Origin of the sequence: Pantoea alhagi, from assembly GCF_002101395.1 — a bacterium.
Taxonomy (GTDB): domain Bacteria; phylum Pseudomonadota; class Gammaproteobacteria; order Enterobacterales; family Enterobacteriaceae; genus Mixta; species Mixta alhagi.
Window position 1 is genome coordinate 976,507 of sequence record NZ_CP019706.1, and the last position, 57,671, is coordinate 1,034,177.

45 protein-coding genes, 1 tRNA gene and 6 pseudogenes (2 of these 52 only partly in view) are annotated in these 57,671 nt (G+C 51.7%); 16 read left to right on the forward strand and 36 right to left on the reverse strand.

Annotated elements, in window-relative coordinates:
- The 3 genes from B1H58_RS04510 to ascF all read right to left on the reverse strand — a co-directional run.
- Positions 1 to 2,760, reverse strand: partial view of an autotransporter outer membrane beta-barrel domain-containing protein gene (locus tag B1H58_RS04510; RefSeq protein WP_237172478.1) — the 5' portion only. Its footprint begins 276 nt before the window's first position; the window shows 2,760 of its 3,036 coding nt (coding positions 1–2,760); it begins with the start codon at positions 2,758 to 2,760; its stop codon lies off the left edge, out of view.
- Positions 2,761 to 3,899: 1,139 nt separating this feature from the next.
- On the reverse strand, positions 3,900 to 5,327 hold the full coding sequence (locus B1H58_RS04515) for a 6-phospho-beta-glucosidase (protein WP_418304137.1): 1,428 nt from the start codon (positions 5,325 to 5,327) through the stop codon (positions 3,900 to 3,902).
- Between the two features lie 12 nt (positions 5,328 to 5,339).
- Complete coding sequence (gene ascF / locus B1H58_RS04520) at positions 5,340 to 6,800, reverse strand: PTS cellobiose/arbutin/salicin transporter subunit IIBC (RefSeq protein ID WP_085068192.1); 1,461 nt, start codon at positions 6,798 to 6,800, stop codon at positions 5,340 to 5,342.
- 945 nt (positions 6,801 to 7,745) lie between these two features.
- On the opposite strand from ascF, the gene B1H58_RS04525 reads away from it, so the two are divergent.
- The gene (locus B1H58_RS04525) at positions 7,746 to 8,762 is read left to right on the forward strand and encodes a LacI family DNA-binding transcriptional regulator (protein WP_085068193.1); all 1,017 of its coding nucleotides are present in this window, start codon (positions 7,746 to 7,748) and stop codon (positions 8,760 to 8,762) included.
- A 113-nt stretch (positions 8,763 to 8,875) separates the two neighbouring features.
- A complete protein-coding gene (locus B1H58_RS04530) occupies positions 8,876 to 9,448 on the forward strand; it encodes a sterol desaturase family protein (protein ID WP_085068194.1) in 573 nt (190 codons plus the stop codon).
- Here the strand turns inward: B1H58_RS04530 and crtB are convergent.
- The 7 genes from crtB to B1H58_RS04565 form a co-directional block, all read right to left on the reverse strand.
- Positions 9,363 to 10,313, reverse strand: coding sequence for a 15-cis-phytoene synthase CrtB (gene crtB, locus B1H58_RS04535; protein ID WP_085068195.1), 951 nt, complete (start codon positions 10,311 to 10,313; stop codon positions 9,363 to 9,365). The genes B1H58_RS04530 and crtB overlap by 86 nt on opposite strands.
- Complete coding sequence (locus B1H58_RS04540; protein ID WP_085068196.1) at positions 10,313 to 11,791, reverse strand: phytoene desaturase; 1,479 nt, start codon at positions 11,789 to 11,791, stop codon at positions 10,313 to 10,315. The genes crtB and B1H58_RS04540 overlap by 1 nt, the downstream gene beginning before the upstream one ends.
- Positions 11,784 to 12,962: a lycopene beta-cyclase CrtY gene (gene crtY, locus B1H58_RS04545; RefSeq protein ID WP_085068197.1), complete on the reverse strand. Its 1,179-nt coding sequence runs from the start codon at positions 12,960 to 12,962 to the stop codon at positions 11,784 to 11,786. Before crtY ends, B1H58_RS04540 begins: the two co-directional genes overlap by 8 nt.
- Positions 12,959 to 14,224, reverse strand: coding sequence for a glycosyltransferase (locus tag B1H58_RS04550; RefSeq protein WP_085068198.1), 1,266 nt, complete (start codon positions 14,222 to 14,224; stop codon positions 12,959 to 12,961). Before B1H58_RS04550 ends, crtY begins: the two co-directional genes overlap by 4 nt.
- Entirely contained in the window at positions 14,221 to 15,249 is a 1,029-nt protein-coding gene (fni, locus tag B1H58_RS04555) for a type 2 isopentenyl-diphosphate Delta-isomerase (RefSeq protein WP_085068199.1), read from the reverse strand. Before fni ends, B1H58_RS04550 begins: the two co-directional genes overlap by 4 nt.
- Positions 15,249 to 16,166 carry a polyprenyl synthetase family protein gene (locus tag B1H58_RS04560; protein ID WP_085068200.1) on the reverse strand — a complete coding sequence of 306 codons (918 nt, stop codon included), beginning with the start codon at positions 16,164 to 16,166 and terminating at the stop codon, positions 15,249 to 15,251. The genes fni and B1H58_RS04560 overlap by 1 nt, the downstream gene beginning before the upstream one ends.
- A gap of 231 nt (positions 16,167 to 16,397) precedes the next feature.
- Positions 16,398 to 16,949: a YtfJ family protein gene (locus B1H58_RS04565; protein WP_085068201.1), complete on the reverse strand. Its 552-nt coding sequence runs from the start codon at positions 16,947 to 16,949 to the stop codon at positions 16,398 to 16,400.
- Positions 16,950 to 17,128: 179 nt separating this feature from the next.
- On the opposite strand from B1H58_RS04565, the gene B1H58_RS04570 reads away from it, so the two are divergent.
- Both B1H58_RS04570 and B1H58_RS04575 read left to right on the forward strand, forming a co-directional pair.
- On the forward strand, positions 17,129 to 18,142 hold the full coding sequence (locus B1H58_RS04570) for an HNH endonuclease (protein ID WP_085068202.1): 1,014 nt from the start codon (positions 17,129 to 17,131) through the stop codon (positions 18,140 to 18,142).
- Entirely contained in the window at positions 18,142 to 18,723 is a 582-nt protein-coding gene (locus B1H58_RS04575) for a class I SAM-dependent methyltransferase (RefSeq protein ID WP_085068203.1), read from the forward strand. Before B1H58_RS04570 ends, B1H58_RS04575 begins: the two co-directional genes overlap by 1 nt.
- Before the next feature lie 340 nt (positions 18,724 to 19,063).
- Here B1H58_RS04575 and B1H58_RS21270 read toward each other — a convergent pair whose 3' ends face one another.
- The 3 genes from B1H58_RS21270 to B1H58_RS04585 all read right to left on the reverse strand — a co-directional run bounded on the left by B1H58_RS21270 (position 19,064) and on the right by B1H58_RS04585 (position 20,317).
- Complete coding sequence (locus B1H58_RS21270; protein WP_418304147.1) at positions 19,064 to 19,174, reverse strand: hypothetical protein; 111 nt, start codon at positions 19,172 to 19,174, stop codon at positions 19,064 to 19,066.
- Between the two features lie 476 nt (positions 19,175 to 19,650).
- Positions 19,651 to 19,974 (reverse strand): helix-turn-helix domain-containing protein, encoded by a 324-nt coding sequence (locus B1H58_RS04580; RefSeq protein WP_085068204.1) that lies wholly within the window; start codon positions 19,972 to 19,974, stop codon positions 19,651 to 19,653.
- On the reverse strand, positions 19,958 to 20,317 hold the full coding sequence (locus B1H58_RS04585; protein ID WP_085068205.1) for a type II toxin-antitoxin system RelE/ParE family toxin: 360 nt from the start codon (positions 20,315 to 20,317) through the stop codon (positions 19,958 to 19,960). The genes B1H58_RS04580 and B1H58_RS04585 overlap by 17 nt, the downstream gene beginning before the upstream one ends.
- A 429-nt stretch (positions 20,318 to 20,746) precedes the next feature.
- Here B1H58_RS04585 and B1H58_RS21275 point away from each other — a divergent pair, with 429 nt between their 5' ends.
- The 5 genes and pseudogenes from B1H58_RS21275 to B1H58_RS04620 form a co-directional block, all read left to right on the forward strand.
- Positions 20,747 to 21,082 carry a phage integrase N-terminal domain-containing protein gene (locus B1H58_RS21275; RefSeq protein WP_418304138.1) on the forward strand — a complete coding sequence of 112 codons (336 nt, stop codon included), beginning with the start codon at positions 20,747 to 20,749 and terminating at the stop codon, positions 21,080 to 21,082.
- Positions 21,075 to 23,435, forward strand: coding sequence for a type I restriction-modification system subunit M (locus B1H58_RS04600; protein WP_085068206.1), 2,361 nt, complete (start codon positions 21,075 to 21,077; stop codon positions 23,433 to 23,435). Before B1H58_RS21275 ends, B1H58_RS04600 begins: the two co-directional genes overlap by 8 nt.
- Positions 23,435 to 24,754: a restriction endonuclease subunit S gene (locus tag B1H58_RS20890; RefSeq protein WP_208615336.1), complete on the forward strand. Its 1,320-nt coding sequence runs from the start codon at positions 23,435 to 23,437 to the stop codon at positions 24,752 to 24,754. Before B1H58_RS04600 ends, B1H58_RS20890 begins: the two co-directional genes overlap by 1 nt.
- A complete protein-coding gene (locus tag B1H58_RS04615; protein WP_085068207.1) occupies positions 24,751 to 27,999 on the forward strand; it encodes a type I restriction endonuclease subunit R in 3,249 nt (1,082 codons plus the stop codon). Before B1H58_RS20890 ends, B1H58_RS04615 begins: the two co-directional genes overlap by 4 nt.
- 29 nt (positions 28,000 to 28,028) lie before the next feature.
- Positions 28,029 to 29,480, forward strand: a pseudogene (locus B1H58_RS04620) (AAA family ATPase); the annotation flags it as partial.
- A 3-nt stretch (positions 29,481 to 29,483) separates the two neighbouring features.
- Here B1H58_RS04620 and B1H58_RS04625 read toward each other — a convergent pair.
- Positions 29,484 to 30,544, reverse strand: a pseudogene (locus tag B1H58_RS04625) (IS3 family transposase); the annotation flags it as partial.
- Positions 30,545 to 30,616: 72 nt separating this feature from the next.
- On the opposite strand from B1H58_RS04625, the gene B1H58_RS04630 reads away from it, so the two are divergent.
- Positions 30,617 to 31,785 (forward strand): IS3 family transposase gene (locus tag B1H58_RS04630; RefSeq protein WP_157130148.1). Its coding sequence is split into 2 segments (ribosomal slippage): positions 30,617 to 30,866 and positions 30,866 to 31,785, totalling 1,170 coding nucleotides; the frame shifts between segments, so codons are not numbered across the junction.
- Positions 31,786 to 31,797: 12 nt separating this feature from the next.
- Here B1H58_RS04630 and B1H58_RS04635 read toward each other — a convergent pair.
- Both B1H58_RS04635 and B1H58_RS04640 read right to left on the reverse strand, forming a co-directional pair.
- A pseudogene (locus B1H58_RS04635) lies at positions 31,798 to 32,037 on the reverse strand (McrC family protein); the annotation flags it as partial.
- Positions 32,034 to 32,582 (reverse strand): annotated as a pseudogene (locus tag B1H58_RS04640) (AAA family ATPase); the annotation flags it as partial. The pseudogenes B1H58_RS04640 and B1H58_RS04635, both read right to left, overlap by 4 nt.
- 78 nt (positions 32,583 to 32,660) lie before the next feature.
- Between B1H58_RS04640 and B1H58_RS04645 the strand changes: the two are divergent.
- Positions 32,661 to 33,772, forward strand: a protein-coding gene (locus tag B1H58_RS04645) for an IS3 family transposase (protein WP_157130149.1) whose coding sequence is annotated in 2 segments (ribosomal slippage) — positions 32,661 to 32,922 and positions 32,922 to 33,772 — 1,113 coding nt in all. Because the reading frame shifts where the segments join, the coding sequence is not laid out codon by codon here.
- A 158-nt stretch (positions 33,773 to 33,930) separates the two neighbouring features.
- Here B1H58_RS04645 and B1H58_RS04650 read toward each other — a convergent pair.
- The 8 genes from B1H58_RS04650 to B1H58_RS04695 all read right to left on the reverse strand — a co-directional run bounded on the left by B1H58_RS04650 (position 33,931) and on the right by B1H58_RS04695 (position 41,107).
- Positions 33,931 to 34,230 carry a contact-dependent growth inhibition system immunity protein gene (locus B1H58_RS04650; RefSeq protein ID WP_085068209.1) on the reverse strand — a complete coding sequence of 100 codons (300 nt, stop codon included), beginning with the start codon at positions 34,228 to 34,230 and terminating at the stop codon, positions 33,931 to 33,933.
- Positions 34,231 to 34,237: 7 nt separating this feature from the next.
- Positions 34,238 to 35,062 carry an RNase A-like domain-containing protein gene (locus B1H58_RS04655; RefSeq protein ID WP_085068210.1) on the reverse strand — a complete coding sequence of 275 codons (825 nt, stop codon included), beginning with the start codon at positions 35,060 to 35,062 and terminating at the stop codon, positions 34,238 to 34,240.
- A 467-nt stretch (positions 35,063 to 35,529) separates the two neighbouring features.
- Positions 35,530 to 36,480, reverse strand: coding sequence for a nucleotidyl transferase AbiEii/AbiGii toxin family protein (locus tag B1H58_RS04660; RefSeq protein ID WP_085068211.1), 951 nt, complete (start codon positions 36,478 to 36,480; stop codon positions 35,530 to 35,532).
- Positions 36,473 to 36,868: a DUF6088 family protein gene (locus B1H58_RS04665; RefSeq protein WP_004186793.1), complete on the reverse strand. Its 396-nt coding sequence runs from the start codon at positions 36,866 to 36,868 to the stop codon at positions 36,473 to 36,475. Before B1H58_RS04665 ends, B1H58_RS04660 begins: the two co-directional genes overlap by 8 nt.
- Positions 36,869 to 36,942: 74 nt before the next feature.
- Positions 36,943 to 37,755 (reverse strand): DUF4942 domain-containing protein, encoded by an 813-nt coding sequence (locus B1H58_RS04670; RefSeq protein ID WP_085068212.1) that lies wholly within the window; start codon positions 37,753 to 37,755, stop codon positions 36,943 to 36,945.
- A gap of 29 nt (positions 37,756 to 37,784) precedes the next feature.
- Positions 37,785 to 38,905 (reverse strand): IS3 family transposase gene (locus B1H58_RS04675; protein WP_157130150.1). Its coding sequence is split into 2 segments (ribosomal slippage): positions 37,785 to 38,647 and positions 38,647 to 38,905, totalling 1,122 coding nucleotides; the frame shifts between segments, so codons are not numbered across the junction.
- A 49-nt stretch (positions 38,906 to 38,954) separates the two neighbouring features.
- Positions 38,955 to 39,188: an AAA family ATPase gene (locus B1H58_RS21280; protein ID WP_085068215.1), complete on the reverse strand. Its 234-nt coding sequence runs from the start codon at positions 39,186 to 39,188 to the stop codon at positions 38,955 to 38,957.
- Between the two features lie 807 nt (positions 39,189 to 39,995).
- Positions 39,996 to 41,107, reverse strand: a protein-coding gene (locus tag B1H58_RS04695; protein ID WP_157130138.1) for an IS3 family transposase whose coding sequence is annotated in 2 segments (ribosomal slippage) — positions 39,996 to 40,846 and positions 40,846 to 41,107 — 1,113 coding nt in all. Because the reading frame shifts where the segments join, the coding sequence is not laid out codon by codon here.
- Positions 41,108 to 41,186: 79 nt separating this feature from the next.
- Here B1H58_RS04695 and B1H58_RS20975 point away from each other — a divergent pair.
- Positions 41,187 to 41,303 (forward strand): annotated as a pseudogene (locus B1H58_RS20975) (transcriptional regulator); the annotation flags it as partial.
- 111 nt (positions 41,304 to 41,414) lie between these two features.
- On the opposite strand, the gene B1H58_RS04700 reads toward B1H58_RS20975, so the two are convergent.
- The 3 genes from B1H58_RS04700 to B1H58_RS04710 form a co-directional block, all read right to left on the reverse strand.
- Positions 41,415 to 42,362 (reverse strand): hypothetical protein, encoded by a 948-nt coding sequence (locus B1H58_RS04700; RefSeq protein WP_085068217.1) that lies wholly within the window; start codon positions 42,360 to 42,362, stop codon positions 41,415 to 41,417.
- A gap of 51 nt (positions 42,363 to 42,413) precedes the next feature.
- On the reverse strand, positions 42,414 to 43,670 hold the full coding sequence (locus B1H58_RS04705; protein WP_085068218.1) for a tyrosine-type recombinase/integrase: 1,257 nt from the start codon (positions 43,668 to 43,670) through the stop codon (positions 42,414 to 42,416).
- A gap of 732 nt (positions 43,671 to 44,402) precedes the next feature.
- Complete coding sequence (locus B1H58_RS04710; RefSeq protein WP_085072230.1) at positions 44,403 to 44,867, reverse strand: helix-turn-helix domain-containing protein; 465 nt, start codon at positions 44,865 to 44,867, stop codon at positions 44,403 to 44,405.
- 240 nt (positions 44,868 to 45,107) lie between these two features.
- Here B1H58_RS04710 and B1H58_RS04715 point away from each other — a divergent pair, with 240 nt between their 5' ends.
- Together B1H58_RS04715 and B1H58_RS04720 are read left to right on the forward strand one after the other, a co-directional pair.
- Complete coding sequence (locus B1H58_RS04715; protein WP_085068219.1) at positions 45,108 to 45,605, forward strand: hypothetical protein; 498 nt, start codon at positions 45,108 to 45,110, stop codon at positions 45,603 to 45,605.
- Positions 45,606 to 45,712: 107 nt separating this feature from the next.
- Positions 45,713 to 46,435 (forward strand): hypothetical protein, encoded by a 723-nt coding sequence (locus tag B1H58_RS04720; RefSeq protein ID WP_085068220.1) that lies wholly within the window; start codon positions 45,713 to 45,715, stop codon positions 46,433 to 46,435.
- Here B1H58_RS04720 and B1H58_RS04725 read toward each other — a convergent pair.
- On the reverse strand, positions 46,424 to 47,323 hold the full coding sequence (locus tag B1H58_RS04725; RefSeq protein WP_085068221.1) for a Dam family site-specific DNA-(adenine-N6)-methyltransferase: 900 nt from the start codon (positions 47,321 to 47,323) through the stop codon (positions 46,424 to 46,426). The genes B1H58_RS04720 and B1H58_RS04725 overlap by 12 nt on opposite strands.
- A 113-nt stretch (positions 47,324 to 47,436) precedes the next feature.
- On the reverse strand, positions 47,437 to 47,997 hold the full coding sequence (locus B1H58_RS04730; RefSeq protein ID WP_085068222.1) for a recombinase family protein: 561 nt from the start codon (positions 47,995 to 47,997) through the stop codon (positions 47,437 to 47,439).
- Positions 47,998 to 48,187: 190 nt separating this feature from the next.
- Here B1H58_RS04730 and B1H58_RS04735 point away from each other — a divergent pair.
- A pseudogene (locus B1H58_RS04735) lies at positions 48,188 to 48,654 on the forward strand (DUF1643 domain-containing protein).
- Positions 48,655 to 49,412: 758 nt separating this feature from the next.
- Here the strand turns inward: B1H58_RS04735 and B1H58_RS04740 are convergent.
- The 3 genes from B1H58_RS04740 to B1H58_RS04750 all read right to left on the reverse strand — a co-directional run bounded on the left by B1H58_RS04740 (position 49,413) and on the right by B1H58_RS04750 (position 52,322).
- Positions 49,413 to 49,985: an HNH endonuclease gene (locus B1H58_RS04740; protein ID WP_237172452.1), complete on the reverse strand. Its 573-nt coding sequence runs from the start codon at positions 49,983 to 49,985 to the stop codon at positions 49,413 to 49,415.
- A gap of 251 nt (positions 49,986 to 50,236) precedes the next feature.
- Positions 50,237 to 52,147, reverse strand: a complete 1,911-nt coding sequence (locus B1H58_RS04745; protein WP_085068223.1) for a site-specific integrase — start codon at positions 52,145 to 52,147, stop codon at positions 50,237 to 50,239.
- Positions 52,148 to 52,237: 90 nt separating this feature from the next.
- Positions 52,238 to 52,322: transfer RNA gene (locus tag B1H58_RS04750), tRNA-Leu, on the reverse strand.
- A 238-nt stretch (positions 52,323 to 52,560) separates the two neighbouring features.
- On the opposite strand from B1H58_RS04750, the gene B1H58_RS04755 reads away from it, so the two are divergent.
- The gene (locus B1H58_RS04755) at positions 52,561 to 53,070 is read left to right on the forward strand and encodes a YjjA family protein (protein WP_085068224.1); all 510 of its coding nucleotides are present in this window, start codon (positions 52,561 to 52,563) and stop codon (positions 53,068 to 53,070) included.
- Between the two features lie 67 nt (positions 53,071 to 53,137).
- Here the strand turns inward: B1H58_RS04755 and B1H58_RS04760 are convergent, their stop codons facing one another.
- The 4 genes in view from B1H58_RS04760 to B1H58_RS04775 are tightly spaced (at most 54 nt apart) and all read right to left on the reverse strand, a layout consistent with a single transcriptional unit that may run on beyond the window.
- Entirely contained in the window at positions 53,138 to 54,082 is a 945-nt protein-coding gene (locus B1H58_RS04760) for a fimbrial protein (RefSeq protein ID WP_085068226.1), read from the reverse strand.
- A gap of 23 nt (positions 54,083 to 54,105) precedes the next feature.
- Positions 54,106 to 56,607, reverse strand: a complete 2,502-nt coding sequence (locus B1H58_RS04765; protein WP_085068227.1) for a fimbria/pilus outer membrane usher protein — start codon at positions 56,605 to 56,607, stop codon at positions 54,106 to 54,108.
- A gap of 30 nt (positions 56,608 to 56,637) precedes the next feature.
- The gene (locus B1H58_RS04770) at positions 56,638 to 57,321 is read right to left on the reverse strand and encodes a fimbrial biogenesis chaperone (protein ID WP_085068228.1); all 684 of its coding nucleotides are present in this window, start codon (positions 57,319 to 57,321) and stop codon (positions 56,638 to 56,640) included.
- A gap of 54 nt (positions 57,322 to 57,375) precedes the next feature.
- On the reverse strand, positions 57,376 to 57,671 hold the 3' portion of the coding sequence (locus tag B1H58_RS04775) for a fimbrial protein (protein ID WP_085068230.1). The gene runs 226 nt beyond the window's last position; 296 of the gene's 522 nt are visible here — the last part of the coding sequence; its start codon lies beyond the right edge, outside the window; it ends in the stop codon at positions 57,376 to 57,378.

Below are 57,671 nucleotides of genomic sequence, written 5' to 3' on the forward strand. Positions count from 1 at the left end.
CCATTGCAGATCGGAACGCAGACCCAGCGTTGAGAAAGTGGCGTCCGTGTGCTGCCTGTCGCCATGCAGCGCCGCCGCGCCGCCCTGTTCGGCAATGCGGTTGTTCTGGAAGTTAACGTAAGAGAGACTGGCGAACGGTTCGAGGTTAACCAGCCCTGCCGGGATGCTGTAACCCGCTTCGGCAAAGAACTGCTCGGTACGTGCGCTGTACTGCGCGTTAGCCCAATCGTACTGGCTGCCGTAGCTCACGGAACGCGAGGTATCGAAACGATGCCAGGTGTAGCCTGCACCAGCACGCAGCGCCAGCGCGCCATACGCTTTGCCGCCATAGAGGCCCAGATGGTAGTTATCGCTATCCGCACTGGCTCCGTAGCCGCCGTCCAGCGAGGTACGGGTGTAACCCGTTGCCACGCCCATGCGCGCATCGTCCGCCCAGGCGGAATCCAGCCCCAGCAGTACGCCATAGGTGGATGCCTGATAGCCGGTGGCGTTGGCATCACCGGAAGCGTGATCCCACGCGCCCAGCAGTTTCGCCCATGCGCCGCCCTCATCCGCTTTGATTTGTGACGAATCCGCCAGACCTTCCGCCTGACGCAGGCGATCGTTGAGCGTATCGCGCAAATAGCGGCTGTCATTGACCTGCGCCGAGGCGATATCAGCATGTACCTGACCGGAGAGCTGACGGAACGCCTGACGCGCTTCGCCAGCCGATCCGCTCAGCAGCAGACTTTCATAGACTGGGTTGCCTGCGCCCAGCGCTTCCGCCGCCTGCGCAACCGAACGCTCATTTGCCGTTTCCGCCACGCTGGCGAAGGTGGCATCGTTACGTCCGACCGCCAGCGTGAGCTGGTTCGCCTGATAGCTGAGGGAGGTGCCGAGAAAGGTAAAGGCATAGTTGGGCAGCAGGCTGTCAAACTGACCGCTGATGCCCTGCTCTGCCGTCAGGATGTTATACCGCCCCGTCAGCGTTTGTAGTTCGCTCTGGCTAAGCAGGTTGCTGCTGTTTTCCAGCGAGACCCTGACTTCACCGCCGTTAATGGCGATTGCGCCGGTACTGGCGATGCGGTCGCTGCGTCCTTCCGGCGCGACCTCTACCGCATAGCGCGATCCCTGTTCAAAGGTAACGTCGCCGTTGACGGTAAGCGTGCCGATAGAATTGCCTGGCGCGACGGTACCGCCGTTGGCGACGGTTAATGCGCCCGTGCTGCCCGATCCCCCCAGCACGCCCTGTTGCTGCACCGTGACATCAGACGTGACTGAACCGTTAACCGCCAGCAGGCCGGCGTTAATCAGCGTCGGGCCGGAGTAAGTGTTGCTGCCGGTGAGCCAGAGCGATCCTGCACCTTCTTTGGTCAATCCGCCGTGGCCAGAGATGTCGTTAGACCAGACGTCAAAATCACACTGCGCCTCGTTACAGATACGCTGATAAGGGGTGCCAGCATCTACCGTAGCGCCGATGCCGGGAATGTTAGCGACAAACTGCGTTGGGCCATAGGCCACGCCATCCGGATCCGGCACGCGCAGCGCTTCAGGGATATCTTCTACGGTGTAGAACATGCCCGGCCCGTTAATTGCTTTACCGAGGTCGATCATGCCCCAACCATAGAGTTCATCAATGCCCGCTTCGCCCATATCAACGGCGGTGGTTTTCAGTACCTGCGCAATCTGTGCGCCGGTCATATAAGGGAAACGTTCCATCAGCACTGCCGCACTGCCTGATACATGCGGTGAAGCCATGGAGGTGCCGCTGTAGTTGGCGTAGCTGGTGGTAAGGTTATCGATGCTGTCGCCCTCGATTATCGAGCTGTAAATACGCGAGCCCGGCGCGGAGACGCAGAAGCTGGCGGTGTAGCCGCAGCGGGAGGAGAAGCCGCTTAGGGTGTAGGGCACGCTGTTGGCGGATGCGGGATCGCGCGCGACGCTGGCGACGGTGAGCCAGGTAGGGGTGATTTCTGGTACAAAGTAAGCCAGACCCGCGATAGCGTCGGGGTTGTTGAGGTTGTCATCGTTGCCGGCAGAGAAGATGGTGATGATGCCGCTGCGAGCGACTTCAATTGCGCCCTGATAAGCGCCGCCGGGTACGGTGCCAAGGATCTGTTTAATCTGGTCGAACTGTTTTTGCGCATCATTGACGGTGAAGTGCGGATAAGCGGGATCGCTGCCGCCCTGGGCAAATTTGTCGGTGATGCCGATGCCCCAGCTGTTATTGATAATGCGCACGCCGCTTTCTCTGAGCGCATCCCAGCCTGCTTTATAAACTGCGCCATCGTTTCCAAGGATGATGCCATCTTCCGGGCCGGGGTCGCCGTTTTCTGCACTGACAATTTGCGCCCCCCAGGCGACGCCATGCATAGCTCCACCATCGCGGCTGCCGGCGGCGATACCGGCTACGTGGGTACCGTGCGATCCCAGTTCACCATCTGAATCAACGCTGGGCGTGCCGTCATAGCGGAAGGCATCGCCTGCTTTTACCGGAATGTAAGGGTCGGTGTAGGCGCGTATGCCTTCAGTGACAAGGTTGATGACTTTGTCGGTACCGACAAATTCGGGGTGTTTGGCATAGACCGACTGATCGAAGATGCCGACTTTGACGCCTTTGCCACTGTAGCCAGCGGCGTAGGCTTTATCAGCATTGATCGCGCCCAGTCCCCACTCGGCGTCATATTCGCTGCTGCGCCAGCTGGCTGGATCACCCGCTACGCCCTGTTCGATATAGTTGTTCGCTGCTGCCTGTCCTACCGCTCCCAGGCAAACCGCCACTGCCAGCGCGCTTAACCGTACGCGTTTTGCTTTTGTCTCAGGCCGTGTAACGCGCTGAGGCACAGTCAACCTTCTGCTTTTATTTGCCATTGCAGATACCGTCCGTTATTGGTTTTCAGATAAGGATTTTTAAAAGTTTCAATTTGAAAAAGATGAAGCACCGCGCTGATGGAGTGCGGCGTAAATATCAGGTTTGGCAGAAAAGTTTTATTTCCGCCAGTAACAGGATGAAATATATGGATGTAAAATGGTGACTTTCTTCATATTATTTTCATATATTTTACGATTCAGTTTGTTGCAAAAATTCAAAATTAATAATCAAGAGTTTATTAATTGGTTTAAGGTGAGATTTTTCTTAAAGGATTGTTTTTGAGATTCGAACCGTGATTAATTACTTAACGTGCGTTATTTAATGCCGATTAGTTAATAAAGAATTTAATGTGCGGTAATAAGTAAGGGTAAGAAGTTGGTTATAAGCCGCCTGGTTCCGTGGGTTGAGGCTGGCGGGCGTTAGCGGCGTGGTTGAGTGGGCTGGGGGTTGTGGGGGCGTCAGCGGCGCGTTGTGTGGGCTGGGGTTGCGGGGGCGTCAGCGGCGCGGTTGCGTAGGCTGGGGGGGCGTCAGCGGCGGGCGGCCCGTTCCGTAAAGACGCAAAAAACGTCATCCATGACAGCTCGTCCCGCGCCTTCCCTGGCGCGGGACGCTTTACTCCACGATCCGCCCGCCGCTTCCCTGACTCCTGAGTCGCCTGCCGCCGCTGATTTAACGATTGTGTCGCCTGCTCGTCGCTGATTTAACTGCCGTGTCGTCTGTTGTCGCTTCCCGTACTTGTGAGTCGCCTGCCTATTACTGATTTGTGGGGTTTTCAATGGTTAAGTCCCGAAGCGCAGGATAGAAGGAGTGGGAGGGCCGGGGCCGGGAGGCGGACCTCCCGCGCCAGGGAGGGCGCGGGCGGAGGCCCCAGGGATGGGTGCATGCCGTGCCGCCGATGGCCCCGGCCCTCCCGCGACCAGCACGAACCTGTTACAAACTGGCGTCCCGGTTCCACAACCGGCACGAACCAGTTACAGGCTGGCGTTCAGGTTCCACAACCAGCACGAACCTGCCACAGACTAACGTCCAGGCCCCGCGACCAACCCCATCACTCTAAATCCGCACCGTTACTGGCTATCACTTTCTTATACCACCAGAACGACTTCTTACGCGTACGTGCCAGCGTACCCTGACCGCGATCGTCACGATCAACATACACAAAACCGTAGCGCTTACTCATCTCACCCGTAGAGGCCGACACCAAATCAATACAGCCCCAACTGGTATAACCCATAATCGGAATGCCATCCTCGATCGCCTCCGCCATCGCCCGAATATGCTCGCGCAAATAACGAATGCGGTAATCATCCTCAATCTCACCTTGAGCATTAACCACATCCTTCGCGCCCAGCCCGTTCTCCACCAAAAACAATGGCTTCTGATAACGGTCATACATCATATTCATGGTAATGCGCAGACCCAGCGGATCGATGCCCCAGCCCCATTCGCTGGCCTCAATAAACGGGTTTTTCAAAGACTTAACAATATTCGCCGCACTGGTATTCTCGTTATTCATATCTGCCGAAGCGCAGCGCGAAGCGTAATAGCTGAAAGAAACGAAATCGACCGTATTCTTCAGAATCTCCTCGTCGCCCGGCTGAATCTCAATAGCGATCCCCTGCTCACGGAACATACGCTTTGTCCATGCCGGATAAGCGCCGCGCGCCTGCACATCAATAAAAAACAGATTCTCCCGATCCTTCTCCAGCGCCGCCCAGACATCCTCTGGCTTACAGGAATAAGGATAAAAATTGCCGCCCGCCAGCATACAGCCGACCTGGTTTTGCGGATTCACCTCATGGGCAATCTTCGTTGCCAGTGCGCTGGCCAGCAGTTCATGATGCGCCGCCTGATATTTTACCTGCTGTGGATCCTCGCCCTCAGTAAATACCAGCCCCGCGCCGGAAAACGGACTGTGCAGCAAAATATTGATCTCATTAAACGTCAGCCAGTATTTCACCAGTCCGTCAAACGCTTCAAAACAGGTGCGCGCATAGCGCGTAAAAAACTCCACCATTTTACGGCTGCGCCAGGAGCCATATTCTTTTACCAGATGCATCGGTACATCAAAATGGCACAGCGTCACCAGCGGCTCGATATTATATTTTTTGCACTCGTTAAACAGATCGCGATAAAACGCGATACCCGCTTCATTTGGCGTTAGTTCGTCGCCCTGCGGATAAATACGGCTCCAGGCGATGGAGGTACGAAATACTTTAAATCCCATCTCCGCCATTAGCGCGATATCTTCTTTATAACGGTGATAAAAATCGATCGCATCGTGGCTGGGGTAAAATTCATCGTCACGCCACTCAAAGCGTGGCTGCTGACCCAGCTTCACCGCCAAACGATTGGCGCCGTGCGGGATCATATCTACCGTTGCCGGTCCTTTACCGCCTTCACGCCATGCACCCTCGGCCTGATTAGCTGCAATCGCGCCGCCCCATAAAAATCCTGCGGGAAATTTAGTTTCCATATGCATCCTCTGTTAATGCGTTTTAACGGCCTGAGAAGCGGCGGGCCAGGCGGCAGTCTGTTCAGTCGTCTGCTCGCTTTTTTCCTCTACCGGAATATCCTCAAAGCCCAAAATCAAAGTAATAAAGAAAGAAAGCACCACCGCCAGCGCCATCACCGCAAAGACCCAGACAATGCTCATCGGATTCGTTGGATCAAAGAACTGTACGCTGGTAAACAGCCCCGGCGCCGCCATCGAGTGGCTTGCCAGCCCGGCAAAACCAGCGACCGCGCCGCAGATAAAGCCGCTGATCAAACTGGCAATTAAGGGGCGTTTCAGCCGTACCGCCACGCCATACAGCGCCGGTTCGGAGATCCCGGCGACAATCGCCGAGGCAGCAGCAGCCAGTGCAGTCTGGCGCAGCTCCGGGTTTTTGGTGCGCCAGGCAACCGCCAGCGACGATCCGCCAAGGGAAAGGTTAGCGCCGATTTCAGAGGGCATTACCATCCCCTCTTTGCCGGTTTCCGCGATGGTCTGAATAATGGTTGGCGTGAAGACGCGATGCATGCCGGTCATGACCAGCAGCGGCCAGAGCGCGCCCATGATGGCGACGGAGAGCCAGCCAAGGTAGTGATGAATGGTGTAAACCACCGCTGAGATGCCGCTACCGATCCAGATGCCAAGCGGTCCGATCAGCATGATGGCGATCGGCGCGGCGATCAGGACGATCAGCATCGGTTTAAGGAAGTTTTTCGTTACCGCCGGGGTGATTTTATCCACCCATTTTTCTATGTAGGAGAGGATCCAGGTCATGCAGAGCGCCGGGATTACCGTGTAGGTATATTTGACCGCCGTTACCGTTATGCCCGCAAATTCTACGTTTTGTCCCTGGGCGGCTTTCGCCATCAGATCGACAAAGTTAGGATGCACCAGCACACCGGCAATGGCGATCGCCAGCGACATGTTGGTTTTGAATTTTATCGCGGCGGAGGCGGCGACCATGATCGGCAGGAAGAAGAACGCGCCGTCGCCGATGACGTTGAGGATCGCCAGCGTGGAGGATCCTTTGGGGAAGATGCCGGTCATATCGAGGATCATCGCCAGCAGTTTTACCATCGATCCACCGATGATTGCCGGGATCAGCGGCGACATGGTGCCGATCAGCGCATCAAGGATCCCGGCACCGATGCGTCTGAAGGTGAGTTTTCCTTTTTGCGGATCGGGGCGTTGCGCCTGTGCGCCTGCGGGCAGAAGTTTTAATACCTCAGCATAGGCCTGGGAGACGGTGTTGCCGATGATGACCTGGCATTGGTTATCATTTTGCACCACGCCCATGACGCCAGGGATTTTTTTGAGCGTAGCCGCATCGACGCTGCGGTTGTCGTTAAGTACAAAGCGCAGGCGCGTCATGCAGTGGGTTACTGCCGCCACGTTATCACCACCACCAATCGCATCGACTATAGCGCGCGAGATTGCTGCGTAATTCTTTGACATGACTGTGAAACCTCTTGTTATGACGCACTTTTACCGTAGGGTTAACGGTTTTTAGTGTTTATTCAAAGGGTTGGGTAAGCATAATGGCGCTGACGGCCTTATGTTTTCTTCTGCAACAAAATAGGTAACCGGTTTCACATCAGATTGGTTATCCGCCAGAACAAGATCAACTGATATCGATTTTCGCGTTCAGGATTTGTGATTACGATCGTGCTGACTCCTTTCAGTTTATTGTTCAGGAATTGCGGTGGGAGGGCTGAGTGGTTGTCTGAGACAGGAGTTGTACCGGTCGCAGGGGCTGAGTGGTTGTCTGAGACAGGTTCTGTGCCGACCGGGTGGCCGTGTGACTGGCTGGAACAGATTCCGTGCCGGTCGCGGGAGCTGAGTGACTGGTTGGAACAAATTCCGTGCCGGTCGCGGGAGGGCCGGGGCCATCGGCGGCACGGCATGCACCCATCCCTGGGGCCTCCGCCCGCGCCTTCCCTGGCGCGGGAGGTCCACCTCCCGGCCCCGGCCCTCCCACTCCCTCTAGCCCGTGCTTCGGGACTTAACCATTGAAACCCCTACAAATCAGCAATAGGCAGGCAGCTCACAATTACGGGAAGCGGCAACAGGCGACGCGGCAGCTAAATTAGCGACGAACAGGCGACTCAGGAGTCAGGGAAGCGGCGGGCGGATCGTGGAGTAAAGCGTCCCGCGCCAGGGAAGGCGCGGGCCGAGCTGTCATGGATGACGTTTTTTGCGTCTTTACGGAACGGGCCGCCCGCCGCTGACGCCCCCGCACCCCAAGCACACGCAACCGCGCCGCTGACGCCCCCGCATCCCCAGCCCACGCAACCACGCCGCTGACACCCTCGCAGCCCCCAGCCTGCCACCAAACATAATCCGTAACCTTCACGCTAAAAATGTTTAGAATGAGCCGACAGGTCAGAGCGGGGAAAATCGATGTCAACAATGCAGGAAGTGGCGAAAAAAGCGGGCGTCTCCAAAGCGACCGTCTCTCGCGTACTATCAGGTAAAGGATACGTTAGCGAACAAACCCGTAAACAGGTCTTCGCTGCCATTGAAGCCGCTGGCTATCGCCCTAACCTGCTGGCGCGCAACCTCGCTACCAGCAAATCCCAGTGCATCGGCATGGTCGTCACCAACACCCTCTACAGCGGCAGCTACTTCAGCGAAATCCTCTCCCAGGCGGCGAAAAAAGTAGAAGAAAGCGGTCGCCAGCTCATTCTGGTCGACGGCAAACATAGCGCGCAACAGGAGCGCGAAGCGATCGAATTCCTGCTCGACCTGCGCTGCGATGCGATTGTTCTCTATCCGCGCTTCCTCAGCATTGACGAAATGGATGACATCATTGAACAAACGCGCCAGCCCATCGTGGTGGTCAATCGTCGGCTGCGTAAACATCACAGCCATTCCGTCTGCTGCGATCACAAAGGATCGGCCCTTAACGCCACCCAGGCGCTGATCGCGCGCGGCCACCAGCGGATCGCTTTCATCACCGGATCAATCGACTCCCCCACCGCCCTTGAGCGCCTCGCCGGTTACAAAGAGGCGCTGCGTCAGGCAGGCATCGCTGCCGATACGCGACTGATCGTGGAAGGTAAATGGACGCCTGCCTGTGGAGCAAAAGCGGTAGCGCAACTGCTGGAACAACAAACCGCCTTCAGCGCGCTGATCGCCAGCAACGACGACATGGCGGTGGGCGCGCTAAAACAGCTTGCCGTCGCCGGACTGGCAGTGCCGGAACAGGTCTCGCTGCTGGGCTTTGATGACATCCCCGTCGCACCCTTCTTACGCCCCGCGCTCTCCAGCGTAAAAGATCCGGTTACCGACATGATCCATGAAAGCATCAATCGCCTGATCGCCATGCTCGACGGCGGCGACATGCAACTGCGCAACGACTTTGTTTCCGGGTTGATATTGCGTGAATCGGTAAGCGAAGCGCCCACGGCGGAATAACCGCCTGCTCCTGGCTGGCCCGGCAGCCTGCTGACTCTGTTGCTATACTCTGCATCACTTAAATGGGTGGAGATGACCTTTACAGGCATCCTGTTCGGGAAAAAGGAGTCACGATGCTGGTGCTGTGGAACACCCTGATTGTGCTGGCCACCGTCGCCGCGATGGAAATCATCGCTACGCTGGCGCACAAATACATCATGCACGGCTGGGGCTGGGGCTGGCATCTCTCGCATCACGAGCCACGCACCGGCTGGTTTGAAGTCAACGACCTGTACGCCGTGGTCTTTGCGCTGCTGGCGATTGCGCTGATTGCTATCGGTACTTCCGGCGTCTGGCCACTACAGTGGATCGGCGCGGGCATGACCCTCTACGGCGCGCTCTATTTCATGGTACATGATGGCCTGGTGCATCAGCGCTGGCCGTTTCGCTACATTCCACGCCGTGGCTATCTGAAACGTCTCTATATGGCGCACCGCCTGCATCATGCGGTACGCGGCAAAGAAGATTGCGTCTCTTTCGGCTTCCTCTATGCGCCGCCGGTGGAAAAATTACAGGCCATTCTGCGCGAGCGAAACGTTAAAAAACCACGGGCGCAGAAAACTACAGCTTCGCGTGCCCGCTCTTCCGACGCGGGCGCTGCCACAGCTCAGGAGAACGCGGCGGCGGATTCTCAACGCGAGAGCTGAGCGCCAGCGCCGCACCCTTAATCAGTAAACCGATCTTCTCTGTGCGGCTGGTTCCCTGCCGCGTCTCCCAGGCGCGCGCACCCGCCGCGCTGACTTTCACACCAATCTCACGGTAAACGCCATGCGCCGAGGCGATCGCCCAGGCGGATCGCAGCGGCAAGCCGCTCAGTCCTGCCCGCGCCGACGCATAATAAGGCTCTGCCTGCGCGACCAGCCGCTGCGCCAGGTGCGCCAGATCTTCGCGCCGGGCCGGATCGAGAATATCGGCAGAGCGCATCCCTTTCTCGTCCAGCCACGCCTGCGGCAGATAACAGCGCCCCGCCTGCGCATCCTCAACGATATCGCGGGCAATATTGGTTAGCTGAAACGCCAGCCCTAAGTCACAGGCGCGATCCAGCACCGATTCGTCACGTACGCCCATCACCCGCGCCATCATCAGCCCCACCACGCCCGCCACGTGATAGCAATAACGCAGCGTATCTGTGAAGGTCTCATAGTGTGTCTCGCGCACATCCATCGCAAAGCCTTCAAGATGATCGAAGGCCAGCTGCGGCGGGATGGTGTGACGGGTCGCCACCTCCTGAAAGGCGGCAAAGGCTGGCTCCTGCATCTCTGCACCGGCAAAGGCGCGCTGCGTCTCGATTTTCAGCATCTCCAGCCGCTGCGTTGCGCTGCCGCTGCTCACCGCCGGATGATGAAAACCCAGCACCTGTCCATCAATCACATCATCGCAATAGCGGCACCAGGCATAAAGCATCAGTGCGCTGCGACGCGTGCGGGCATCGAACAGCTTCGAGGCGGTGGCAAAACTCTTTGAGCCTGCCGCCATGGTTTCAGTGGCGTGATCCATCAGCGTACTGTTCATCAGCGGAGCGCCTCCAGCATCAGGCCTGCGGTGGCTTTCGCCGAGCCGATCACGCCAGGGATCCCGGCGCCCGGATGCGTGCCCGCGCCCACCAGATAGAGATTGGGGATGCGGCTGTCGCGGTTATGCGGCCGGAACCAGGCGCTTTGGCGCAGTATGGGTTCAATGGAGAACGCCGACCCCTGATGCGCCCCCAACCGATCACGGAAATCAAACGGCGTAAACATCCGGTGCGTCACCAGCTGATCGCGCAGGCCCGGCATATAATGCTGCTCCAGATAAGCAAAAATACGATCGCGCAGACGCGGCCCCTCTACCGTCCAGTCGAGATTTGCCGTGCCCAGATGCGGCACCGGCGCCAGCACGTAGTAGCTGCCGCAGCCGGGCGGTGCCAGCGAAGGATCGGTAACGCAGGGCGCATGCAGATAAAGAGAAAAATCCTCTGACAGCGTGTCGTGATTAAAAATTTCTTCAATCAGCTCTTTATAACGCGGCCCAAAGCAGACGGTGTGATGCGCCAGCTGGCTGTGGTGGTGATTCAGCCCAAAGTAGAGCACAAACAGCGAGTTGCTCATCCGTTTGCGCTTCAGCTTAGTAGCGCGCGCCGCGCCAACCGGATGATGACCCAGCAGCTTTTCATAGGTGTGCACCACATCGGCATTGGAAGCCACCGCTGAGGTGGCAAAACGTCGTCCATCCGCCAGCGCGACCGCGCTGATGCGCGCGCCTTCCGCCTCCAGCTTTGTCACCTCTGCGTTCAGCTCCAGCTGGCCGCCAAGATCCTGAAACAGCCGCACCATGCCCTGCACCAGCGCGCCGGTGCCGCCACGGGCGAACCAGACGCCCCACTCACGCTCCAGCGCGTGGATCAGCGTATAGATCGACGAGGTGGCGAAGGGATTGCCGCCCACCAGCAGCGAATGAAAAGAGAACGCCTGACGCAGATGCTCATTCTCAATAAACTTCGCCACCATGCTGTAGACGCTGCGCCACGCCTGCAGCCGGGCAAGCTGCGGCCCGGCGCGCAACATGTCGCGAAACGACAAAAACGGCACCGTGCCCAGCTTCAGATAACCCTCTTTAAACACCGCTCTGGAGTAATCCAGGAAGCGCCGGTAGCCCTCCACATCGCGCGGGTTAAAGCGCCGGATCTGCGCCTCCAGCCGCGCCTGATCGTTGTCATAATCAAAGCGGTCGCCCGTTTCCCAGCACAAACGATAAAAAGGCGTTACCGGCAGCAGATCCACGTAATCCGCCATCTTTTTGCCCGCCAGGGTAAACAGCTCTTCTATGGCGCTGGGATCGGTAATCACCGTTGGTCCGGCATCAAAGGTAAAGCCCCGATCCTGATAAACATAGGCGCGACCGCCAGGCTTATCGCGCTGTTCCAGCAATAAGGTTGGGATGCCTGCTGCCTGCAGGCGGATCGCTAAGGCCAGGCCGCCAAAACCGGCACCGATTACAATTGTTTTATTCATCACTGAAAGCTCGCAGCCGTGGAGTTTGTTTAAGTATGGCTCGCAGGGCTTCACCAACCGGAACCGGTGGCTTCCCTGTCAGGATCCGTGCCATGTCGATCAGCTTGAGTTGACCGGCGTAAAAGCGGGCGATAAGCCCCTGATGGAGTCCATAAAAGCGCTGCATGACCTGCCAGCGGCGCTCAGGACGTCCGGCCAGGAACAGCATGCGGTTAAGCAGGCGGAAAAAGCGCTGCCGCCGCCACTGCCGCTCAGCGTAATCCTGTATCAGGTGAAACAGCGCGGCGGAGGTCAGGTCGCGCTGCTGCGCAATAAGATCCGCCAGCGCCGCCGCCTGCGGCAGAGAGTAACCGGTGGTGGCGTGGAACAGCCCGGCACGCAGGCCGCTGCACGGCTGGCCCGCCTTCGCCTGCCAGAACGCACGATGATGGCCCGCCAGGGTAATCGGCAGGTTGCCCTGTTCTTCGCGCTGTAGCTGCGCCAGCTTCCAGCCCTGCTGCTGCGCGTAATCACGGATATGCTGGCGCGCCCGATCGCTGCCCAGCGTGGCCCGATCGATATAGTGTGTATCTTCGATCAGCAGTTCGGTAGCAGAGAGCGGCAGCGTATAAACAAAACGGTAGCCCGCCGCCTGATCCACCGTGGCATCCATCAGAATTGGACGCGTCAGCCCGTGCGGCTCGCTGAGCTGCCACTGCTGCCCTAAAAATGCCTGGAAGCCTGCCGTCAGATGCGGGCTGGGCTGATAGCCGCGCCCGTCGATCACCGCCGCCGCGCTGAGCCTCTGCCCGTCAGCCAGCGTGACCGATTGTGGCGTCACGTCACTGACCGCCGTCTGCGTCAGCAGATTATCCCCCAGCGCCGGTGCGATAACCGCCGCAAAGCGTTCTGAGGTAATGCTGAGATAGTCGTTATCCAGCGTGCGGCTCAGCGCCGGAAAGCGCACGTCATAGCCCTGCCAGCGGTGCGCTACCAGCGGTGCCAGCCATTGATGCTGTTCGGGTGTGATATCGTCCTGATGGAACGACCAGGTATGGTTGCCGCCCGGCTGCGCCCCCGCCTCCAGCATCAGCACATGCAGATCCGGCCGCTGCTGGTGCAGCCGCCAGGCGATAAGACCGTTAGCCAGCCCGCCGCCAACTAAAATCAGATCCCAGTGCGGTTTTATCATGCTGCCCCCGCCAGTACCGGACGCCCGGCGTCCAGCGCCTGCTCGGCGATTTGCGCTGCCAGCGCCGCGCCGCCTGCCTGCTGGAGCTGCGGCTGCATCGCCATCAGCCGCTGACGATAGCCGTTGTCGCTTAACAGTGTGGTGAGGTGGTCTGCCAGCGTGTGGCTGCTGGCAAAGCGCGATGCCCGGCGGCCAATGCCGCAGTAGTCCACACGCGCCGCCACGCCCGGCTGATCGAAGGCCAGCGGGATCGCCAGTACCGGCGTGGCGCTGGCGATAGCATCCATCACGGTATTTAATCCGCCGTGGGTGATCACCGCCTGCGCCTGGCTCAGCACCGCAGGCTGATCGGCAAAATCGGTGACCTGAGCGCCGTATGCTGCCAGCTTCGCGGCCTGCGAGGCGTTCAGCCCGCCGCAGTGCGCGATCAGCAGCCGCACGTTTATCTGCCGACAGGCCTGAGCAATCCGCTGAAATAAGCGATAGCGATGTCCCTGTAGCGTGCCCAGCGAAGCGAACACCAGCGGCGGATTGGTCGCCGCCTCCATTGCCAGCGGCGCGGAATGCGCATGGCGTAGCGGCCCCACCGCATGAAAACAGTCCGGCAGCCGACGAGGAAAATCAAACGCCGGCAGCGTCTGGCTGATCTGCGCCAGCGGCGACAGGCATTCATGCAGCCCCCGCCGCTTGCCCAGCCCCAGCGCGCGCGCATGACGGGCGATCACCTCGCCCTGAGGGCGCATCAGCCAGTCATAGACGCGGGTACTGGAGGCATAAAGCTTTTTGCTGCGCGCGTCGGTGGCGTAGTTAAATGGCATCACCGGCAGCGGGATAGTCTCATCGCGATTCACCGGCAGCGCACAGGCCACCGACACGAACGGCAGCCCCAGCGCCTCGGCAACCAGCCCGCCCGCCGCCTCCATCTGATCGACGATCAGCCCGTCCACGCCCAGTTTTTTCAGCGCGGCGGGCAGGTCGCGACACAGCATGTCGGTGGTCTGCGCCAGATCGTTAATCAACCTGAAGATGCCCGGCCCGGAAGGCTGTGCCGTAAGCTGTAGCGTGCGCGCCAGGCTGCCCGGCGGATGGCTGCGTTCGCCAACCACGTAAAAGCCGATGCGCGCATCGTTAAGCAGCGTGCGCGCCTCCGCCTGTTGAATAAAGGTGATGCGATGCCCGCGCTCCAGCAGCTGTTGTGCCAGCGCTTCCAGCGCCCGCACATGACTGTAAAGCGGCGGTGCGATAATGGCGTAGTGACTCATGGATTGCGTACCAGCGTTGCCTGCCGCAGCGCGTTAAGCGTGGCGCTGCCGGTACAGAAGCAGGCTACCCGTAGCTGATCGATAACCACCTGAAAGTGTTCGGCCACTGCCGCGCTGGAGACGGTAGCGCTGCTCAGCACCCCCGCTGCCTGCCCCACCAGCATTGCGCCCAGACGCAGCGCTTTCGCCACGTCGATGCCGTCGCTAACGCCGCCCGATGCGATTAACGGCATCTGCGGCAGCGCCTGATGGAGATCGCTCAGCGCCTGCGCGGTGGGGATCCCCCAGTCAGCAAAGGCCATCGCTACGGCGCGGGCATGCGGCGTGGCGGCGCGTTCGCCCTCTACCGCCGCCCAGCTGGTGCCGCCTGCGCCTGCCACATCCAGCATCGCCACGCCCGCATCCGCCAGCTGGCGCGCAACCGTAACCGAGAGACCCGCACCCACTTCTTTTACTACCACCGGCACAGGCAGTGCGTTAACCGTTTTCCCGATAGCCGCCAGCACGCCGCGCCAGTCACGGTCGCCGCCGCTCTGCAACGCCTCCTGAAGGGGATTCAGATGGATAATCAGCGCATCCGCTTCGATCATATCCACCGCCCGGCGCGCATAGTCCAGCCCTTCCCGGCTGGCGATCTGCGCCGCGCCGAGATTCGCCAGCAGCGCGATATCCGGCGCGACCTGACGCAGTTCACGGGTCAGGCCCCAGTTATCAGGGCTTTCCAGCGCCACGCGCTGCGAACCGACGCCCATCGCCAGCCCCAGCGCCTGCGCCGCCTGTGCCAGATGCAGGTTAATGGTTTTCGCCCGGCTGGCTCCGCCGGTCATGGAGCTGATCAGCAGCGGCGCATGCAGCTTTTTGCCGAACAGCGCGCTGCTTAAGTCGATCTCATCAAGGTTCAGCTCTGGCATCGCACAATGCTCAAAACGCCACTGCGCAAAGCCGGTCGCCTGTTTTTTCACGCTACGGGCCGCATTCAGGACAATATCCAGATGATCGTTTTTGCGTTGGGTTAGATCCGTCATTAACACTCCGGTAGCGATGAGATCCTGTTTTGGCTGAACAGCGCCATCTGTTTATCAAACCAGGCGTGCATAAAACGTCGCGTGGAGGCACCCCGATCGCAGGCGCAGGAGAGATGCTCGTCGGCGCTGCGCAGATGATCGTGCAGCCGCTGATGTACCGCATCGGCGCCCAGCATCGCCACCAGCGTTGCTTTGCCGCTGTCTTTATTGATGTCTTTGCCGGTGCCGTTCAGGCCGTCGGCCAGGTCATCCATCAGCTGGAACGCCTGCCCCAGATCCTGGGCAAAACAGCGCAGCCGCTGACGTGCCTGCGGCGAGGCATTGGCGACGATCGCCGCCATTTGCAGCGTGGCATCGAACAGGCGGCTGGTTTTCAGTTCATTGGTAAGCAGGATAGTTTCGGCGCTGCGCGCTTCGCCGCTCTCATTTAGGTCAAGATACTGACCCTGCACCAGCCCTTGCAGGCCCACAGCGGTAGAGAGTTCGGCAACCGCCTCGGCTTTACAGGCGGGCGACAGCGATTGCGCCTCTGCCACCACGCCGAAGGCGCGACTGAGCAGCGCCACCGCCGCCAGGATAGTGACGTTTTCGCCATACTGCCGATGGATGGTTGGGCGGCCCCGGCGCAGCTGGGCGTTATCCATGCAGGGCATATCATCCAGCATCAGCGAAGCGGCATGCACCATTTCCACGGCGCAGGCGAGGTCAAGCAGGCCGGGCTGTTCGATATCACAACCTAAATCGCGGGCGGCCAGCACCAGCAGCAGTGGACGCACACGCTTACCCGATGCCAGCGTCCCTTCGCGCATCGCGCTGTAGACCAGATCCTGTTGCTCACCGGCAGGCAGCAGCTGATCGAGGCGGTGTTGCAGCGCTTCACGTAGCGTCTGCAGTTCATCTTCATGATTGGCGTTCATCGTTGCTGTCCCTGGTTCCTCATCGTAACTATGTCAACAGAAGATGCTGAATGCGCATGGTGACGGCAGATGGAGAGCCGCAGCGACCTGTATGACAGTGGACCAGAGGCAAAAACAGCCGCGGTTGCACGCGCATTTCTGCCTCGCTGTGTTTGCAAAGCGTAGCGCAATATTCAGAAATTTCCTTTTACGCAGCAATGGCATTACAACCTTTACATGCAGTTAACAGCCTTATGTCAGCAGCTGTTGCAGCAGCGCGATAACCTGCTGCACTTCGCTTTGGGTGAGCGCGCCGTCTTTGGCAAAGCGCACCCGGCCCTGCTTATCCAGCACTATCACCGCCGAGTCACCTTCGGTTAACTGCCAGGCGCGCCGAACCGCGCCCTGCTCATCCACCACGAACTGCACGGTGGGCGTTTCCTGTTTGCTGCTTTCCAGGCTGCGCCGCACGAACATTGCGCTGCCGGGGATTGCGTCATCTGTATTAACGATAGTCGTTATCTGGAACTTTTCGGCGGGGAAACGGGCGTTTTCGATAGCGCCGATCACCGCCGCGTTGCGCTCTTTGGCGGAGAGGCGGCCCGCCATATGCAGCACCACGCCCACCTTGCCGCTGAGCTGCGCGCTGTTCCAGTTCTGCCAGGCGGGCTCGCCCTGTTGCAGCACCAGCTCGCCCCGATCCGTGACGCCAACCGGCGCAAGGCGCGCTCCGTCAATGAAGTTATGGGCTGAGGTAAAAAATGGCAGCGCGCAGAGCAGCAGCACAGGGAGACGCGGCGTCATGGGTTTCTCCAGGGTTAAAGGGAAGCTTCATGACTATAAGCAAAGGTGCCGCGTTTCGCCTGATGAATAGCCAAATAGTGATTTGCATATTATTGAACTGGCATGGTTGAGTATGGGATGCTGTTACAGGTTGAGTTAACGCTTACTGTCCCGCTATCGCAGCATAATCAGGATACCCCATGCGCTTTTATCAGGCTGACCCTACGCTGGAGAACTACTGGCGTGGCGTGATCCTTTTTGGCAACAACGTCGCTTCCTATAAGTTTGCTCTTGCCCATGCGCTGTACGATCTACATCCGCAGGGCCAGACGCTGATCACCCTGGAGGCGCTGGCCGCCCCGTTCGCCCGCCATCTGTGCGCCCATTTACAGGATGCGCCGAAGCAGACCACCTCCAGCCGCAGTCAGTTTCTGGATGCCTGCATGCAGTTTAATCAGGGCGAGCTTAGCGAGGCGCAGCTAACTGAGATCACTGTAAAGCGCGGTTTTGCCAACGTGATCGATGCTTTTCACAACGTGAACCGCGCCGAGATTGGCAAGCGCTTTTTCATTGATGAGCGTAAAACCGCTAAAGGCATCCGCCTGACCGATGATTTTTATCGCCTGACCGAGAGCCAGCAGTTCACGAATTTGATCCATGAGACCGATGCGCGCTGGCGGCTGGTAGAACAGGCGTGGGCGATGGGCGTTTCACGTAATCTGGTGGCGGTTGAGTATGACAGCGAGCAGCAGATGCTGTTTAGCCGCCCGCGCGACCGGCGCATCAACATTACCAGCTGTCGCAACAGCCTGAACGGTTACCAGAAGGGCCGCTGTTTCTATTGCTATCGCGATATCAGCCTGACGCCCGGTGATGAGAACCTGGCAGACGTGGACCACTTTCTGCCGTGGAGCCTGCAGGATAAGGTGAGTAATATTAACGGCGTCTGGAACCTGGTGCTGGCCTGCCAGACCTGCAACCGGGGCGAGAACGGCAAGTTTGCGCGCATCCCTTCCCTGCGGCTGCTGGAACGCCTGCATCATCGCAACGAGTACTTTATTAACAGCCGCCTGCCGCTGCATGAGACGCTGGTTAACCAGACCGGCAGCCAGCCCGCTCAGCGACATGCTTTTCTGCAGCGCGCCTGGCAGACCGGCCTGAACACGCTGATGCATCAATGGGAGCCGGTTGCGCAGGGAGACGCGATATTCTGATGAGCATTAACTATTACCAGCAGCATGCGCAGCGTTTTTTTGATGAGACGGTGCGGGTGGATATGTCAGCGTTACATGACCGCTTTCTGGCTTACCTGCCGCCCGGCGCGCGGATTCTGGATGCGGGCTGCGGCTCCGGGCGCGACGCCAGCGCTTTTCTGGCGCGCGGTTATGCGGTGGAGGCGTTTGATGCCTCATTTGAGATGGCGCAACGCGCCGCTGCCCTGATCGGCCTGCCGGTGCCGGTGATGCGTTTTGAGGATTTCAGCGCGCCTGCGCGCTATGACGGCATCTGGTGCTGCGCTTCGCTGCTGCACGTGGCCGAAGCGGATTTGCCGGCAGTGTTTACCCGCCTGGCAAACGCGCTGAAGCCGAACGGGGTTTGGTATCTTTCATTTAAGCTGGGGCGCGGCGAACGCGAGAAGGACGGCAGGCGGTTTACCGATATGGACGAGGCGCGGCTACGGAAGCTAATGCGCGCGCTGCCCGAGCTGGAGGTTAAAGCGGTGTGGCAGACGGCAGATAAGCGCGTGGGCCGGGATGAGGCGTGGGTAAACGGGCTGGTAATGAAGGTGGGTTGAGCGGCGCAGGAAGCAAATTGTATTAGGGAGCAAAGCTGGAGTGATATGGCCGGAACAGGCCGATTCCATCATGCGCTTTACAGGTGTAAATGAAAATACAGCTTATATGCTGTAAATGCATAAAACAGCGTATAGGCTCTTTATGTAAATAAACGTTTTATTTTCAGGGATTTTAAACGCCTAACTAAATGAGGCTGCAATCGCTATGCCGGAGTCTTTTTAAAGGTGAATGGCTCGATTAGGCGGGATTTATAATTTTCCTTAGAGTAATTCAGATGTGTACTGTGCGTGGATATTAACCTGCATTGAAATAATCGGCTTATTTTTCTGTTGATTCTTTCTACCGAATAAAATTAACAGTAATTAAATAATTGTCATCGTGTGGCGTAGCGATGTCATAAGCGACCAAATAATGTTTTCCTGAGTTAAACGTATAGTTAAAAACCGGCAGGCATTCGCCTTAAGCTGTATAAATCGGTTCATTATCAAACTGCTTGATAAATTTATCGCCTGTATCGCTGTAAATCTGTATGGCGGTGATTTTCTCTCCGGCATTCACTTTTGATGCGATACGACATGATTGTCTTTAATTGTAGCCGTTGTGCTAACGCGTGGGGTCGCCCTGTCCGGGGCAGCCTGTGAGGAGTAATACTGCTGTTAATATTAGGCTTTTATTCATCATATTTTTTGTCTGATACAGAGCATCACAGCAACATAATCCTGCCAGTGCATAAATATCGCCAGGGCCTTTCTTTAGCCATCCACTGGGCGGGATACAAATGGTAAAAATAGTGAAAAAAGCTGCTGCGATGTATAGCTGCTACAGGGCCGTGGATTATCTGCTGTCATCTTTGCGGCTATGGCCTGACAGTGAGCGGCTCATCATTTTATCTCAACTATATCTCCTACATTGACCAGCCCAATAACTCAAACCAACACTTTCAACCCATGCTTCTGCACCACGGTAAGCAGTTTCAGCGATAACCCACTCGGGCGCTTTGCGCCACTTTCCCATTTCTGCACTGTCGAGACGCTGGTATTCAGGTAACGGGCAAAAACCGGCTGGCTGACGTTCAGCTTCTCGCGTAGCGCCTTAATCTCGATGGGTTGAAGCTCATCCACGTTGTTGAGGCACGCTTTATCAAAGTTGCGCATCGTTTCCTGCGGGATGGCATCAACGCGTAATAATCCAGAAGCTGTGCTGTGGATGGCCTCAAATGCAGGACTCTTAAATTTACTTTTTGCAGTCATGACAAATCTCCACCAGTTCTTTATTCTTAATCAGTGCCGTAATCTTTTCATCAGCAAGGGCAGCGTAGTGCTTTGCTAACTCGCGAAATCCGGCCAGTTCGCGTTGATCGATATTTGCCATATCCTGTTTGGCATACAGGAACGTGTAAAACCAGTGCTCGCCGTCTTTCGCCAGGATAATGGCACGGTCGCGATTCTGGTTCAGCCGTTTCTTGTAAACACCACCACCAAGATCGTCAGCCTTCCCCTGCACTACCGCCTCTATAGCCCGACATAACTCACTATCTTTGATGGCGTGAGATTTAGCTGCCTCGCTGAACCATTTAGTTTTGAATACGCGCATCAGGCTGACATCCTGCCATATTAAATATAGCACCTGGTGCCAGGTTATTCCCTTTTCTCGCTGATGCAAAGTCTTTGAAGGCAACGTCATTTTGCCATACTTTTAACCATCTATATCTGGTGTCAACGGACAACCGTGAAGGCAAGCAACCTCACTCAACGACTCATGAATCTGACACACCAGTTCGGATGCCGAACTGTTCACTTTTACAGGAGATTTGAACCGATATCGAGGCAGGCCAATAGCCTGAGGGGATAACCTGCAATCGCAGGAGGGTGTACAGAGTGCATTACCGACGCCCCGCAATACCTCAACAACTGCCCGCTCTGGCGCACAGATATCCGTTCAAGGCAGGTCAATATGATTGTTTCTGCCATTAAGCCCACGCGCCAGAGAAATGCAGCTCGTTGAAATTGTGAGAGGTTTACTATGAGTAAATTAAGTCGTGAAATGAAAACGCTGGCTAAGCACGTCGGCGGCAGCTTTAAAACCGTTCACGATCGTATCCAAAATAAACCTGTGACCCGTCATCCTCGACACAGTCAGCCGTCTCGCTCCGGGACAGTACCTGCATGTCGTATGGCGGTAAGGAGCCACTTTGCCACATATTGCATTGTCCTCCTGAAACTGGTCATTTCTTTGCCCTATATCGTTTGCGATAGTCCCTGTAGCAGGTATCATTTTGCGCATTGCATTCCACAACTGAATTCTTGCCTCTGCATATTTGCAGTATGGCTGCGATCTCCCCGAGGGTTTCATGACTAACACTAATTTTTCTCAAACGGCTGCGTTTATCTGGTCGGTGGCTGATCTGCTGCGCGGTGATTTCAAACAGTCTCAGTACGGGCGCGTGATCCTGCCTTTTACGCTGCTGCGTCGTCTTGAGTGTGTGCTGGCGGAAACCAAAGACGCGGTGGTGGCGAAATATGATGAATTAAAAACCAGCCCGCTGCCGGAAGATGCCAAAGAGAAGTTTCTGCTGCGCGCCAGCGGGCTCTCCTTCTTCAACACCTCGAAGATGGATCTTGGCAAGATGGGACAGAACGACATCAAAGCCAACCTGGAAAGCTATGTGCAGTCGTTCTCCACCGATGCGCGTGAAATCTTCGATCACTTCAAATTCAGCGAGTTTGTCGGCCTGCTGGAAGATGCCAACCTGCTGTTCAAAGTGGTGAAGAAATTCGCCACCACCGATCTCAGCCCGAAAGCGATTTCCAACTATGAGATGGGCCTGGTGTTTGAAGAACTTATCCGTCGTTTCGCGGAAAGCTCTAACGAGACCGCCGGTGAGCACTTCACCCCACGCGATATCGTGCGTCTGACCACTTCGCTGGTGTTTATGGAAGATGATGAAGCCCTGACACAGGACGGTATCATCCGCACTATTTATGATCCGACGGCTGGAACAGGCGGTTTCCTCTCTGCGGGTATGGAATATGTGCACGAGCTGAACCCTAACGCAGTCATGCGCGCCTTTGGTCAGGAGCTGAACCCGGAATCTTATGCTATTTGTAAAGCCGACATGCTGATCAAAGGCCAGGATGTCAGCCGTATTAAGCTGGGTAACACCCTCTCTAACGACCAGCTGCCACAGGATCAGTTCGACTACATGCTCTCTAACCCGCCGTTTGGCGTGGACTGGAAAAAGATTGAGGGTGAGATTAACGACGAACATACGCAGAAAGGCTTTAATGGTCGATTTGGCCCGGGCCTGCCGCGTGTTTCCGACGGCTCTCTGCTGTTCCTGATGCACCTGATCAGCAAAATGCGCGACAACCACAATGTGGATGGCACCGTGAGCAACGGTGGGCGTATCGGGATTATCCTTAACGGTTCCCCATTGTTTACCGGTGGTGCGGGCAGCGGTGAGAGCGAAATCCGTCGCTACATTCTGGAAGCTGATTTGCTGGAAGGCATCGTCGCGCTGCCAACGGACATGTTCTACAACACCGGCATTGCCACCTACGTCTGGATCCTATCCAACAAGAAAGCACCTGAGCGTAAAGGCAAGGTACAGCTGATTGATGGTACCAACCTGTGCGGCAAGATGCGTAAATCACTGGGTTCCAAGCGCAACCTGATGGGCGAAGATGATATCAAACTGATCACGCAGACCTTCGGTAATTTTGAGGTGGTGGATGCCACAACCCTGGAAGAGCTTGGTCTGGAAAAAGCCGCCGAGCAAAAATCCAGCTGTGGCCGTCAGTCTGCCACCACTAAAACCGAAGCGCCGAAAACCTTCGCCAGCAAAATCTTCAACAGCACCGACTTTGGCTATCGCCGCCTGACCATTGAGCGCCCGCTGCGGTTATCTGCACAGGTGACTGATGAAGCGATTGCGACGCTGCGCTTTGCGCCGAAGCCGTTTAATGCGCCGATGGAACGCCTGTATGAAGAGTTCGCAGCCCAGTGGCAGGAGGATAGCTATGGTGAATTCTCCGAACTGGAAGCAGAAGCGCGCGCCATTATCAAAGCTGAATTTGCTGAACTGAAAGAGAAGCAGATTAAAGACCTGCTCGACAGCAAGCTGTGGCTGGCGCAGCGTGAGTTAATGGAAAAAGCGCAGCAGGTTCAGACGGCTTTGGGTACGCAGGCGGGTGGCAAAACGCTGGTGAGCAATGACTTCAACCAGTTCCAGCTGACCCTGAAAGGGGCAATCAAAACCGCTGGCGTGAAGCTGGACGCGAAAGAGAACAAGCAGTTTATCGATGCCATCACCACCAAAAACCCGGATGCCGAGCCGGTTGTGAAAAAAGTGCTGAAAGAAGTCGCTCAGCCGCTGTACGGTGCGTTTGAGTACAAAGGCAAGGTTGTTGAGTTTGAACAGGATGGCGAGCTGCGTGATAACGAAAACGTGCCGCTGAACCCGGAGGTGTCTACCAGCGACCTGATTGAAAACTATTTCGAGTCTGAAGTGCTGCCACATGTGAATGACGCCTGGATCAACGCCGATAAGCGAGATGCGAAGGATGGTGAGGTGGGAATTGTCGGTTACGAGATCCCGTTTAACCGCCATTTCTATGTTTACCAGCCGCCGCGCCCGCTATCCGAGATTGATGCCGATCTGGATGCGGTCAGCGCCGAAATTATGAAGCTGCTGCAGGAGGTGCATTCCTGATGGCTAAGTATAAGGCATATCCGGAGTATAAGGATTCTGGGGTAGAGTGGCTGGGGGAGATTCCTGAGGATTGGTCTGTCACTAAATTAAAGTACATCGCAGATTTGCAAACCGCAAAATCTACCAATTCAGATGAGTTATTTGTTGGATTGGAAAATATATCGAGTGGTGATGGTAAGTATATATCAAAAGAAGAAAGCATAGCAGATGGTACATCGGTGTCGTTTCAAAAGAATGATGTTCTTTTCGGGAAGTTGCGGCCTTATCTTGCCAAATCTTGGTTAGCTACTTTCTCCGGGGTATGCTCATCTGAGTTTCTGGTGCTTCGTACAGCTAAATTACATCCAAAATATCTTAATTATTATTCACTAACAAATGAATTTATTGAGCAGGTTAATTCCTCAACTTATGGCTCCAAAATGCCACGAGCAAATTGGGAGTTTATTGGTCTGTTACCTGTACCAACCTGTTCTTATTCTTTATCAGAGAGGGTAGCCTGGTTCCTCGATTACGAAACTGCAAAAATCGATCACTTGATCGAGAAGCAACAGCAACTGATTGAACTGCTGAAAGAAAAGCGCCAGGCAGTGATTAGCCATGCCGTCACCAAAGGGCTAAACCCTGATGTGCCGATGAAAGATTCTGGTGTTGAGTGGTTAGGGGAAGTGCCGGAGCATTGGGAAGTTGTCTACATTAAACATCTTACAGCGGTTAAAAGAGGTGCCAGCCCGCGGCCAATTGATGATCCTAAATATTTTGATGATGACGGTGAGTATTCTTGGACAAGAATTGCAGATGTTTCAAATTCTGGGATGTATTTAACTGAAACTACTCAAAGGCTTTCAAAGCTAGGTGCATCTCTAAGCGTTAGACTAGATGCAAATCAGCTTTTTTTAAGTATTGCTGGGACAGTGGGTAAGCCTTGCTTAACCACATCAAGGGCATGCATTCACGATGGATTTGTTTATTTCCCATCGCTGAAGATAAATAATAAATTTCTTTATTATATTTTTGAGGCAGGCCAAGCATACCTTGGGCTAGGTAAAATGGGGACGCAATTAAATTTAAATACTGATACTGTTGGAGGTATTAGTATTGGGTTGCCTACTGATGATGAAATTGAACATATTGTTGAGTATATAGAATCACAAAAACAAAAGTATGACATAATAATTTCGACAGCTAATAAGACAATTGAGCTAATGCAGGAACGCCGCACCGCCCTTATCTCCGCCGCCGTCACCGGAAAAATCGATGTCCGCGATTGGGTTGCCCCTGAAACGCAGGATGTTGAGAAGCCAGAGGAGGCTACCGCATGAGCATGGACAGCACCAAGGAGCTGATTTTCCAGGATGAAATGATCGCTCAGATGATCGACAGAGGCTGGGTTCATGGCAAAAATAACGGCTACGATCGCGAACGTGCGCTTTACTCACAGGATGCCCTGACCTTTGTGCAAACCACCCAACCTCAGGAGTGGGAGAAGTTTGCCAAGATTTACCCTACTGATACCGAGCGTCATTTCCTCGATGCGCTGGTGGCGCAGCTGAAAAAAGCGGATATCAACGCTACCGATATGCTTTCGCGCACCTACGGCACGCTCGGCGTGCTGCGTCATGGTATCAAAAGCCATAACGCGCGTTTTTCCCTGTGCCAGTTTAAGCCGGAACATAACCTCAATCCGGAAACCCTGACTCGCTATAAACAGAACATCTGCCGTATTGTGCCGGAGCTGGTTTACAGTCCGCATGCGTCGAAAGCCGCATTTGAAGAAACGGGCGTGAAGGCGAAGAAATGGCGTATCGACCTGGTGTTGTTCGTTAATGGTCTGCCGATAGCGACTCTGGAACTGAAGTCTGAATTTAAGCAGACGGTGCAAAACGCCATCACGCAATATAAAAAAACGCGTTTGCCAAAGGACCCAGGCACCAATAAACCTGAGCCGCTGCTGACCTTTAAACGCGGTGCGCTGGTGCACTTTGCCGTCAGCCAGTACGAAGTGTTTATGGCGACCAAACTCGATGGCGATAAAACCTTCTTCCTGCCGTTTAACAAAGGGACCCATGATGGCGGCGCGGGGAACGACATCCCGGAAGATGCCAACGACTATGCCACCAGCTACCTGTGGAATGAGGTGCTGCTGCCGGACAATCTTCTGAAAATTCTCGCCAGCTTTGTGCATCTGCAAATCGTAGAAAAAGAAAACGCCATTGGTCTGAAGTACAAAAGCGAGAGCCTGATTTTCCCGCGCTATCACCAGTGGGATGTGGTGAACAAACTGATCATCGCCGCTACGGTGGAAGGCACCGGCAATAAATACCTGATTCAGCACAGCGCGGGGTCGGGTAAATCGAACTCTATCGCCTGGACCGCCCATCAGCTTTCCCGCCTGTACGATGAAAATGGCGAGAAGCAGTTCCACTCGGTGATTGTGGTGACGGACCGCACCGTGCTGGACGACCAGCTGCAGGACACCATCTATCAGTTTGAGCATCAGGATGGCGTTGTCGGGCGTATCAATAACAAAGAAGGCGACGGTTCTAAATCGGAGAAACTGGCCAGTGCGCTGGAAAACTCACAGCCGATCATTATCGTCACCATCCAGACCTTCCCGTTTGTTCTGAAGGCGATTGAAAACAGCGTCAGCCTCAAGCAGCGTAAATACGCGGTGATTGCCGACGAGGCGCACTCCTCGCAGAGTGGTTCTACGGCGCGTCAGCTGAAAGAAGTGCTGATGACCGAAGAAACGGATGACGATGTGGAGATGTCTTCAGAAGATATTCTGGATGCCACCGTCGCCGCACGTAAAGGCAGCAACAACCTCAACTATTACGCCTTTACTGCCACGCCGAAAGCCAAAACGCTGGAGCTGTTTGGCCGTCGTCCTAATCCGCAGGAACCGGCGTCCAAAACTAACAAACCGGAAGCGTTCCACGTTTACTCCATGCGTCAGGCCATCGAAGAAGGCTTTATTCTTGATGTGCTGAAGAACTACACCAACTACAAGGTGGCGTACAAGCTGCTGCAAAAGCTGGACGATCCTGACCGGGAAGTGGACAGCAAAAAAGCCAGGATCAAACTTAATCAATGGGTTGCATTGCACGACCATAACGTGTCGCAGAAAGTGAAGGTGATTGTTGAGCACTTCCGCAAGCATGTTATGCACCTGCTGGGTGGGCAAGCCAAAGCGATGGTGGTGACCAGTTCCCGTAAAGCGGCGGTGCGCTACAAGCTGGCTTTCGATAAATACATCGCCGAGCAAAAATACAACAAGATCAGTGCGATGGTGGCGTTCTCCGGGGAAGTAGAATTCCACGAAGATGACTACAACAGCCTTGCACTGCTTAACCAGAAGTTCACAGAGATCAATATGAACCCAGGCCTCAAAGGCCGGGATATGCGTAAAGCATTTGATACCGATGATTACCAGGTGATGCTGGTGGCCAACAAATTCCAGACCGGTTTTGACCAGCCCAAGCTGTGCGCCATGTATGTGGATAAAAAGCTGGGCGGTGTGGAGTGCGTACAGACGCTGTCGCGTCTGAACCGTACCTATCCTGGAAAGGCGCAGTCTGGAACCTTTGTACTCGATTTCTACAACGAGCCCGACGAGATTTTGGGGGCTTTCCAGCCGTACTACCAGACAGCAGAGCTGACGGATGTCAGCGATCCGCAACTTGTCTTTGAGCTATATGAAAAGCTGCGTACCAGCGGCATTTTCCTGTGGAACGAAGTGGAGCAGTTCTGTGAAGCGTTCTTCAGCAAAAACAAATCCAACGCGGCCATTAGCAATATCTGCAAACCTGCGGTGGAACGCTGGAAGCATCGCTATACATCGGCGATTGATGCGTATGTGCTGGCCAAAGAGATGTTTGAACGTACCAAGAAGACCGGCGATATTGTGCTGATCACCAATGCGGAAAACACCTTTAAGGACTGCGAAAAAGAAAAAAGTAAGCTGGATATCTTCAAGAAAGATCTCGGCAGCTTTGTTCGCTTTTACGAGTTTATGTCACAAATCGTCGATTACGATGACAAGAACCTGGAAAAGCTGAGCCTGTTTGCCCGTCACCTGCGTCCGTTGCTGCATGAGCAACGTATCGAAGAAGATGAAATTGATTTAAGCAACGTCGAGATGAGCCATTATCGTCTGTCGAAGCTTCACGAACAGCACCTGAAGCTGCAAGAGGATGCTGAAGAATACAAAATCAAACCCGGTAATGGTATCGGTACGGCAAAGCCGAAGGACAAGAAAGAGGAGTTTCTGTCAAATATCCTGGCTCGCCTTAACGAGCTGTTCGTCACCGATAATCTCACCGATAAAGACATGATCAATTATGCCTTCGCGGTGCGCGACAAGCTGTCAGAAAACCAGGCGGTGATGACCCAGATCGCGAACAATACGCGCGAACAGGCGATGCTGGGCGATTTTCCGAAAGCCATTGATGATGCCGTGATGGACAGTAACGACGCCCAGCAGGAGATGATGGTGCAGTACCTCTCTAATCCTGAACTGGCGAAAGGCTTTGCTCGGGTAGTGTTTGATATGTTGAAAGGGGCTTAACGCTTTTTCATCAAGGAGTGGTTTAGGAAATGCTGAATTCTCTGGAGATATACCAGGCGTTGAATGATTTGGGTTACCGGCTTGAGGCTGGAAAATTCGAGCCAAGCTATGCATCCGAGCATGCACTCGGGAATGGAAAGTATCTGTATGTCAAACGCAGGCGGGACGGCGTTGTTAACAAGAGTCCATTGGTTCTTGCACCAGAAACCCTTGCCGTAAAGGCGGAAATTGATCGTATTGCGGGTATCCACTGCCTTTGGGAAAAAGTAAAAAGCACCAGCTACCGCCGTTATCCGAAAGATAATGGTACGTCCCAATATGGTTTCGCGGCTGATGTTGAGTCAGTTGAAGCGTTACAGGCGCTGGTGGCTTTGCTGGGTGGTAAACCATCTATAACTACCCAATCCGGACTAAAAAGAGACAACGAAAATAAGGAACAATCGTTAATGTATCCCTTAAACCAAATTCTCTTTGGACCACCCGGCACGGGTAAAACCTACAGTACCACCGAAATGGCGGTCAAAATTGCCGATAATGCATGGTACCAACAGGCTACGCGCGAAAATCATGGCAATGACTTACGGGAGTTGGTAAAAGAACGCTATAAGGCGTTAGTAGAAAAGCAGCGCATTATGTTTACCACCTTCCATCAGAGCTTCTCCTATGAAGACTTTATCGAAGGGATTCGCGCGACTACTGATGAAAAATCGGGCGCGCTTCGCTACGAAGTTGTCGATGGTATTTTTAAACAGCTGTGCCTGAATGCTGAAGTTAAAACGCGTGGTAGTTCAACCCAGTCATTGTCCCTGAATGGGAGACGGATTTGGAAAATGTCTCTTGGAAATACTCTTGACGGTGAAGATTATATTTTCGATGAGTGCCTTGCGAACAATTATATTCTATTAGGTTGGGGGGATAATCTTGATTTTAGTGGCTGCACGACAGCTGCTGATGTCCGACTGCGCATAGATGGAGCGAGTGATAGTCTGGTTGAGCGAAGCGAATACATGCTGACTGCGGTCAATGTGTTTAAAAATATTATGCAGAAAGGTGATTTGGTTATTATTTCCGATGGCAATCATAAGTTTAGGGCCATTGCCGAGATCGCTGGAGATTATCAATATCTGCCTAATGATGAACGCGTAGGCTATCATCAAATGCGTAAGGTCAACTGGCTACGAACCTATTCGCCGAGCTTACCGAAAGAACAGCTTTTTTTAAAAACACTTTCACAAATGACATTATATGAGTTAAGGGACACCTCAGTTGATAGGGAAAAACTGTCTCAACTACTGGCTCCGGTTGAAACAACTGACAATCAAGCATTGCCGCACGTGCTCATCATCGATGAAATAAATCGTGGTAATATTGCCCGCATCTTTGGTGAATTAATTACTCTGTTGGAACCCGATAAACGATTGGGTGCCGAAGATACCCGTACCTTAGTGTTACCGTATTCTAAGAAGTTTGTAAATAGACCCGTTTTAGTTCCATGCATTTTTTGAGATCCCGGCCAGATAATGTTGTTGGCGATATTCCTCCGGTGTCATATTGTTCAGCGATTCATGCGGGCGTTCACAGTTATATTCTGATAACCATTTATCCGTGATTTCCCGCACCTCATTCAGCGTTCTGAACAGATAAAAATCGAGTATTTCTGTACGGTATGTCCGGTTAAAACGCTCAATGAAAGCGTTCTGTGTTGGCTTACCCGGCTGGATAAACTCCAGTTTTATTGCATGTTTCTCTGCCCATTCAGCCAGTGCCAGCGAGATAAATTCCGGTCCGTTATCCATGCGAAGCATGGCAGGATAGCCACGGTTTGCCGCGATCCTGTCGAGCACCCGGACCACTCGCGGGGCTGGCAGATTCAGATCGATTTCAATCGACAATGCCTCACGGTTAAAGTCATCAACGACATTGAACGTGCGAAAACGACGGCCACAGACCAGGGCATCATTCATAAAATCGACAGACCAGCTCTGGTTCAGCGCTTCCGGCGTGGCCAGCGGCGAAGGATTACGCACCGGCAGCCGTTGTTTACCCTTACGGCGAAAATTCAGCCTGAGCAGACAGTAAATACGGTGGAGCCTTTTGTGATTCCATTGATACCCCTGACGTCGCAGAACCTGATAAAGCTTCGGAAAACCGTATCGCGGGTATCGTTCAGCCGCCGCCTGCAATGCGGCAATAACGGGTTCATCACGCGTGGTATCCGGGCGGTAATGATAAACCGTTCTGCTCAGGTTCAGACTTCGGCAGGCCTGGCGAATACTGAGTCCGAATGCCGTTATCAGATGTGTTACCAGCTCACGCTTAAAGGCTGGTTTTAAAGCTTTTTTTCGATAACGTCTTTCAGAGCCCGGTTCTCAAGACTCAGGTCGGCAAACATCTGTTTGAGACGGCGGTTTTCGTCCTCAAGGTCCTTTATCTTTTTAATATCAGATGCTTCCATGCCGCCGTATTTAGACTTCCAGTTGTAGTAAGTGGCTTCAGAGATACCGGCCTCCCGGCAAACATCCTTAACAGTTCGTCCGGCTTCAACTGTAGTGGTTTACTGAATTTGGCCACCTGAACAGAGGTGATATGCTCGCCTCAGAACAATACAGGTGCCCCAATGAAAAAAAGAAATTTCAGTGCAGAGTTCAAACGCGAATCAGCCCAGCTTGTCGTCGATCAGAATTACACCGTTGCTGAAGCGGCTGAAGCGATGGATATAGGGCTTTCTACCATGACGCGCTGGGTTAAACAGTTGCGTGATGAACGTCAGGGCAAAACGCCAAAAGCCTCGCCGATAACGCCGGAACAAATTGAAATTCGTGAGCTGAAGAAAAAACTTCAACGTATTGAAATGGAAAATGACATATTAAAAAAGGCTACCGCGCTCTTGATGTCAGACTCCCTGAACAGTTCTCGTTAATCGGGAAGCTCAGAGCGCGTTATCCCGTGGCGATACTGTGCCATGTGTTTGGGGTTCACCGTAGCAGCTACAAATACTGGAAAAGTCGTCCTGATGAACCGGATATCAGGCGGACAGCGTTGCGTAGCCAGGTGCAGGAGTTACACAGCATCAGTCATGGCTCAGCGGGCGCAAGAAGCATTGCCACTATGGCAACACTTAAAGGCTTCCGTATGGGGCGCTGGCTTGCTGGCAAACTCATGAAAGAGCTGGGACTTGTAAGCTGCCAGCAGCCAACACACCGGTATAAGCGCGGTGGACAGGAACACATCGCTATACCGAACCACCTTGATCGTCAGTTCGCGGTCATCGAGCCCAACCAGGTATGGTGCGGCGACGTGACTTATATCTGGACAGGAAAACGTTGGGCATATCTTGCTGTTGTTCTCGACCTGTTCGCCAGAAAACCCGTGGGCTGGGCAATGTCATTCTCACCGGACAGCAAACTCACTATGAAAGCGCTGGAAATGGCCTGGGAGCGTCGGGGAAAGCCAGGCGGAGTGATGTTCCATAGCGATCAGGGTAGCCACTACACAAGCCGGCAGTTCAGGCAGTTACTGTGGCGTTGCAGGATAAAGCAGAGCATGAGTCGGCGGGGAAATTGCTGGGATAACAGCCCAATGGAGCGGTTCTTCCGGAGCCTGAAAAATGAATGGGTTCCCGTGATGGGATACATGAACTTCAGTGAAGCCTCTCATGCGATCACAGATTACATCGTGGGTTACTACAGCACGCTCAGGCCGCATGAATATAACGGTGGATTACCACCAAACGAATCGGAAAGTCGATACTGGAAAAACTCTAAAGCGGTGGCCAGTTTTTGTTGACCACTACACAAGTGTGGTTTTAGGCAGAATTTCAATTGACTCGCCATTCGGGGATTGTAGATAACCGACATAGCTTCCCAAACGCAAAAACCGCTTCCCTTCCCGGCTGAGAATTTGCGAGGTGCCACTCCACTTTTGATGTAATTGCTCAAGCCAGGAAAAGGTTGCCTCAGAGACAATCCCCAAATCCATACTGGCTGGTTGAGCGCTATCACACGTCAGCAGAGCATATTCCCGGACCTGAGTCATCATGCGACAATACCCTGATAGGCTTCAGCCGACGCGAAAGCATTATCATTGATACGGAAACGTCTGTCAGACAAGCTATCCGCAATTTCTTTCGGGAATAGTGCAGAAAATGACGGTAATTGTGCTGACTGTTGCAATAGGATAAAACGGTTTTCTTTCGCTTTCACCGAATCATTCAGTACCCAACCGATACGCTCATAATCATCAAAGAAATACTCTCTCAGCAATGGAATGATTTTGCTCTGAAAGATGCTGGCAAGACAGGCTTCGCGGTCGGCGTTATTTTCTAATTTCTTTAGCGGCATAAAGTAAGCATGGCCAATCGTATGCTCACTATCCAGTAGCGCTTCGATACGCTGATTAATACGCGTTAACAACTTTTCGACATCAACGCCAAACGCAGTGACCCCAGCTAAAAACTCCGGTCGCGCAGGCATTTCTGTAAAGCTAAAGCGGCGTCTTAACGCCAGGTCCATTTGAATTAACGATTTATCAGCCGTATTCATAGTGCCAATCACATAGACATTCCTGGGCACGGAAAACAACTTGTAAGTATCCCGCATAATCGTACCATTCACATTCAGAGATCATCCGGCATAATCAATCTGCCAACAAAGGAGATCGCTATGCGTAAAGCCCGTTTTACTGAGCATCAGATCATCGCCGTGATTAAGTCGGTTGAAGCCGGACGAACTGTTAAGGATGTTTGCCGGGAGGCCGGTATCTCTGAAGCCACTTACTACAACTGGAAGTCTAAATACGGCGGCATGGAAGCATCTGATATTAAAAAGATAAAGGACCTTGAGGACGAAAACCGCCGTCTCAAACAGATGTTTGCCGACCTGAGTCTTGAGAACCGGGCTCTGAAAGACGTTATCGAAAAAAAGCTTTAAAACCAGCCTTTAAGCGTGAGCTGGTAACACATCTGATAACGGCATTCGGACTCAGTATTCGCCAGGCCTGCCGAAGTCTGAACCTGAGCAGAACGGTTTATCATTACCGCCCGGATACCACGCGTGATGAACCCGTTATTGCCGCATTGCAGGCGGCGGCTGAACGATACCCGCGATACGGTTTTCCGAAGCTTTATCAGGTTCTGCGACGTCAGGGGTATCAATGGAATCACAAAAGGCTCCACCGTATTTACTGTCTGCTCAGGCTGAATTTTCGCCGTAAGGGTAAACAACGGCTGCCGGTGCGTAATCCTTCGCCGCTGGCCACGCCGGAAGCGCTGAACCAGAGCTGGTCTGTCGATTTTATGAATGATGCCCTGGTCTGTGGCCGTCGTTTTCGCACGTTCAATGTCGTTGATGACTTTAACCGTGAGGCATTGTCGATTGAAATCGATCTGAATCTGCCAGCCCCGCGAGTGGTCCGGGTGCTCGACAGGATCGCGGCAAACCGTGGCTATCCTGCCATGCTTCGCATGGATAACGGACCGGAATTTATCTCGCTGGCACTGGCTGAATGGGCAGAGAAACATGCAATAAAACTGGAGTTTATCCAGCCGGGTAAGCCAACACAGAACGCTTTCATTGAGCGTTTTAACCGGACATACCGTACAGAAATACTCGATTTTTATCTGTTCAGAACGCTGAATGAGGTGCGGGAAATCACGGATAAATGGTTATCAGAATATAACTGTGAACGCCCGCATGAATCGCTGAACAATATGACACCGGAGGAATATCGCCAACAACATTATCTGGCCGGGATCTCAAAAAATGCATGGAACTAAAACGGGTCTATTTACAGCCCCTGGGTGACTTGATTGCATCATTTGGTGTTAAGGCCGGACTCGATCAATATCATAACTTATTGAAAGAAAGCAAAGAACAATCTCTCCCCTATTTATACCCCCATATTTTTTATGAGCGTAAGTGAAATGGGAGAAGCTTACATGCGGCTAAGCGCCAGTCTGCGCACCGTCATCAAGAAGTCATAAGCTGTCGTTTCCCAAAGCTCCGGTAAGAAATCGTGGCCATATCGATTTTTAAACTCCTCATCCAAATGGTCTTTGTAGCAATCTATAAAATCATCAACTTCTTCTGCCAACTCTTTCAACATCCATTCCGGAGCAACCTTTATGAATAATCCGGTGATACCTTCAACCGTGTCCTCATCGTCATTAATGATGTCGTAATCCTGATTAAAATATCCCTGAATCAACTGATCAAGGTGATGAAATTTTTGCATAATTCACCTATGGGGTTGGAAAGGCAGTAAGGATATAGTAAGGCTTTCCGTTATATTCCTGAATATCAATGACGATACGGACAGCATGCATACTGATTCGCTGAGTATTTCCACGCGCGTATCCATATCCTATTTCCCGTCCGGCAGGATAGTTAATAGTAAGACGTACACCGTGCTTACCGCCAGCCAACGCAGATTTGATGCCATCCCGGTTAATATAAAGCGCTCGTGAAATAACGTTCTCAGCAACATCTAAATTTTTAAATGTTGACGACATTGTGAGCCGTTTATTTCGTTCAAATCGAGCCAACAGTTCATTATCTGTTTTGCCTACATGATTCGCCAGGGTATGACCGCCTGGTTTTAATCCGGTTAAAGATTCATGTTCTACCAGTCTGACACGGCCAGCTTTAATAGCTGCAACTCTTGCTGCGCCAATAGCCATGGCAAATCCAATCGGAACAGCAATATCAACCGTCATACCTATTTTTAATGCTGTATCTTCATCAGCTCCCAGCTGTCGGGCTGCACTCACTGCTAACTGATATGTAGCTGAACGCGTATCCCTGCCTGATATCATCTGCTGAGCTGCGGCATGTACACTATCCAGGCTATGAGCACCGACGACCACACATCCCGCTTTAGTAAGACCTGTCGGTTCTGGCGCTATACATAGCGTTACTGCTCCGGCCATCTCGACGCCACCAAGCAAAACGCCTAATCCACCAAGCAGTCTGTTACTTAGAGTCTCGGCTTCAGTTACTGTCTTGTCTGAAAGAACGGCCGCCAGCTGTACAGGCGACATTACAATTCTCATTCCACCATCATCCATAATGACCTTCCTCAGATTGTTAGAGCCTGAAACTTTCTTTAAAACGGAATAAAAAAGATTTTAGCTAAAAGCCTTCACATTCTACACACTTGATTAAAAATTAATAAATCAACCCTTTATTAAAATAATCATTAGCGAAAGATGATGGTTCCCCTTCACTGCGGGTATGTATCAGTAAGTTGATGTAGATTGAATCAGGTTGACTTAGGTTGAGTGAAAAAGCGAGGAAAGCCTTGCAGATACTGGATTTCAGGCACAAAAAAAGCCGCCCCTGGGCGACTTGATTGCATCATTTGGGCAAGACCAGACTCGCACATAATGATTAATCCTTTGATTTAAAAATAATTACAAATAATCTTTAGTTAATGTGCCAACATCGATACCAACACATTAAAACGTTGATTTTGGGACTCGAATCGGGGCAAAAGTTACCTGGAAAATGCTCACCATCGAGCGTATCTCTGGCGCTATGCATCAATCACATCCAATGCCGTTATGCGAAAACAGGCATAGGCCTCTTCCCAGGAAACGTGGCTTTCACCGAACACCATTGGTGTAACAAACTGCAGATAGCGTTCCTTATAAACAGGGTTGCTCGCCAGTTCTTCCAACCCCATTTTTAGTTCTTCAACAGGCGACTCGCAGAATTCAGGATACTGAGCACCGTAACGTTGGATATCCTGCTCAATACATTCCTGCACAAAGCGCTTCAAAACAGGAACGTCAGCACCTTTTTCTCTAACAATACAAAAGTTGTCGTAGATATGACGCACCAGTGACTCATCCACTGCACGCTCCACATCACGCATACTTGCAGCCGTTCTGCGCATCATCGAGATCAGTTTTTCAGCCTGCGTGCTACCGATAGTTGCGCAGGGAAAAGCCCTCACTACTTCGCCCTTCTTTGTTAGATCCATTACCAGTGAGCTAATAGCACGATTTTCCGCAGCCTCAAGCAAATCCGTTTCCATCAGTTCCAGTTTGATAAATGGCCTTAAACAGGGAATTTGTGCATATTCCTGCGGGTAGCGTACCGGAATTTCATTATAGCGATATTCATCACGAGTAACCTTTGGATACTCTTCATCCATGCGAAACGTATCTGAGGCTGTAATCGTTTCGATAATGGTCTGAATAATATCCTTACGGATGCTTTTACGCTGACCTCTGGAATATTGCTGGGAAAAACCGGCGACAGGAACAAGCTTAATGTCCACGTCCTCCGACATCCTGTTCAAAGATATCCCCGCTTTTGACAATGCCGTTCCACCGGCAAAAACCAGTTGATGTGTGTCAAACGCCAGAGGCTGGAGCAATCGCAATAACTCAACGATGTAATAATCTTTCTCTACAATTGCAACTGATTCAATGCCCAGAGCATCAGCAACGTCCGGGAATAGCTTTGTTAAATCATCCATTTAGTTTGCTGCTCCCTACTGACAATGTTCTCTTGAAACGGGGGGAGGTTTTGATTTCAAGTGACGCGGGGATCTGGGTAGATTTACCACTGTTGTAGGCACTTGTTGCTCCTGCCAGACGGTAATCCACTTTCAGACGTTCCAACGCCTCAATCATTACCGCAGCAGAACCTCCGGGAGCAGCAGGCATCAGCTTACCGGTAATCGCATTTTGCCGCGCTTTGGTGTAGACGCCATAGCCTACTTTCAGTAGCTGCCCTTCCTTCATCAGCTCACGCAGTGCTCTGCCTATTTGATCGTAGCCAGCAAGATCTTTGAAATCGTCACGAGTGAAAACATAACGCTTTGAGCGCTTCAGCCGTGACTGAATACGAGCTTTTATGGTCATGTCATCCTCCTTTGTTCGTTTCTTCATCATAGCAAACATACGACACTTTTAACAGCAAACATACGACAACTCACTTACCTCGCTGCCAGCATTCCCGGATAGTGTTTAGCTATGATATTGTTCATACGTTTAATCAACTCCAGACGCTTGAAGGTCAAGTGCGCCGTACCTTTTTGATAGTAACGAATGCTGAATAACTCATCTTCGTAAACATTCTTAGCCGGATTATCACGAATATGCTCCATCAATCGGGTAGAGATATCACCCCGGTTGTCAGGGATGGGTTTGCCATCCAGCAGAAACAGCATTCTTTCCAGATCCGCCAGTTGATCCCGTCGCCAACCCCAGTTAAGGCTAAAGCCCCAGCGGTTATGCGTCACCAGATTGTTAATGATGATCTTCTTACCGAAGCAGCAGGGACTATTGGTTTTGTAATCCCATGACAGACCTTTGAACACGTTGATAATCCCTCGCTCAAAGACATCCATTTTGTTCAAATGTAACTGCTCAAAAGTACTGAGGATATTCGCCTCACTGATCGCAGGAAGTTCGCCCTCCTCCAGATTCTTATGCCATTGGTCGCGAGCCTGAGCATCCATCAAGGCCATCATGCCGGACTTCAGCATCAAATCGCGCCAGATGCTGCGATCTATATTGCGGGTGACGGCAGGCATCGCTTTATCAGTCTTTTCAGTTAGCCAGCTATCGTAGCGATGCCCGGTTTTCATCGCCCAGTCTTGCGCTGTGCCACCGCCAATTTCTGAGGTTAGCCGTGAAATGGCATCAAGCTGCTGGATAAGTTGCTCAATTTGTTTCAGTGCGGCATCGCGACCAGTGAGCACACGTTCGATATTGGTCGAAAGGATGAGTTCGTTGTGTTCCGTCAATGACCTGCCCCCAGGATTAAATACAAGGCTCAGTTAGTAATGTCGGATCCTTCACTCTCAGAATTACCCTTTCTCCAGCCCGCTGCAAATTCAGACGGCGTCTGATAATTCAGCGTGGAGTGCGGGCGACATTCGTTATAATCCTGACGCCATTCACTGATGGTTTTCCTGGCATGACTGACGTCGCTGAACCAGTGTTCATTCAGGCATTCATCGCGAAAGCGTCCGTTAAAACTCTCAATAAATCCGTTCTGTGTCGGCTTGCCAGGCTGGATAAGTCGCAGCTCCACACCATGCTCAAAGGCCCATTGATCGAGCGCACGACAGGTAAATTCCGGGCCCTGATCAGTTCTTATCGTAGCCGGATAGCTTTGAGACAGCGCAATGCTGTCCAGAATACGCGTGACCTGCACGCCTGAAATCCCAAAGGCAACAGTGACAGTCAGGTATTCCTTTGTGAAGTCATCGACGCAGGTGAGGCACTTGATCCTGCGACCGGTAGCCAGCGCATCCATGACGAAATCCATCGACCAGGTCAGATTGGGCGCCGCCGGGCGGAGCAGCGGCAGACGTTCTGTTGCAAGCCCTTTACGACGTCGTCTGCGTTTAACGCCCGGCCCGTTCAGATGATAAAGGCGGTACACGCGCTTGTGATTAACATGAAGCCCTTCACGGCGCAATAACTGCCAGATGCGGCGGTAGCCAAAACGCCTGCGCGCCAGTGCCAGCTCAGTGATGCGCCCTGATAAATGCGCATCAGCAGCCGGACGCTGAGCGTCATAACGGCAGGTCGACAGGGACAAACCTGTGAGTCTGCAGGCACGACGTTGCGCCAGACCGGTCGCATCACATATCAACATCACAGCTTCCCGCTTCTGGTCTGTCGTCAGTACTTTCGCCCAAGAGCCACCTGAAGCGCCTCCTTATCCGGCATGGCTTCGGCCAGCAGCTTCCTGAGTCGGGCGTTCTCTTCCTCAGGCGACTTCAGGCGCTTAACCTCTGGCACCTCCATACCGCCATACTTTTTACGCCAGGTGTAAAACGTGGCGTCGGAAATGGCGTGCTTGCGGCAGAGTTCACGGGCGGATACCCCGGCTTCAGCCTCGCGGAGAATACTGATGATCTGTTGGTCGGAAAAACGCTTCTTCATGGGGATGTCCTCATGTGTCTTATGAAGACATTACTAACACCGGGGTGTTTTAATCAACGGGGAGCAGGTCAGGATTTTTTAGTCCTCGATAAAAATCCTCTTCAGAAAGTATCCTCGAATTCAATGGTAGAGAATCATCTAAGATTAGTCTCATAGCATTAAAAAGATTTGTCTTACCTGAAGCATTTTCACCAATAATTGTATTTACTGAATTTTGCTTGAAATGAAAAACTGAATTAGGAAAGCTCTTGTAATTTTTTATGGATATTTTGCTAATGAACATTTGTCACATCATTATCATGTACATTATTAGTTGTATGCAATTCATCAATCTATGTTGCAGACAATACTTAAGCAATTCGTGAGTAAAAAACCAACCATCTCTTCAAGCAAAAAAGTTTTTATAAAAAAGGCCTTAAAAAACATAACCTTGCCTTTAAAATATGATTAAAATTTTTCTTGTGTTACGTTAACATAATCATTTATATTATGAAAGTAAATGTTTAATGATTTAATACAAAGTGTTAGGTTTTTTCAGTATTCCTGCACTTAATATTAATAAAATGATTCAAGCTTAAGGGCAGTATAAAAAAGGAAACTTTATGAAATTTTTTTTAAACATAATGAGAATGGGAAATATATTATTTTTCGGATATTTATTCAGCATAACAATATCATCTTTAACTTTGTTATGGGTGTATTTTCAGCCTCTTAACAGCCTTGTCTGGCTCTTCATTCCATTAATAGCCCCTATAATTTTCTCAGTAATCATCATAATAACAAGGAATAAAGAACAACGAGATCTTGTCAAATCCTTAAATGATTCTGTATTGTTCTCAATTTCTGCCATTACTACTGGGTTAATAATCTTTAAAACCATAGAAATACACGATATCAATATATTCAATCTATTGGTGCATAATAGAGTAGGTTACTTATTGATATGTGGACACACAATTTTATACACAATAAAAGCGACCATAGCAATGTGTGAAAGTTATGATAATTGGTTAAAATTATTTAAAGAGAAGATTTTTATTTTTTTAGCATAACTGTTGAATAAACAATAACAAGTGTAAATAGACCCGTTTTAGTTCCATGCATTTTTTGAGATCCCGGCCAGATAATGTTGTTGGCGATATTCCTCCGGTGTCATATTGTTCAGCGATTCATGCGGGCGTTCACAGTTATATTCTGATAACCATTTATCCGTGATTTCCCGCACCTCATTCAGCGTTCTGAACAGATAAAAATCGAGTATTTCTGTACGGTATGTCCGGTTAAAACGCTCAATGAAAGCGTTCTGTGTTGGCTTACCCGGCTGGATAAACTCCAGTTTTATTGCATGTTTCTCTGCCCATTCAGCCAGTGCCAGCGAGATAAATTCCGGTCCGTTATCCATGCGAAGCATGGCAGGATAGCCACGGTTTGCCGCGATCCTGTCGAGCACCCGGACCACTCGCGGGGCTGGCAGATTCAGATCGATTTCAATCGACAATGCCTCACGGTTAAAGTCATCAACGACATTGAACGTGCGAAAACGACGGCCACAGACCAGGGCATCATTCATAAAATCGACAGACCAGCTCTGGTTCAGCGCTTCCGGCGTGGCCAGCGGCGAAGGATTACGCACCGGCAGCCGTTGTTTACCCTTACGGCGAAAATTCAGCCTGAGCAGACAGTAAATACGGTGGAGCCTTTTGTGATTCCATTGATACCCCTGACGTCGCAGAACCTGATAAAGCTTCGGAAAACCGTATCGCGGGTATCGTTCAGCCGCCGCCTGCAATGCGGCAATAACGGGTTCATCACGCGTGGTATCCGGGCGGTAATGATAAACCGTTCTGCTCAGGTTCAGACTTCGGCAGGCCTGGCGAATACTGAGTCCGAATGCCGTTATCAGATGTGTTACCAGCTCACGCTTAAAGGCTGGTTTTAAAGCTTTTTTTCGATAACGTCTTTCAGAGCCCGGTTCTCAAGACTCAGGTCGGCAAACATCTGTTTGAGACGGCGGTTTTCGTCCTCAAGGTCCTTTATCTTTTTAATATCAGATGCTTCCATGCCGCCGTATTTAGACTTCCAGTTGTAGTAAGTGGTTTCAGAGATACCGGCCTCCCGGCAAACATCCTTAACAGTTCGTCCGGCTTCAACCGACTTAATCACGGCGATGATCTGATGCTCAGTAAAACGGGCTTTACGCATAGCGATCTCCTTTGTTGGCAGATTGATTATGCCGGATGATCTCTGAATGTGAATGGTACGATTATGCGGGATACTTACATTTGAACTTGCCTGTCGGTTGGCATCGGTACTACACTTTCCGGCTTGTTATTTTTATGCGGTGGAAGACGATCTGGCAGAAATGATTCTTGGATATTCAGAATCGCAGGGAAAATAAGCCCTATAAGACGTATTAGCTCCCGCCCCCCTCAATAAGGGGCTGGAGCGGTGTAAAGGTAGATGCGCAGATAATGAATAGAGTGTATTCCTTAAGTATCTGTGAAACTCTTCATTCTTTGAACCATTTAGGCATATTTGATTGACTTACAGACACACGTTTTAATGAGTCTTGGTTTTTATCATCTTTAATACAATTAATTTCTTCAAACCCCCATTTCCCATCACGATTAGAGAAATAAACTGTGTATTTATCTGTATTAAATCCAAAATAGTGCTCTGTTGAATCACTAATATTCAAGGAGCCGCAAGTTGCAGAAGTACGCCATTCACTACTCGTAGCCCAATCAAGCACGACTACTACAAAATTCTCAGCCCAGCGAGGTACAGCAAACAGCAGTAATGATGTTAACATGATGACTCCAAAAATAGTCATTAACTGATGCCCTTCTAGTTTATTTGATACTAACAGAAAAATACCGTATGAAACCGGCTGTAAAAACATGAAAAAATAAATAGCAAAAAAAGCAAATTTCCATCCAAACTCAAGCAACGGAGAATCACTTATATCCATATTGCTCATTTGCATAAAATAGCTAGCCGCATATGTACTTGTAATGAAATACAATAAGGATACACCACTGACAAACACAATTTTCAGCTTACTAAAAATAATACTATTTCCACGCTCAAGGTCATAAAAGGTAAAAACACCGCTAATAACGACAAATATAATAAATGCCAGAATAAACCATCTCGCAAGCCATACAAGGCCAATGTTTAGTAAGAACAAAGATGATAAAAAGAACAGCCAAGCTAGTAATGATAGCCCTCCTGAAATTTTCTTGACAAGCTTGTCATTATTAAAATAAACAAAATAATATATTATTCTTCTAAACTCATCCTTTTTATAAAAACAAACAACCACCGTCAAAAAAAGAAACAACAAAACAAATATTTTTTTAAAAATGAATTCGTGCCCAACAAGAAAAATATTAGTAATTAAAAATAATGATAGGGTTATATAAAGAAAATATGTCTTTATCTTATCGAATAGCATAGTATTTCATCCATAAAATAATTTCAGGTTAAAATTATGTGCATATAAAACTCATCTCCCCCTAAACTCATACGGCACCACATATCCTTCCCGATTCGCATCAAGATAATCCGCCCACCATTGCAGCATTAGCCTTCGCTCTTCGATGTGTTCAGCCTTATGGATATAAGCCGCCCGCACGCTATTGCGCTCCTGGTGGCTCATTTGCCGCTCGACCGCATCCCGCGACCACTGCCCGGATTCAACCAGAGCGCTACAGGCCATTGTGCGGAAACCATGCCCGCACAGTTCAGTAGTGGTGTCATATCCCATAACCCGCAGCGCATTATTGACGGTGTTTTCACTCATCGGTTTAGTCGGGCGACGATCTCCGGGGAAGATAAGTTCATAAGCACCGCTGATAGCCTTAATCTCTTTCAACAGCGCCAAAGCCTGGCGGGATAACGGTACTAAGTGTTCAGTGCGCATTTTTGCCCCGCGCTGAGAGTGCTTTACACCAGGGATGGCTTTACGTTCAGCGGGTATCGTCCACATAGCGCGTTTAAAGTCGATCTCGGTCCAGCGGGCAAAACGTAGTTCACTGGAGCGGATAAAGACGCATAGCGTAAACTTTAAGGCCAGGGTGGTTAATGCCCGCCCTTTATAGCTTTCAATCCTTGCCAGAAAATCCGGAAGCTTATCCAGCTTCAACGCCGGACGATGGGTTGCCTTCGGCGGCGCTATCGCCCCGGAGAGATCCTGAGCAGGATTGCGCTCTATCAGATCGTTCTGCACCGCATAGCGCATAATATCGGTCACTCGCTGACGTAGCCGTGACGCCAAATCGAGATAGCCGTTTTGCTCCACGGCTTTCAGCGGCTCAAGCAAGTCTTTAGTCTTCAGGTCCGCTATGTGGCGATGGCCTATCGCCGGCAAAATATTACGTTCCATATCGCGCCATACCCGTCCGGCATGGGTTTCTGACCAGCGATTCTGACTAATGTACCGATGCCAGTCTCTCGCGACTTTCTCAAAGGTAATCAATGCGGCCTGTGCTTCTTCCTTTTCTTTCCCCCGTTTTTCTGCCGGGTTGATACCTTCAGCCAATAACAGCCGTACCTCATCACGCTTCTCACGGGCCTTTGCTAACGAGATTAGAGGATAAGCGCCAAAAGCGATGCGGCTTTCCTTGCCTTCGAAACGATACTTGAGATACCAGCGCTTAGAGCCGCCAGGGCTTATCAGCAGGTATAGTCCATGTGCATCGGCGAGTTTGTAAGCTTGCTCGCGAGGCTTAGCGGTGCGGGCTACAACGTCTGTCAGGGCCATAATTGGGGGTCAACTCCTAATCGAAGTGAATTGACCCTCATCTTGACCCCCAAATCATCTGGATGTCAATGGACAAAAAAAGACCAGTGCGGATAAAACGAACAGATCAGGAGGAAAAGAGATAAAACATCAATCTCTTAATAAACAAAAGGATATGGAGGCTTATGGAAGATTATGGACATAAAAAAAGCCACACTAAGGTGACTAATTTTTCCACAATGGTGCCGAAGGCCGGACTCGAACCTAACTCTCCATAACATGCTGTTCTTGCGTGCCGATTCGTTTCAAAGACGGAAATTGTAGGATCTCTAAGTCAGAGAAGCTACAACAAACAGTTGGTTTCGATTCAGTAATAATATTAGAAGCCCAAGTAGCCAAATCGTTATTTTGCATTAGCGCAAAACATGTCTAAAAAGTGATAAATGTCATTAAACTGAGCGGGACTTTGGCTCACAAATCTTAAACGCAACTGCGTTCATATTGCGGAAGGAATGCAGAATAATTCCCCACTAATTTTACATTATATAACTTGTTGATATGTATTTACTTCTACGGAAAATAGATTAACTTTACTAGAAGGAAACGCCACCGTAAGGCATACGTAACGCACCTGCATTTTAATGTTTCATTGACTCCTTTAGAAGCTAAGCGCTGATGAAATGAGGGGCCTATCCGTGTCAAATGAATACTGTTAAATCATAGTGAATTAGAATTCTTAGCCTTACACTTGGGCTACTTTTTCAGTTTGTCCCACCGCACTGCGGATACGATCCCCCAATTGCCATTAGGATTAGGCCTACGCCATTTTGCCGTCTCCATACTACGGAGATACTCAAGCGCTTCGGAAAAGGTGCCAAAACGCTTCTGAGCCGCTTTATCACCTACGCCAAACGAACCATCGCGACTGCTCGCAAGTCCAGGATTAAAGCACGAGCCATCGGCTGCGTATGGAACCAACAGTTCCAAGTCATTATCTTCAGATGAGTCAGACGCTAACAACTGCCACGGCTCAACACTGAGAGCGTTAGCCAGCACCTCGATCGCATCCAGAGACGCATTAGAACCGCCGCGTTCAATGCGGCTCATATAGCTACGTGCGAACCCACACCGATCAGCAAACGCTTCCTGGCTCATTCCGGTGGCAATGCGCAGTTCTTTTACCCGCTCGCCAAACTGTATTCTCAGAGATTTTTTCATGCACTGAATGTGCAATTTCGACCACTGTAAGGCCACGCTCCATATGAGACATTTTGAATCTAATCGCGCGTCAGAGGGCTTAGTCACTCGCATTAGTTGCCTGTATCATGACAACCCCACTTGATTAAAAATGGATACCAATAGTGACATTTAAAATCCAATAAGTATGATGATCTTCATCGGTTGGACGTCACCATCGTTCGCTATCAGGCGCGATGTGATTTGGAAAGTGAGGGAATCATGGCAGAAGCAGACTTTTTATTACTGATGTCAGCGGGAGCCGCGTTTAGCTGGGCCTGTTATAATGTAGTCGCCCATGTTGTATTAAAGCAGCACATCAGCACGCTACGCGCAATTGCATGGGGGACTCAGGGCACTCTCTCATTGGTGCTGAGCGTATTTGCCTTTTCAGCTATAGGTGCAGAACAACCCCTAACAAAACAAAATGCCTTATGTTCAGGTAACAGCCCGGAATGCTATGCGAAAACGCACCATAACCCGATCAGAGAGTGCAAGCAGGCAATGGACAAGGAAGCGACGTTTCGCCATGTGTGGCAGGAAAATGGAGCGCAGCCGGTTTTTGGAGCTTACTTATGGCATGATGAGAAAAACAAAACGATTCAAGCATTTGGACATCAGGCTAGCGCCATTAACAGTCTGGGAATGCTAACACCTCTTCAATATTTTTGCGTTTATAACGCCAACACCGGGGATATTATAGCCGCATCTTTTGAATGAATGGTCCAAACCGAAAGCCCTCAACTTGTTACCTAACATCATATTAATGCTCTCATAACTTATCGTAGACCATGGACAAGAACCGTTTCATATGGTTTCCTTGTCCTATGAACATACACAGCGTTGATCCCCGCATTCTGGCACTATGCGAGAGGGTCACTAGAAAACGTGCCAAGACAGTAATCGACCACATTATAGAACATGGTTTCATTACTACAGAGGACTTACAAGATACATACGGCTATGACCATCCTCCAAGAGCGGTAAGAGATGTAAGAGAGGAAGGAATTCCTATTGAAACATTCAAAACCGTAAGCAATAGGACTGGGAGAGTGATTGCAGCTTATCGTTTTGATAGTCCCGACAATATTAAAAATGGACGCATTGGTGGGCGTAAAGCTTTTTCAAAAGCCTTTAAAGATGCTTTGATTACTAAATATGATTCACGTGATGCTATTACTGGCGCTCAAATAGAACCACGCTACTTACAAATAGATCATCGCGTTCCATATGAGGTAGCAGGGGATTCACAACATGACGAGACTAATCTTGACGCATACATGCTACTTGACGCCTCAAGCCAAAGAGCAAAATCATTTACATGTGAGTCCTGCGATAACTGGATAAGAATACAAAACCCTAGCATTTGTATGAGCTGCTATTGGGCATTTCCAGAAGGTTATTCACATGTTGCGATGAACCCTGTCAGGCAATTAAATATCACGTGGTCCGGTGAAGAAGAAGTTAATGCTTATGAAGAATTAAAGTCTAAAGCTGAAGCTGAGGGTCTTGATATTAAGACCCTCTTGAGTCGCCTTTTAAGAAAATAATTCTTCTTGACTTGTATTTCTTAAGTTGAGCCTTGTTTTTATTGGAGCCTTTATATTTGAAGAAAGATAAAGGCTCTCTACTGTTTCTGCCTTCAGGCCATTTAATGTTGCCTGACTCGACTGGCCTGCATTTATTAGCAAACGAGACATTGATAAATGTTCTGGCAGGGCCGGTCCATATTCTTTATCACCTGTCATGCCATCATATGAAAGTGCAAATCGAATATTTCTTTCATTTAGTAGTTCTAGTCCAGAAACAAGAGAGTCAACCTCAAGTTGTTCGTGGTAACGTTTGTCTTTGCCAACGGAAGTCCCTAAATACGGGGGATCCATATAAACGAAATCTTGGCTCTCAGCGTCTTGCGAAGTTGTCTTCCAATCGCCCACACGAAACTCAACTCGGCCCTTTAATAATTTTGAAGCGCCTTCAATGGCCAATGCCATCTTTTCCGGTGCCATACCTTTTCTGCGCTTATCGGCTGATTGTGTGAACTTCCCTTTCGCATTGAAGCGAACGGCATTTTTTACACATCGGCATACTAAATAAAGCAAGGCTACTGGATTTTGAGTTTCATTATAGAGTTCACGCACCTCATTGAAATAATTATGATTTTCACCATCAAATCCCATCCAAATGGTGGAATATTCATCAATTACTTGATGAGGATTATTCACTATCATTTCCCATAGCTTAATAATTGAAGGGAACTTGTCTCCAACTACGAAGCGCTCTGCCGCATTGTTGTCAGCCATAAAAAGTGTCATCGCTGCGGAACCTGCGAATGGTTCATAGAAGCAACGTATGTTACGAGGTATAACGCTATAGATAACTGGTGCTAGCTTTCTTTTACTACCTTGATAAGGAATAGGATGCGGTATTGTTTTCATTAAATATTTTTCTCAAACGTTTTTCTGAGCGAGACTGCCTAAGAGCATATACCCGTCAAAGGATTCGTAATATAGGGGTATGATAACAGCCCAAACTCTTTATGTAATCGAACCTAACGCCCCAAAGCAGCAATCGTAGCTCTGGAAACGCCGTATTCACGCGCTAAAGCACTGACACTGATTCCGCTATTCTTTTTCTCTACAATCGCGCCACGGGCTTCTGGGGCGATTTTCGACGGTCTTCCCAGTTTCTTACCTTCGGCTTTTGCCCGCGACAAACCCGTCTGGGTCCGCTCAATCAGCAGGTCACGTTCCATCTCTGCAACCGCTGCCAGCATTGACAACAGGAGCTTACCCGCAGCGGAGGTGAGATCTGTCGTGCCAAGCTGGTGGACAATAACCTTTATATTTCGGTCAGCCAACTTCCTGACCGTCTGGAGAACATCAATCGCATCACGTCCCAGACGGTCTAGTTTTGCAACTACCAACGTTTCACCATCGCGAATTTTGCTAAGCAATTCACAAAACGCTTTACGTTGCACCGCAGGAACCTTCCCGCTAACAACATCGGCAAACCAGTAATCAATTTGCCACCCAGCCAGCCCAAGTTCTAGCCTTTGGTTTTCGGTATCCTGCTGCGCTGTAGAAACACGCCCGTAGCCAAAAATCGCCATTATCAACACCTCTCCATACCTGTCAGAAAACGGTGTCAACAATAGGATACCTGCCAATAAATGCCAAGGCTAATTTCCCAATAGTCCGGAAGTCACTTCAACAGAGATGCCGGAAAACGGTCGTTTGTTGGCGCTTAAAACGGGTGAAGACATGTTAGGCTGAAACCATCACTTCATAAGGACAACTGAAATGATTAAAGACGCGATTTTTTCACCGTGCGGTAAGTATCGTTACTCATTATTACGAGTCTGGGACGAATCAAAGCCCTATACGCTTTTCATCGGGCTAAACCCTTCATACGCCGACGCAGAGAAGAATGATCGCACATTGAGCCGATGCATATCATTTGCTAGGGGTTGGGGTTACGGCGGCGTCTATATGGCCAACCTGTTCGCGTTCGTTCACACTCAGCGCTTTGAGATGATGAAAGCATCTGATCCAATTGGCATAGATAACGATAGCCATTTAAAACGCCTTGTTAGCGGTGCCGGTCTAGTCGTCGCGGCATGGGGGAACGAAGGCAGACACCTTCAGCGCTCGACTGTTGTGCGCAAGCTGTTGCCAGAAACCACAATGTGCTTCGCCTTAAACGCTACGGGTGAGCCGAGCACCCTCTGTATATGAAAAATGACAGTATTCTCATACCTTTAAGTTAGCAAAGACTACTGCGTTCAGAATGCGAACGCAGTTATATGATATATATAACTTTTTTTGAAAAGTCTGATGTGTTAGCTTGTCTCCTGACACCTACCTCATGCGGTAAACCGGTCCGGGCAGGTGGAGCATTACCGCTGTATAGCGGAAAACGTCAGGATGGGAACTCTGCGGAACGTTAATTGTGGTAGGTAGGGCGCGCAAGCGTTTGATGCAGCCAGGCAGAGGGTGAAAGTAGTTATCGGCGGATTCTTGAGTAGCTACTTTTGCGCATAATGCATCTTTCAAGAAAGGTCGTCACACCACGAGGAAGATTTGTTCTTCATCTGGCGGGGGAACCGAGCAAACCTACAGGCTATCTTCTCAGATGGCCTTAGGGTTGGTATGTCCGGCTTCCCCCCCGAGGAAGGGTTAACATTTTAAAAAACAATTTATGTTTTAAGATTGATGCTTTTCTGCTGCCTGATACTTCAGAACTTTCTTGCCAGAAGTAAATCTATCGTTATCTATCTTCCCAGCATGACAAACAAATCTGAACCGGAAACTGATAACCTGCAACGCGTTCATGGTGTAAAAAGCAGCCGGATAAGCTTGCACGGGAAAGTGAACATCCTAGGTTTGGAAACGACTCTCACGGGCATTGCGTTCGAAAATTTCCGCAGCGGCGAGGCGGTCCTTATACCTACTCCGATATATCTGGCTGGCTATTTAATATGTTAAACATTCCATGCCATCTCTGCCGCCTCTCTTAACGATACTGCTATCGCCACTTGATATTGTCTTTATTACTTTTAGATACGTTGCATTCTTTGCACATGATCTGAAGGTTGGTTATCTCTAATGCCAGATGAGGGTAGCGAGAACGCGGCTTTATATGATCAACGTGCATTATCAGACCATCTTTGGGGCTTCTCCCACACACCGCACAATTGTTTCCATACTTTTTGAATGCCTGGTAACGCAGCTTTCGCCATTCTTTAGTTTGATAGAAGCTGTTGGTGGATCCCTTTTCTTCTGACTGAAGTTGCCTTTCCTCCTGCTCACGCTGCTCGAACGATCCAGCTTTTTCAAACTTAGACATCTGTTTCAGATAGTCATTACGTTGCCAGTCGCGGTATGACGGAGTGCGATCCTGCATCTCGTGTCCCCATACATCCTTTTGCTTTAATAGTGATTTATCGTATCGCTCCCATGCAGCCAATGTGTCATCGGCAACATTTTCAATGTTCCACTTATGCCAAAGTGCAAAGCAAATTCTGAACGCTTTTTTGACCACAAAGAACACCAGAATCAGCACTAGAATCAAAACAGCTACGCTACCTTCCTTTGGCACTTTCTAGCCTTATCTTTTGAAGAGTAATTTCATCCATGTTGCCATGATACCCTGTTGCTGGACATCATTCCCATATGCGAGCAAGCTCCCAATCTTCCAAGGAGCTTGCCTTAGTGGACGATAACCCCTCCACCCAACGCACTGGGGGACTGCCGCAAATTTCGAACCATGATTTCCAATCCTTCTAAGAAAAAACGTGCCAGATAGCTTTCCAGCGCGTCTAAGCATCCATCGACGGGATAATGGCTCGCTCAGTCCGTTTGTTTACCTCGCTTTCTTCGCAGCGCATCTCTGACAGCATCTAACCCATCAGGAATGTTAAATTTCGCTATCTCAGGCAACGAAAAATCAATTTTCTCCACAGTTTGAATCATATGAATTGGTTTAAGGTCTTTGCTATATCGCACTTCCGTTTCCGTTTCGCCGCGCACATGCCCAACTAATTGCGCACGTAATTCCGGGCTAACGCCTTTCTCCTTTAGTAACGTTGAAACTGAGTGGCGGAAAGAATGGAAAGATTTGGTTCTGTTCCTCTCAACATTCAATCTACGCGCCAGTAGTGATTCATTGAACCATGCAGAAACTGGCCTGCCATAGCCTTTAGTTTTATGCGGCTTAAGCTCGGGGAACAGGCGAGCATACCCGGCATTTTTTAAGGCGTTAACGTAGTCGATGAAACCGAGATTAATCAGCGAGGAGTGAATCGGAATCTTGCGGCGAGCATTAGCATTTTTTAATTTCTTTCCGCTTTCGCTATCGCTTTCGAGGTTCAGGTAATAAACATCATCTTCCGCGAGTATGTCATCTAGAAGTAACTGCGCGATCTCATTAACTCGCGCCCCCGTCAGTAGCCCCAACAAAGGTGCCCAATAGTGAAACGGGCAATATTGATGGAATCGCCCGTGCGCGTTACGTTCTCCTGTTCCAGCCAGAAACCACGGTAGCGAAAAAATCGCCTTAACTTCATTAGGTTCAAACACGTCAGTGTGATCTTGGTCTCGCTCGTCTTTATCATCGCGCGGGAAAAAATTTTCGCATGGCGATTTCAGTAGCTTGCCATCAGCAACAGCCCACTTCATTGCACCATAAAGGCCGTTGATATACTTCCTGACGGATTCCTCAGTCATCAACTTATCGCCGCATTCCGCCGCCTTAGTGATTAACTCATCCAGTGTTTTCACCCCATATTTAGCTTTCGCTAGATTCCGGTTTGCGGGGATCGTGCGTAGTTTGCTCTCATAAGCTCGGAGGAAATCGCGATCAAAGTCTTTCAACTGAATGTCGCCCATCGCTTCAATCATAAAGGTGAAGTAGTTACGGATATCGTTAATTGCGGACTCCGAGACTTTACCCTTGAGCCGATGCTTTACATACTCTGAACATAACCATGACAGGCTCTTAGTGTAATACTTTCGATGAACATACTCGTTAACGATAACGGGGGATGGAGTAGCAAGAGGCGCAGCGGTGTGAACGCTAATAGCTGGTGGTGTGGTCTTAGCCAGCCAATCAAGACGGAGACTTTCTGCATGAACTTTATTGATTAACAGCGTATCGGGTTTTATTAACGGGCAATTGGAGGTGAAAAACCAACCGCCTTTAGCTTCGCTTCCAGCAGTTTTAAACACCGAGGCTTCTGAATGCCCGTCGCTGACGATGTTACGTAAATGCGCCAAGGGAGCAATGAGTTGCAGATAACCTTTAACAACCCCTTCTATACCCTGCGCTTCGACATAGTTAAGCACGTAGCTGCCATCGAGAGGGTCTAACTCGACCTCAGATAAAGTCTCAACATAAAAGCCAGCCTGCCCCGTCGCTAGCCAAAACATGGGCAGATTGCGGTTCATCACCGCCTGAATTAACTGAGTAACGGGCAGCTCGATTGACTGAGCAAAGTTAGAAAGCGAGATCATGCCCTCTCCGGCAAGCAGCGGGGCGCAGTCATTTAAAGATCGGTAATCCAATTGTTCATACTCTTGTAAGGTCTGATACCAGACCGCCAACAGGAGCACGGACTTCTGCTTTGCTTCATGAAGGTCATGAGTGCCTGTTGAAGTGTGAATCTCACACTGTCCTGCGTATCGACGAAAACGTTGGGGAACGCTGATGCGGACAACATAAATGCCGCTGGTTCGACGATAGAGTTTATATCGCTGAGACATCGCCTCGTATAGCCTTTTGTAGTAGGGCTACGCAATTACAAGCGAAAAAATAGGAAAAGTTATTTAAAAAACAACTAATTAGATGAGTCTTGGTGCCGAAGGCCGGACTCGAACCGGCACGTATTTCTACGGTTGATTTTGAATCAACTGCGTCTACCGATTTCGCCACTCCGGCACGGAAGGGATGCGGAAAACGTTGAGGATTATACCGTTACCTGTCACCTGTGCAACCTCAATTGTCTGTGCTGTGCGCTAAGTGTCGAAAATTTCACCTTAGCCTACAGACAATTCTCATTCACTGCCTTTCAGGCCGCGAATGGCGCGCGTTTCGGAACTCTGGCCGCCGTGGGCAGTCCCAACTAGCTGATAGCGGGCGCGCCGTGGTTGACGCGCCAAATTAATCGAGGTTGGCAATGAAAACAACATTACGGCGCCTGGCGCTGACAACGGGCATGCTCTCTCTTATGGCAACGGGAACGGCGCTGGCGGCGAGCTGGCAGGATCAGCTGAATAGTGCGGCATCGCAGCTCAGCCAGCAGAACAATACCAACACGCAGAGCACCGCCAGTCAAAATGGTCTGTCGCTCTCTTCCCTCTCCGGGCTGCTGAACGGCGGCGATAAGGCGGTCAGCAGTACCAGCATGACCAATGCCGCCGGGGTGATGGAATATTGCGTGAAGAATAACGTGATTAAAAATAACGCCACCAGTATCAAGGATCAGGTGCTGAGCAAGCTGGGCCTGCAAAACACCACCCAACAGGCGCAGCAAACCGATTATCAGCAGGGGCTGATGGGCTTGCTGAATACCGGTAGCGGTCAGCAGCTTAACCTGAAAAGCCTGAGCAATACGCCGATGGGCGAGAAGCTGAAAACCAAAGCCTGCGATGTGGTGCTGAAACAGGGCAAAAACTTTATCTCCTGATGCGCCCTCTTCTTCGCGTCCTGCCTGGGCAGGGCGTGGAGTCTCTCCTCCCCGTTGTTCCCCTTCTCTAGTTCTGCGTAATGGTAAACGTAATCGCTGCACGTGCCGTGCCGGGCGTCACCTTATTGCCAAGCGGCGTATAGGCCGCCAGCAGCGGAATGGCAATTTCACGTTCGCCCTGGTTGTGATAGGTGCGCGGCGTATCAAAATAGAGCGGGCTGCCGTCGCGATACATAATCTTAATCGCCACGCCGGTGGCCGCGCCCGGGATGTTATCGATCGGCACTATGCCCGGCTCCGGCGACGGCACGCTGCTGGCGGCAGAGAAAGATACGTTTACCGGCAGATCGCCCTGGCACAGCAGCTCAATTTTAAATGCCGTAGGCGCCACGCTGCTGCCGTAACCCAAAGCGGCGCTGCGGCTGATGGTTCCCAGCTGCACCGTCTGGTTGGGGGTTTTGGCATAACAGCTTTTGATGCGTACATCGCCGGATACCAGCTGCAGGCTCAGCACGCTGGTCAGGTTGCCGTTGCTGTCGGGCAGCGAGAAGCGCGCCACCTCACCGCCGGGAAAGCTGCCCGGCGTGGTATCACCGGTGCGGTAAAACAGCAGCTGAATATCGGAACCCAGCACCGGTGCATCACCTTCTGGCGTCAGCGTGGCGGTTAGCGGCACAAAGCGATCGGAGAAGCGATAGTCGGTAATTTTAACGCCGACACCCGGCACGCCGGTGTCATAAACTCCCGGCATTACCGCGCTCGGCCTGCTCCAGCTGCCGGTCATGGCAGAGTGATAGGGCACGCTGCCGCTACAGCTCTGCGCCATCCATCCCGCTACGTTGATGATCTTGCTATCCAGCAGGCTGCCCGGCGGCAGGTTAGGATCAATAATCAAGTCGGACAGCGCGACGCGCTGCGTTTTAGGTGCGCCAATATCGCAGCCTGCGGCCAGGCCGCTGGTTGCCGTAATAGCGCCAGCGATAAGCACCAGCGCGTTCGTTAGCGTGTTCATGGCATTATTCCTCTTCGCGCCGGTTACTGGCAGATGGTCTGTAGCTGCGTCACGATGCCATCTCTCTCTTCTGGCAGGGTAAAATCAGCGCGGCACTGGCTCCCGGCGCGGCTGCCCCAGCTCACCTGTAGCGATACCTGCTCAGAAAGGCCGCTCAGCCACACCTCGCCGTTATCGCCAACGATGCTGCTGTAGTCCCCGCTATCGTCAGCAAACCTGACCGTTGCGCCGAAGGGAACCGGCAGGCCGTTACGCCGGATCAGCTTGACCAGAGCGCGCTCGCCCACTCTGCCGCTGAAATCTGCTCGCACCACTGCGCCGCGCGTCGGCACCACCTGTTGCGTGGTCTGCTGTAGCTCAACCGTATCCGGCAGCGACAGTGGATCAAGCATGATCTCGCTTATGCGATAAGCGCGCAGATAAGGCACCAGCGTATAGCCACGAAAGTCGGTGCGCACGCCGGTCTGATTAAGCACGGAAGCGTTGGCGATGCCCGGCGCTTTAACCAGCGCCACCGTCTCGCCCAGCGGCTGGCTGAGCGTGATGCCATCCCGATGCGCCACCAGCGCGCCGCTCAGGCCGTAGCTCAGACGTCGGCTATGGCGATCCCAGGCGTAACCCGCATCCGCTTCGCCATAGGCGCCGCGAAAATCAATCTCACCGCTGCCGCTGCTGCCTTCGTTACGGCTGGTGTAGCCCTGGCGCAGGCTCCAGCTCAGGTTATGGTCAGCAAGCGCGGTACCGCTCAGTCCGGCCGAGTGGCTGCTACTGCCGTGGCGGGCGCTGTTCATCTGATAGTTGGCCCAGGTGTGGTCTGCCCAGCGGCTGAGCGGCACGCTGAGCGATAACGCCAGCACCTGATCTTCGCTCGCACTTTTGACGCGCCAGGCGGGATTGAAGGTGCTGCGGTTATAGCTGTAGTTCAGGCTGACGCTGATGCCCTGCCAGCTGTTGTTATAGCCAAGGTTCAGGGAGCGCGTCTGATGCTGGTTATCCCGGTACTCTTCCTTGATCGCGCTGAGCGTAAGCGACCCCGCTCCCGGCCACAGGCTCTGGGTAAGCGTCAGCTCGGCCCGCTGTCGCCGACGATCCCACTGCCACAGGCGATCGCGCGTATAGCTCTCCATGACATCGTTCAGGCTGTAAAAACCACTGGTGGCATAGCGGTAGCCCGCCAGCGCCACGCTGGTGCCGGTGTTGATAAAGTTTTTGCCATAGCGCAGCCGCCAGGCATGCCCCTGCGATCGGTCATGATGGGCAGGCTGGCTATGCGCCAGCGTGGCATCCAGCGAGAACGCCCCCAGCGAGCCAAGATTTTTCCCAACGCCCGCCACCAGCGAGCGATAGTTCTCCGCCTGCTGCGTGCCGCCATAGAGCGTAAATGCCTGCGGCAGGCCGATGATGCCGGTCGCCTGGAAAAAGAGATCGCCGCCGTGGTGGTTGCCGTAGCCACGGTACTCGCCGCCGGTGATGCTGTATTTAATGTGTCCTTCACGCTGTAACACCGGCACCGAGGCAAAAGGCACCACCAGCTGTTGTTCGCTGCCGTCCGCTTCATTAATGATAACGGTCAAATCGCCGCTGCCGCCGGTAGGATAGATATCGGCGATGGCGAAAGCACCAGGCGCGACGTAGGTCTGATAGATGATCTGGCCGTTCTGATAAACGTTAACCTGCGCGTGGCTGCGGGCAATACCGCGTACCACCGGCGCATAGCCTCTCAGGCTGTCCGGCAGCATATCCTCATCCGATGCCAGCTGTACGCCGCGAAAGTTAACGCTGTCATACATGTCGCTGGGGGAGCTGCTCTCCCCCAGCGTAAGCTGTGCCTGTAGCGGCACGATCTCGCGCTGCGCCCATGTATAAAGGTTGTTCCAGTCGCCCTGCCGATGACGGCTGCGCGACCAGGTGCTGTAGTTGCGCACCCGCCACGGCCCGATGTTGAGGCCGGGACGCAGGCTTAAAAACTGGCTGTCGCTGTTGTGGCGATGCGCGTCCAGCGCTTCGCTGTGCGCGCCGCTGAAGCGGTAGTTAAGCAGCAGCGCGTTGATGCCATTATCCCACTGCTCCTGCGGCACTGTATCTCGCGCCTGGTACTGTAACGCCGCCTGCGGAATGCTTAGCATCAGACGCTGGGCGTTAACATCCAGCCGCGCCGCTGCATCATTAATCTGCGTCAGATCGGCGCAGCCGTCGCTCTGCTGCAGCCCAGGGTAGCGCGCAATGTTCACGTCGTAGCGTGCCAGATCTTCCACGCTCAGGCAGGGCATCAGATCCTGTGAGTCTGACCCACGAAAGGACACGTCACGCGTCTCCTGCGGCTGGTTATTTACCACAACCTCAACCCGATAGGTGCCGGGTGGCAGCCGGTTGTTCTCAAAAGCGGAGAGATCGACCGCTTCGTTATTCAGCCCCTGGCGCTCCAGCAGCGCCGGATTAAAGGTGACGGCATAGCTGCTGTTGGTCTGAATAACCGTCGTAATCATGCACGGCAATAATAAGTGGCGTAATATTCCCTCCGCCATATTCTTTTCCTTAATGACAGCGTCGTTCTTTTACTGGCTGTGTGGTGAATAAGTCGCCTCAAAGGGTTGAGTGATCGCGCCATAATCATTTATCAGCCGCCAGCTTATTTTTCCGGAGCGCGCCGGCTGCGGTAAGGCGTACTGTTTATTGGCAAAGGGCGCGACCCACCCCGGCCCGGCAATCGCGTTGCCATTAACCTCAAGTGAATGGAAGTTCATGTAATAGGGCGTGGGGTTGGATACCTGCAGTTTTCCCTGCTGCCAGCGCCAGCTAAGTCTGGCCATCTCAGCACGGGTGATCGTTTTTTCCAGGGCAACGGGACGCCAGATAAGTTTGATCTGTGTTTTAATCGCAATCTGTAAGACGTTCTCATCGTCTACCGCGCTGGGGATCGATTTTATATTGGCCCAGAACAGGCTTTCCCGATCCTGCGGTAATGGCGCGCCGGTATAGATCAGGCGTAACACGTTCTTTTGCTGGCTATCGAGGCGAAAAAGCGGTGGTGAGAAGATAAAGGGAGCTTTGCTTTTATCAGGGCTTTCAACCCACGACTGAATTAACCAGACGCTGTTATCCGGATTGGTTACGCTAATGGCGGTCTCTTTTTTTGCGCCATGAAAAATAATTCGCGTGCCGCCTACAATAACCCCTGCTGTCGCCGCGCTATTCAGCAGCACCAGCATAAGCAACCAGCCAAAAATCCATTTATACATTCCGGCTATCCCTGCAAGAAGCAATGGGCCTGAGCCGACCCATTGCAGGTTGGATTAATTATAATTCATGGTGAAAGTGGCAACGGCATTAGCCGGGCCAGGCGAAACGCTTGCAGACGTAGCGATATAGCTGGCATAAAACTTCAGGTTGTTAGCCACCTTTTCCTGTAGCTCATAGGGACTGGAGGCGGTAAACAGCGGCAGTTTGGTCATGTTCTGGTCGTAAAGCTGAATACCGACGCCCGATGCCACGCCCGCGCCAGCATTAAGCGCCAGTACATCCTGATCGCCATCATAGGTAGGGCCATCAAACTTAACGCGTGCGTTAACCGCCGGGCAATCGGTCAGGG

Excerpts from the sequence above, each read along its gene's own strand:
- B1H58_RS04720 (WP_085068220.1), top strand. The coding sequence starts at position 45,713 with ATGAACATACACAGCGTTGATCCCCGCATTCTGGCACTATGCGAGAGG.
- B1H58_RS04745 (WP_085068223.1), bottom strand. The coding sequence starts at position 52,147 with ATGTCTCAGCGATATAAACTCTATCGTCGAACCAGCGGCATTTATGTT.
- B1H58_RS21280 (WP_085068215.1), bottom strand. The coding sequence starts at position 39,188 with ATGTTCATTAGCAAAATATCCATAAAAAATTACAAGAGCTTTCCTAAT.
- B1H58_RS04600 (WP_085068206.1), top strand. The coding sequence starts at position 21,075 with ATGACTAACACTAATTTTTCTCAAACGGCTGCGTTTATCTGGTCGGTG.
- B1H58_RS04575 (WP_085068203.1), top strand. The coding sequence starts at position 18,142 with ATGAGCATTAACTATTACCAGCAGCATGCGCAGCGTTTTTTTGATGAG.
- B1H58_RS04760 (WP_085068226.1), bottom strand. The coding sequence starts at position 54,082 with ATGAACACGCTAACGAACGCGCTGGTGCTTATCGCTGGCGCTATTACG.
- B1H58_RS04530 (WP_085068194.1), top strand. The coding sequence starts at position 8,876 with ATGCTGGTGCTGTGGAACACCCTGATTGTGCTGGCCACCGTCGCCGCG.
- B1H58_RS04615 (WP_085068207.1), top strand. The coding sequence starts at position 24,751 with ATGAGCATGGACAGCACCAAGGAGCTGATTTTCCAGGATGAAATGATC.
- crtY (WP_085068197.1), bottom strand. The coding sequence starts at position 12,962 with ATGATAAAACCGCACTGGGATCTGATTTTAGTTGGCGGCGGGCTGGCT.
- B1H58_RS04515 (WP_418304137.1), bottom strand. The coding sequence starts at position 5,327 with ATGGAAACTAAATTTCCCGCAGGATTTTTATGGGGCGGCGCGATTGCA.
- B1H58_RS04730 (WP_085068222.1), bottom strand. The coding sequence starts at position 47,997 with ATGGCGATTTTTGGCTACGGGCGTGTTTCTACAGCGCAGCAGGATACC.
- B1H58_RS04700 (WP_085068217.1), bottom strand. The coding sequence starts at position 42,362 with ATGCTATTCGATAAGATAAAGACATATTTTCTTTATATAACCCTATCA.
- B1H58_RS04665 (WP_004186793.1), bottom strand. The coding sequence starts at position 36,868 with ATGACCATAAAAGCTCGTATTCAGTCACGGCTGAAGCGCTCAAAGCGT.
- B1H58_RS04755 (WP_085068224.1), top strand. The coding sequence starts at position 52,561 with ATGAAAACAACATTACGGCGCCTGGCGCTGACAACGGGCATGCTCTCT.
- B1H58_RS04540 (WP_085068196.1), bottom strand. The coding sequence starts at position 11,791 with ATGAATAAAACAATTGTAATCGGTGCCGGTTTTGGCGGCCTGGCCTTA.
- B1H58_RS04565 (WP_085068201.1), bottom strand. The coding sequence starts at position 16,949 with ATGACGCCGCGTCTCCCTGTGCTGCTGCTCTGCGCGCTGCCATTTTTT.
- B1H58_RS04655 (WP_085068210.1), bottom strand. The coding sequence starts at position 35,062 with ATGGATGATGGTGGAATGAGAATTGTAATGTCGCCTGTACAGCTGGCG.
- B1H58_RS04710 (WP_085072230.1), bottom strand. The coding sequence starts at position 44,867 with ATGAAAAAATCTCTGAGAATACAGTTTGGCGAGCGGGTAAAAGAACTG.
- fni (WP_085068199.1), bottom strand. The coding sequence starts at position 15,249 with ATGACGGATCTAACCCAACGCAAAAACGATCATCTGGATATTGTCCTG.
- B1H58_RS04715 (WP_085068219.1), top strand. The coding sequence starts at position 45,108 with ATGGCAGAAGCAGACTTTTTATTACTGATGTCAGCGGGAGCCGCGTTT.
- B1H58_RS04570 (WP_085068202.1), top strand. The coding sequence starts at position 17,129 with ATGCGCTTTTATCAGGCTGACCCTACGCTGGAGAACTACTGGCGTGGC.
- B1H58_RS04560 (WP_085068200.1), bottom strand. The coding sequence starts at position 16,166 with ATGAACGCCAATCATGAAGATGAACTGCAGACGCTACGTGAAGCGCTG.
- B1H58_RS04660 (WP_085068211.1), bottom strand. The coding sequence starts at position 36,480 with ATGGATGATTTAACAAAGCTATTCCCGGACGTTGCTGATGCTCTGGGC.
- B1H58_RS04770 (WP_085068228.1), bottom strand. The coding sequence starts at position 57,321 with ATGTATAAATGGATTTTTGGCTGGTTGCTTATGCTGGTGCTGCTGAAT.
- B1H58_RS04525 (WP_085068193.1), top strand. The coding sequence starts at position 7,746 with ATGTCAACAATGCAGGAAGTGGCGAAAAAAGCGGGCGTCTCCAAAGCG.
- B1H58_RS04765 (WP_085068227.1), bottom strand. The coding sequence starts at position 56,607 with ATGGCGGAGGGAATATTACGCCACTTATTATTGCCGTGCATGATTACG.
- B1H58_RS04650 (WP_085068209.1), bottom strand. The coding sequence starts at position 34,230 with ATGCAAAAATTTCATCACCTTGATCAGTTGATTCAGGGATATTTTAAT.
- B1H58_RS04550 (WP_085068198.1), bottom strand. The coding sequence starts at position 14,224 with ATGAGTCACTACGCCATTATCGCACCGCCGCTTTACAGTCATGTGCGG.
- B1H58_RS20890 (WP_208615336.1), top strand. The coding sequence starts at position 23,435 with ATGGCTAAGTATAAGGCATATCCGGAGTATAAGGATTCTGGGGTAGAG.
- B1H58_RS04580 (WP_085068204.1), bottom strand. The coding sequence starts at position 19,974 with ATGACTGCAAAAAGTAAATTTAAGAGTCCTGCATTTGAGGCCATCCAC.
- ascF (WP_085068192.1), bottom strand. The coding sequence starts at position 6,800 with ATGTCAAAGAATTACGCAGCAATCTCGCGCGCTATAGTCGATGCGATT.
- B1H58_RS04725 (WP_085068221.1), bottom strand. The coding sequence starts at position 47,323 with ATGAAAACAATACCGCATCCTATTCCTTATCAAGGTAGTAAAAGAAAG.
- B1H58_RS21275 (WP_418304138.1), top strand. The coding sequence starts at position 20,747 with ATGAGTAAATTAAGTCGTGAAATGAAAACGCTGGCTAAGCACGTCGGC.
- B1H58_RS04705 (WP_085068218.1), bottom strand. The coding sequence starts at position 43,670 with ATGGCCCTGACAGACGTTGTAGCCCGCACCGCTAAGCCTCGCGAGCAA.
- B1H58_RS04585 (WP_085068205.1), bottom strand. The coding sequence starts at position 20,317 with ATGCGCGTATTCAAAACTAAATGGTTCAGCGAGGCAGCTAAATCTCAC.
- crtB (WP_085068195.1), bottom strand. The coding sequence starts at position 10,313 with ATGAACAGTACGCTGATGGATCACGCCACTGAAACCATGGCGGCAGGC.